This is a genomic window from Halobacteriovorax sp. RT-2-6, from assembly GCF_047085025.1.
Classification (GTDB): domain Bacteria; phylum Bdellovibrionota; class Bacteriovoracia; order Bacteriovoracales; family Bacteriovoracaceae; genus Halobacteriovorax_A.
Map to the genome: position 1 here is coordinate 461374 of NZ_JBKIYH010000001.1, position 57671 is coordinate 519044.

53 protein-coding genes and 1 riboswitch (2 of these 54 only partly in view) are annotated in these 57671 nt (G+C 36.3%); of the genes, 34 read left to right on the plus strand and 19 right to left on the minus strand.

Annotated elements, in window-relative coordinates; all coding sequences use genetic code 11:
- From ACMAYS_RS02090 to ACMAYS_RS02100, 3 genes are all read right to left on the minus strand, one after another.
- Window positions 1-564: the beginning of a hydroxymethylglutaryl-CoA reductase, degradative gene (locus ACMAYS_RS02090; RefSeq protein ID WP_103217329.1), read on the minus strand. It extends 717 nt beyond the left edge of the window; 564 of the gene's 1281 nt are visible here — the first part of the coding sequence; it begins with the start codon at window positions 562-564; the stop codon falls past the left edge of the window.
- A complete protein-coding gene (locus tag ACMAYS_RS02095) occupies window positions 561-1598 on the minus strand; it encodes an isopentenyl-diphosphate delta-isomerase (RefSeq protein ID WP_392991827.1) in 1038 nt (345 codons plus the stop codon). The genes ACMAYS_RS02090 and ACMAYS_RS02095 overlap by 4 nt, the downstream gene beginning before the upstream one ends.
- Window positions 1599-1702: 104 nt before the next feature.
- Window positions 1703-2407 (minus strand): SAM-dependent methyltransferase, encoded by a 705-nt coding sequence (locus ACMAYS_RS02100; RefSeq protein WP_392991825.1) that lies wholly within the window; start codon window positions 2405-2407, stop codon window positions 1703-1705.
- A 54-nt stretch (window positions 2408-2461) separates the two neighbouring features.
- On the opposite strand from ACMAYS_RS02100, the gene ACMAYS_RS02105 reads away from it, so the two are divergent.
- The gene (locus ACMAYS_RS02105; protein ID WP_412462648.1) at window positions 2462-3586 is read left to right on the plus strand and encodes a THUMP domain-containing protein; all 1125 of its coding nucleotides are present in this window, start codon (window positions 2462-2464) and stop codon (window positions 3584-3586) included.
- Here the strand turns inward: ACMAYS_RS02105 and ACMAYS_RS02110 are convergent.
- Together ACMAYS_RS02110 and ACMAYS_RS02115 are read right to left on the minus strand one after the other, a co-directional pair.
- Complete coding sequence (locus ACMAYS_RS02110) at window positions 3583-4770, minus strand: peptidase U32 family protein (RefSeq protein ID WP_412462649.1); 1188 nt, start codon at window positions 4768-4770, stop codon at window positions 3583-3585. The two genes, ACMAYS_RS02105 and ACMAYS_RS02110, sit on opposite strands and share 4 nt — an antisense overlap.
- Window positions 4770-5978 (minus strand): peptidase U32 family protein, encoded by a 1209-nt coding sequence (locus ACMAYS_RS02115; protein ID WP_103217334.1) that lies wholly within the window; start codon window positions 5976-5978, stop codon window positions 4770-4772. The genes ACMAYS_RS02110 and ACMAYS_RS02115 overlap by 1 nt, the downstream gene beginning before the upstream one ends.
- 65 nt (window positions 5979-6043) lie before the next feature.
- Here ACMAYS_RS02115 and ACMAYS_RS02120 point away from each other — a divergent pair, with 65 nt between their 5' ends.
- From ACMAYS_RS02120 to ACMAYS_RS02130, 3 genes are read left to right on the plus strand one after another with little or no spacing between them, the layout of a single operon-like run.
- A complete protein-coding gene (locus tag ACMAYS_RS02120; protein WP_412462650.1) occupies window positions 6044-7189 on the plus strand; it encodes a hypothetical protein in 1146 nt (381 codons plus the stop codon).
- Between the two features lie 8 nt (window positions 7190-7197).
- Complete coding sequence (locus ACMAYS_RS02125; protein WP_103217336.1) at window positions 7198-7611, plus strand: cyclic nucleotide-binding domain-containing protein; 414 nt, start codon at window positions 7198-7200, stop codon at window positions 7609-7611.
- 19 nt (window positions 7612-7630) lie between these two features.
- A complete protein-coding gene (locus ACMAYS_RS02130) occupies window positions 7631-10285 on the plus strand; it encodes a cation-translocating P-type ATPase (protein ID WP_412462651.1) in 2655 nt (884 codons plus the stop codon).
- A 44-nt stretch (window positions 10286-10329) separates the two neighbouring features.
- On the opposite strand, the gene ACMAYS_RS02135 is transcribed toward ACMAYS_RS02130, so the two are convergent.
- On the minus strand, window positions 10330-11313 hold the full coding sequence (locus ACMAYS_RS02135; protein WP_103217338.1) for a malate dehydrogenase: 984 nt from the start codon (window positions 11311-11313) through the stop codon (window positions 10330-10332).
- A 149-nt stretch (window positions 11314-11462) separates the two neighbouring features.
- Here ACMAYS_RS02135 and ACMAYS_RS02140 point away from each other — a divergent pair, with 149 nt between their 5' ends.
- Window positions 11463-12143, plus strand: a complete 681-nt coding sequence (locus tag ACMAYS_RS02140) for a hypothetical protein (RefSeq protein ID WP_103217339.1) — start codon at window positions 11463-11465, stop codon at window positions 12141-12143.
- A gap of 104 nt (window positions 12144-12247) precedes the next feature.
- Here ACMAYS_RS02140 and ACMAYS_RS02145 read toward each other — a convergent pair whose 3' ends face one another.
- Entirely contained in the window at window positions 12248-12571 is a 324-nt protein-coding gene (locus tag ACMAYS_RS02145; RefSeq protein WP_103217340.1) for a helix-turn-helix domain-containing protein, read from the minus strand.
- Between the two features lie 173 nt (window positions 12572-12744).
- Entirely contained in the window at window positions 12745-14067 is a 1323-nt protein-coding gene (locus tag ACMAYS_RS02150; RefSeq protein ID WP_158246824.1) for an amidohydrolase family protein, read from the minus strand.
- A 31-nt stretch (window positions 14068-14098) separates the two neighbouring features.
- On the opposite strand from ACMAYS_RS02150, the gene ACMAYS_RS02155 reads away from it, so the two are divergent.
- The 4 genes from ACMAYS_RS02155 to ACMAYS_RS02170 all read left to right on the plus strand — a co-directional run bounded on the left by ACMAYS_RS02155 (window position 14099) and on the right by ACMAYS_RS02170 (window position 17068).
- Window positions 14099-15433, plus strand: a complete 1335-nt coding sequence (locus tag ACMAYS_RS02155) for an NfeD family protein (protein WP_412462652.1) — start codon at window positions 14099-14101, stop codon at window positions 15431-15433.
- A 9-nt stretch (window positions 15434-15442) separates the two neighbouring features.
- On the plus strand, window positions 15443-15571 hold the full coding sequence (locus ACMAYS_RS02160; RefSeq protein WP_255407610.1) for a hypothetical protein: 129 nt from the start codon (window positions 15443-15445) through the stop codon (window positions 15569-15571).
- 173 nt (window positions 15572-15744) lie between these two features.
- Entirely contained in the window at window positions 15745-16500 is a 756-nt protein-coding gene (locus tag ACMAYS_RS02165; RefSeq protein ID WP_103217343.1) for a slipin family protein, read from the plus strand.
- Window positions 16501-16522: 22 nt separating this feature from the next.
- A complete protein-coding gene (locus ACMAYS_RS02170; protein WP_103217344.1) occupies window positions 16523-17068 on the plus strand; it encodes a hypothetical protein in 546 nt (181 codons plus the stop codon).
- On the opposite strand, the gene ACMAYS_RS02175 is transcribed toward ACMAYS_RS02170, so the two are convergent.
- A complete protein-coding gene (locus tag ACMAYS_RS02175; RefSeq protein ID WP_392991810.1) occupies window positions 17065-18300 on the minus strand; it encodes a hypothetical protein in 1236 nt (411 codons plus the stop codon). The two genes, ACMAYS_RS02170 and ACMAYS_RS02175, sit on opposite strands and share 4 nt — an antisense overlap.
- A 97-nt stretch (window positions 18301-18397) precedes the next feature.
- On the opposite strand from ACMAYS_RS02175, the gene ACMAYS_RS02180 reads away from it, so the two are divergent.
- Entirely contained in the window at window positions 18398-19063 is a 666-nt protein-coding gene (locus ACMAYS_RS02180; protein WP_103217346.1) for a hypothetical protein, read from the plus strand.
- A gap of 14 nt (window positions 19064-19077) precedes the next feature.
- Here ACMAYS_RS02180 and ACMAYS_RS02185 read toward each other — a convergent pair whose 3' ends face one another.
- A complete protein-coding gene (locus ACMAYS_RS02185; protein ID WP_412462653.1) occupies window positions 19078-19947 on the minus strand; it encodes a hypothetical protein in 870 nt (289 codons plus the stop codon).
- Between the two features lie 15 nt (window positions 19948-19962).
- Entirely contained in the window at window positions 19963-20886 is a 924-nt protein-coding gene (locus ACMAYS_RS02190) for a hypothetical protein (protein WP_392991806.1), read from the minus strand.
- Window positions 20887-21163: 277 nt separating this feature from the next.
- Between ACMAYS_RS02190 and ACMAYS_RS02195 the strand changes: the two genes are divergently transcribed.
- Genes ACMAYS_RS02195 through ACMAYS_RS02205 form a run of 3 tightly spaced genes read left to right on the plus strand, consistent with a single transcriptional unit; the run spans window position 21164 to window position 22945 of the window.
- Window positions 21164-21469, plus strand: a complete 306-nt coding sequence (locus tag ACMAYS_RS02195; protein ID WP_103217349.1) for a hypothetical protein — start codon at window positions 21164-21166, stop codon at window positions 21467-21469.
- Window positions 21447-21773, plus strand: coding sequence for a hypothetical protein (locus ACMAYS_RS02200; protein WP_392991804.1), 327 nt, complete (start codon window positions 21447-21449; stop codon window positions 21771-21773). The genes ACMAYS_RS02195 and ACMAYS_RS02200 overlap by 23 nt, the downstream gene beginning before the upstream one ends.
- Window positions 21770-22945: an Hsp20 family protein gene (locus ACMAYS_RS02205; protein WP_103217351.1), complete on the plus strand. Its 1176-nt coding sequence runs from the start codon at window positions 21770-21772 to the stop codon at window positions 22943-22945. Before ACMAYS_RS02200 ends, ACMAYS_RS02205 begins: the two co-directional genes overlap by 4 nt.
- Before the next feature lie 3 nt (window positions 22946-22948).
- Here ACMAYS_RS02205 and ACMAYS_RS02210 read toward each other — a convergent pair whose 3' ends face one another.
- Window positions 22949-23656, minus strand: a complete 708-nt coding sequence (locus ACMAYS_RS02210; protein ID WP_103217352.1) for an MgtC/SapB family protein — start codon at window positions 23654-23656, stop codon at window positions 22949-22951.
- Window positions 23657-23786: 130 nt separating this feature from the next.
- On the opposite strand from ACMAYS_RS02210, the gene ACMAYS_RS02215 reads away from it, so the two are divergent.
- A complete protein-coding gene (locus ACMAYS_RS02215) occupies window positions 23787-24839 on the plus strand; it encodes a phosphatase domain-containing protein (protein ID WP_412462654.1) in 1053 nt (350 codons plus the stop codon).
- Here the strand turns inward: ACMAYS_RS02215 and ACMAYS_RS02220 are convergent.
- Entirely contained in the window at window positions 24802-25047 is a 246-nt protein-coding gene (locus ACMAYS_RS02220) for a hypothetical protein (RefSeq protein WP_103217354.1), read from the minus strand. The genes ACMAYS_RS02215 and ACMAYS_RS02220 overlap by 38 nt on opposite strands.
- Between ACMAYS_RS02220 and ACMAYS_RS02225 the strand changes: the two genes are divergently transcribed.
- Window positions 25046-26494, plus strand: coding sequence for a hypothetical protein (locus tag ACMAYS_RS02225; protein WP_412462655.1), 1449 nt, complete (start codon window positions 25046-25048; stop codon window positions 26492-26494). The genes ACMAYS_RS02220 and ACMAYS_RS02225 overlap by 2 nt on opposite strands.
- 15 nt (window positions 26495-26509) lie before the next feature.
- Here ACMAYS_RS02225 and ACMAYS_RS02230 read toward each other — a convergent pair whose 3' ends face one another.
- A complete protein-coding gene (locus tag ACMAYS_RS02230; RefSeq protein ID WP_103217356.1) occupies window positions 26510-26770 on the minus strand; it encodes a hypothetical protein in 261 nt (86 codons plus the stop codon).
- Between the two features lie 219 nt (window positions 26771-26989).
- Between ACMAYS_RS02230 and ACMAYS_RS02235 the strand changes: the two genes are divergently transcribed.
- The 3 genes from ACMAYS_RS02235 to phnE are packed head-to-tail and all read left to right on the plus strand — an operon-like array spanning window position 26990 to window position 29824.
- Complete coding sequence (locus ACMAYS_RS02235) at window positions 26990-27907, plus strand: phosphate/phosphite/phosphonate ABC transporter substrate-binding protein (RefSeq protein WP_392991797.1); 918 nt, start codon at window positions 26990-26992, stop codon at window positions 27905-27907.
- Window positions 27908-27943: 36 nt separating this feature from the next.
- Window positions 27944-28705, plus strand: coding sequence for a phosphonate ABC transporter ATP-binding protein (gene phnC / locus ACMAYS_RS02240; protein WP_103217358.1), 762 nt, complete (start codon window positions 27944-27946; stop codon window positions 28703-28705).
- 24 nt (window positions 28706-28729) lie between these two features.
- Window positions 28730-29824, plus strand: coding sequence for a phosphonate ABC transporter, permease protein PhnE (phnE, locus tag ACMAYS_RS02245; protein ID WP_103217359.1), 1095 nt, complete (start codon window positions 28730-28732; stop codon window positions 29822-29824).
- A gap of 80 nt (window positions 29825-29904) precedes the next feature.
- On the opposite strand, the gene ACMAYS_RS02250 is transcribed toward phnE, so the two are convergent.
- Window positions 29905-30138, minus strand: a complete 234-nt coding sequence (locus ACMAYS_RS02250; RefSeq protein WP_392991795.1) for a hypothetical protein — start codon at window positions 30136-30138, stop codon at window positions 29905-29907.
- A gap of 130 nt (window positions 30139-30268) precedes the next feature.
- Here ACMAYS_RS02250 and bfr point away from each other — a divergent pair, with 130 nt between their 5' ends.
- The 3 genes from bfr (at window position 30269) to ACMAYS_RS02265 (ending at window position 32956) form a co-directional block, all read left to right on the plus strand.
- On the plus strand, window positions 30269-30745 hold the full coding sequence (bfr, locus tag ACMAYS_RS02255) for a bacterioferritin (protein WP_103217361.1): 477 nt from the start codon (window positions 30269-30271) through the stop codon (window positions 30743-30745).
- 79 nt (window positions 30746-30824) lie between these two features.
- A complete protein-coding gene (locus ACMAYS_RS02260; RefSeq protein WP_412462656.1) occupies window positions 30825-32516 on the plus strand; it encodes a FecR domain-containing protein in 1692 nt (563 codons plus the stop codon).
- Window positions 32516-32956: a hypothetical protein gene (locus tag ACMAYS_RS02265; RefSeq protein WP_412462657.1), complete on the plus strand. Its 441-nt coding sequence runs from the start codon at window positions 32516-32518 to the stop codon at window positions 32954-32956. Before ACMAYS_RS02260 ends, ACMAYS_RS02265 begins: the two co-directional genes overlap by 1 nt.
- Here the strand turns inward: ACMAYS_RS02265 and ACMAYS_RS02270 are convergent.
- A complete protein-coding gene (locus ACMAYS_RS02270) occupies window positions 32953-33672 on the minus strand; it encodes a hypothetical protein (protein WP_392991790.1) in 720 nt (239 codons plus the stop codon). The two genes, ACMAYS_RS02265 and ACMAYS_RS02270, sit on opposite strands and share 4 nt — an antisense overlap.
- 171 nt (window positions 33673-33843) lie before the next feature.
- On the opposite strand from ACMAYS_RS02270, the gene ACMAYS_RS02275 reads away from it, so the two are divergent.
- Together ACMAYS_RS02275 and ACMAYS_RS02280 are read left to right on the plus strand one after the other, a co-directional pair.
- Complete coding sequence (locus tag ACMAYS_RS02275) at window positions 33844-34659, plus strand: alpha/beta fold hydrolase (RefSeq protein ID WP_392991789.1); 816 nt, start codon at window positions 33844-33846, stop codon at window positions 34657-34659.
- Between the two features lie 12 nt (window positions 34660-34671).
- The gene (locus ACMAYS_RS02280) at window positions 34672-35478 is read left to right on the plus strand and encodes a sterol desaturase family protein (RefSeq protein ID WP_392991787.1); all 807 of its coding nucleotides are present in this window, start codon (window positions 34672-34674) and stop codon (window positions 35476-35478) included.
- On the opposite strand, the gene ACMAYS_RS02285 is transcribed toward ACMAYS_RS02280, so the two are convergent.
- Both ACMAYS_RS02285 and ACMAYS_RS02290 read right to left on the minus strand, forming a co-directional pair.
- Window positions 35471-35887, minus strand: coding sequence for a DUF6691 family protein (locus ACMAYS_RS02285; protein ID WP_392991785.1), 417 nt, complete (start codon window positions 35885-35887; stop codon window positions 35471-35473). The two genes, ACMAYS_RS02280 and ACMAYS_RS02285, sit on opposite strands and share 8 nt — an antisense overlap.
- Window positions 35887-36294 (minus strand): YeeE/YedE family protein, encoded by a 408-nt coding sequence (locus tag ACMAYS_RS02290; protein WP_392991783.1) that lies wholly within the window; start codon window positions 36292-36294, stop codon window positions 35887-35889. The genes ACMAYS_RS02285 and ACMAYS_RS02290 overlap by 1 nt, the downstream gene beginning before the upstream one ends.
- 129 nt (window positions 36295-36423) lie before the next feature.
- Here ACMAYS_RS02290 and ACMAYS_RS02295 point away from each other — a divergent pair, with 129 nt between their 5' ends.
- From ACMAYS_RS02295 to ACMAYS_RS02335, 9 genes are all read left to right on the plus strand, one after another.
- Window positions 36424-37038 carry a Crp/Fnr family transcriptional regulator gene (locus ACMAYS_RS02295; protein ID WP_392991781.1) on the plus strand — a complete coding sequence of 205 codons (615 nt, stop codon included), beginning with the start codon at window positions 36424-36426 and terminating at the stop codon, window positions 37036-37038.
- A 109-nt stretch (window positions 37039-37147) separates the two neighbouring features.
- Window positions 37148-37468: a hypothetical protein gene (locus ACMAYS_RS02300; protein WP_103217369.1), complete on the plus strand. Its 321-nt coding sequence runs from the start codon at window positions 37148-37150 to the stop codon at window positions 37466-37468.
- A gap of 355 nt (window positions 37469-37823) precedes the next feature.
- Complete coding sequence (locus tag ACMAYS_RS02305) at window positions 37824-47273, plus strand: tandem-95 repeat protein (protein ID WP_412462658.1); 9450 nt, start codon at window positions 37824-37826, stop codon at window positions 47271-47273.
- 130 nt (window positions 47274-47403) lie between these two features.
- Window positions 47404-50367, plus strand: coding sequence for a hypothetical protein (locus ACMAYS_RS02310; RefSeq protein ID WP_412462659.1), 2964 nt, complete (start codon window positions 47404-47406; stop codon window positions 50365-50367).
- Window positions 50368-50379: 12 nt separating this feature from the next.
- Window positions 50380-51279 (plus strand): hypothetical protein, encoded by a 900-nt coding sequence (locus tag ACMAYS_RS02315; RefSeq protein WP_392991776.1) that lies wholly within the window; start codon window positions 50380-50382, stop codon window positions 51277-51279.
- A 16-nt stretch (window positions 51280-51295) separates the two neighbouring features.
- Complete coding sequence (locus ACMAYS_RS02320) at window positions 51296-51973, plus strand: hypothetical protein (protein WP_392991774.1); 678 nt, start codon at window positions 51296-51298, stop codon at window positions 51971-51973.
- Complete coding sequence (locus ACMAYS_RS02325) at window positions 51973-52899, plus strand: hypothetical protein (RefSeq protein ID WP_412462660.1); 927 nt, start codon at window positions 51973-51975, stop codon at window positions 52897-52899. The genes ACMAYS_RS02320 and ACMAYS_RS02325 overlap by 1 nt, the downstream gene beginning before the upstream one ends.
- 99 nt (window positions 52900-52998) lie before the next feature.
- A complete protein-coding gene (locus ACMAYS_RS02330; protein ID WP_392991771.1) occupies window positions 52999-53358 on the plus strand; it encodes a hypothetical protein in 360 nt (119 codons plus the stop codon).
- A 74-nt stretch (window positions 53359-53432) separates the two neighbouring features.
- Window positions 53433-53545: riboswitch (TPP riboswitch) on the plus strand.
- On the plus strand, window positions 53536-55584 hold the full coding sequence (locus tag ACMAYS_RS02335; protein ID WP_412462661.1) for a TonB-dependent receptor: 2049 nt from the start codon (window positions 53536-53538) through the stop codon (window positions 55582-55584). (Overlaps the previous riboswitch by 10 nt.)
- Window positions 55585-55592: 8 nt before the next feature.
- On the opposite strand, the gene ACMAYS_RS02340 is transcribed toward ACMAYS_RS02335, so the two are convergent.
- Window positions 55593-56408 (minus strand): hypothetical protein, encoded by an 816-nt coding sequence (locus ACMAYS_RS02340; RefSeq protein WP_412462662.1) that lies wholly within the window; start codon window positions 56406-56408, stop codon window positions 55593-55595.
- A gap of 188 nt (window positions 56409-56596) precedes the next feature.
- Here ACMAYS_RS02340 and ACMAYS_RS02345 point away from each other — a divergent pair, with 188 nt between their 5' ends.
- The gene (locus ACMAYS_RS02345; RefSeq protein WP_392991766.1) at window positions 56597-57322 is read left to right on the plus strand and encodes a YebC/PmpR family DNA-binding transcriptional regulator; all 726 of its coding nucleotides are present in this window, start codon (window positions 56597-56599) and stop codon (window positions 57320-57322) included.
- A gap of 3 nt (window positions 57323-57325) precedes the next feature.
- On the plus strand, window positions 57326-57671 hold the 5' portion of the coding sequence (locus ACMAYS_RS02350) for a hypothetical protein (RefSeq protein ID WP_392991764.1). It continues 65 nt past the right edge of the window; 346 of the gene's 411 nt are visible here — the first part of the coding sequence; it begins with the start codon at window positions 57326-57328; its stop codon lies beyond the right edge, outside the window.

Genomic DNA, 57671 nt, shown 5'->3' on the forward strand with positions numbered 1-57671 from the left:
ATTAATGAAGTTTGCCCCCATTGCATCACAAGTTTCAAATGCCATTTTGATTTGGTAGTAATTCTCTTCTTTATCAGTTAGATCAACTAATTCAATCGAGCGAATTCCACCACCTCTCTTATCCATATTAATTGTTAATGGAGTCAGAGAGTTTAAAATATCGATTTTTCCGTTTTCAAAGAACTCTTTAAGTTGCGCCTTCTCACCTTCGTAAACAAAGTGCACTTGTCCTATCTTTTCACTTCCAATAATTTCGGCCTTGAAACCACCACGAGAACTCCAAAATTTTGCAGCTTTTGAAAGAGCAGCAACAACAGAGCTTTCCTCAATAACCATTGGAACGTTATAAACTTTTTGATTTAATACAAAATTTGGAACCACACCATATGGTAGGTAGAAATTTGAGATGGTATTCTCAGAGAATTCATCAAAAGTATTTTGTAATTTTTGATCCTGATGCCAGAAAGAGAGAATTTGTTCCTTTGAACCTGTCTCGAGATTTTTGGAGATAAAATCAACTTTCTGCTCTTTTGTTAGTTTTGAAAAACCTTGAATCAATTTCAATTTTCACTCCTTACACTAAGGTATGAATTAGCAAATGCTAGACCTGCTTTAATTTGTGTAACTTGACGACTTACACTTTCATAGTCAACCATGGCCGTCTTTAAAAATTCACTGGCCATACCAAAAATGGCATTTCCTTTTGAGAGTTTACAAAGGTAGAAACCATCAAGATATGACTTAATTCCACCTGAGATAATAAAGTTCTTACACCTTACTTGCTCTCCTAATTGATCGATAATCTGATTGCTCATTTTTACCATTTCTAGGGCAGTATGGCCAACATGACACAGAGGTTCATGAATAGATAAGTCATTGGAATTTCTAATATATTCAAGTTTAGAAAAATTTGTTCCACCAAAGGCAGCAAATTCTATTGCGGCCAGATCCATTTGCATAAGGGCGGCCAAAGATTTTGGTCCCATTCCCTGTCCAACTTCTTTAACAATGATAGGAAAATCAAACTCTTCTAAACATATTTTTATAATTTCTAACGGCGAGCGCTTGATGATATCGCCTTCCGGCTGGAACCATTCTTGTGCAGGATTAACGTGAATAATTAAACCATTTGCACCAAGAGATGAGACCACATCACTTGCTTTATTAAGTGCACCTTCATCAATCAACTCTTCTAGTTGTGCCACACCAAGATTTGCATAGAAAGGAGAATTTCCACAGTGTTTTGCAATATCAAAATCACTGAAGAACTGACTACGACTGTCTTTTGAAAGAAGCTTTCGACAAGAGCCAAGTCCGATACCAATTCCAAACTCTCCACAAGCACGTGCTAAATTTTCATTAATTTTTGCAGCGATGCCCGTTCCTCCAGTCATAGAAGAAACCCAAATAGGTAGATCTAACTTATGACCTGCAAAGTCTAGACTAAGATCGGGCACTTCTCTATTTCCACTAAAAAGAGGTTCATAGTAAAAGCGCTTATCAGCTAAGATGTGAGCTGTCTGTGCAGCATCTGTTAATTTGATATGCTCAAGCTTACGATCGCTTGTTGCCTGAGCGTCTAAATTGTCTTTTTTCATGTACATACCTAATGATTTAGGCAATTTAGCAGATTTTATTCGAAGCAACAACATTCCATTTATGCTTTGGAAAAATCTATCTGATTTGCTTGGCCTCTAAACAATTACTTTATGATAAGAATGAACTCTTTCTTTAAACCAGAAACTTCTTTGAGTAATTTCGACAACTTACCATATTTTAATTCTTCTTCCTCACCGTTAAGTTCCATCCCAACAAAGCCAAGACGCTCACCAAATACTTCAACAGACTCTTCAAGAAGTCTTGTTAAGCGATAGGGAGTATCCATTAGTATCTTAGGCATATCGACTTTTGCTAATTTCTTTAGAAATTCTTTGCGCTCCTCTGGTCTTCGAGGAGGGAAACCAGCAAAGGTGAAATTTGCACAATCAATACCAGATAGCGCTACAGCTAGTGAAATAGAATTACTATGAGGCGTACAAGTGACACGAATACCAAGTTCATGACACCTTTTAACTAGTTTTTGACCTGGATCACAAAAGGCCGGAAGGCCTCCATCGCTCATTAAATAAGCGTCTTTACCGCTTTGGATCTTTGAGATGAGATCGTTTTCTATCTCAACTTGAGTGTGCTCATTGAAGAGAATAAAGTCTTCAATAATCTCTCGCTCAAGTCCAAATCTTATCCAACGTCTACGACAAGGCTTTAAGTCCTCGATTAGAAAAAGACTTTGCTCACGCTTTTCAATAGCAGACTTTAATAAATTTAAAGCTGTAGTCTCAAGCGGGTTTTGCTCATCAATAGGAGTTGCAATTAAATATAGAGTTCCGTATTTACTTTGTTTGGCCATATCATTTATATATGATCAATTGGTTATAAACTCAAGATCGTGTATATAAATAATATGCAAAAAGCTTCAAAAATTTACGAATTATTTCTCTCTGTTACTCCAGGACTAGAAGTCTTTGCCAAAGAAGAGATAAAAGACTTACTAAGTAGCGAATTCTTCAGTGAAGTTGAGCTTGATTTAGAAGATGGATTAACACTCAAATCCAGCGACTTGTTCGTGCTTCTTACCATTATTAAATTTTTAAAAATTCCAACGAGAGCACTTCTTAGAATTGAAGAATTTAAAGCAAGAGATCTTCCTAAACTTTATAAGAAACTTACTAAAATAAATTGGAATGATTATATACCGACAACTGAGATTGACTTTAAAGTTAGCTCTCATAACTCGCGTTTATTTGATGATCGCAAAATCATTAAGGCCACAAAAGATGCAATAAGTGACTATCAAAAGGCCCAGCCTTTTAAAGCGAAGTACTCACAATTAGAATGGAGTCATCCACCGATAATCTTTTTACGCTTTGAAGAAGATATGTGCCAATTATCAATCGATTGTTCAGGTGAAAGATTAGATAAGAGAGGACATAAAATCCTAAGTGCCAAAGCACCGATGAGAGAATCTCTTGGGGCCGCTTTAATCCGTTTTATCAACGAAAATGAAGACAGTGACTATCCCCTGCTTGATCCAATGGCCGGCTCTGGCACAATTGTCAGTGAATACCTCTTACAAGACGAGCTTAATAATAAGAGAGCTTATAATTTTGAGAACTTTCCAATCTTTAGAAAACTTCCAGCAAAGAAGATAGAGATGGCACCTATTGAAATTGCCAGGAAGGCCTTTGCAAATGATATAAACCAAGACAATATCAAGGCGATCAAAAAGAATCTAGAGCAATATAATCTAGAGGTTACTCATGGCGATTTCTTTAAGATGAAAGAACTTAATCATGACAATATCATTATTGCTTGTAATCTTCCGTACGGAAAAAGAATTAAAACACAAAAAAATATCCACGACTTTGTGAATGACTTTTTCTCAAAAGCACAACAAATTGGCGCCAAAAGCGCCTATGCTGTTATCCCAGAGACATTTATCATTGATAAAAAATTTGAGATTCTAAGATCACAAAGGATCAACAATGGCGGAATCTGGATTCAATTTGTAAGAGCTAGCTTTATTTAATTTTTATAGGCCATTGTCTTAACACTTACACCACTAACGTGCGCAACAAGAATTAAGTCTCCAGTCTTAGCAAACTCTGTTTCTGTTCCATTAGTATGTGTAATTTTATGAACTCTAGTTGTTTTAACTTTTCCATCAGGCGTTGTTAAACGAAGCTCATCTCCTACACTTAGGGCGCGATCCTGCCCACGCATTCCCTTAATAAGAATGGCCATATGAGACTTTTTCACAACATCAACGACTTCACCTAAAAAGCCTTCGTCTTGACGTTGAGTGCGCTTATTTTTTAGCTTCTTAAAAAGTACATCAGACTTATTTACGTGAAAGAAACCACGAGTAGTAGAGTTGCCAAATTGTTCTTTAATTTCTTTTGCTTTATGCTTATCGAAGTCATTTACTAAAGAGATAACATCAGAAAGAAGATTATTATTTTCAAGATGGCGCGTATCCACTCTTAAATCATTAACTCCACACTCTTTCAGTTCATCAATATATTCTAATAGAAATTGATCCTTCGTATTGAACATAAATGTTCCATGTTGATTTTCAACAATTGGAAAACCTTTATGCGGAGATTCTTCACTAGAGCCACTCACTTCAATATAGTCGTCTTCTAGTTTCTCATCTGAATACAAAGGAGAGACAAGATTACGAGGTGTATAGAAAAGTAAAATGCGACCAAATACAAGAAGCTCAGTTTCTACGCCCCAAGATTTAATTTCTGAGCAAAACTCTTTAACCACACCACTTGATAACTCAATTGATAAAACAATCTTTCTTAAACGCTCACCAATTAGTTTCTTCCAAACCTTGATTGAATGTAGGTTATGATGTCCCCCCGTATCGAGAAGAAGATCAATATCAAGTTCTGGATATTCATTTAGACAAAAATTGATTGCTCCAGGATCTCTTAAGCGAATACTTTTAAATTCAAGATCAGCATATTTTCTAAATTGTTCTTTATACATGCTAAAGCGAGATTCAGTCATTAGAATATCCCACTCAAGACAATAAGAGATTCCTTCAGACTTTAAAGAATCGATGGCCTGGGACATCTCTTCAATTGTTAGTTTCCCAACTTGAGAAAACAGACGAGTCGCTAGAATAACTTCACTAATTGTTGCCTTATTAGCGATAATATTAGGAAGATCATTTAAATTATTTAGGTATGTTGTTGTCTTCATTAGCTAACAACCTTTGCACGTACAAGGTTGTTTACCTCAACACCTGCAACATAAGGGATTTTAAAAAGTGCACCAGGACGTGTACGTTCAAAATTCTCCCCCGCAAGATTTGAAATATGATCAACTCTTACATCAACATGAGCATTAGAAAAAGGCATAATCTCAAGAGACTCTCCTAGTTCAAATGCACTTCTAACATCAACGACGATAAATTCGTTATCGACAACTTGAGCAACTTTACCAATTGCCCTGTATGTTTTGTCCTCGTGTTCACGATCGTTATATATTGATGTTTCATCAGCTTCATCAACTAAAGAAGCTTGCGTATAAGCACGGTGAGTAACTTTCGTAAGTTCCTCTTCCCATTTTAAAAGATCATCACTTAAGAAGTTTCCATGCTCTTTGTAATAAGCAAGGGCCCCCGAATAAACCATAGAAATCGTTCCAGCATACATAGGAGACTTCATACGTCCTTCTACTTTTAGCGAATCGATTCCTGCATCAATAAAGTCTTGTAAAAGTCTAATACCTTCAAGATCTTTAGAACTCATGAAATAACTATTAAGCTCTTTTTTACCGTCTTCGATCTTGTATTCAAAGCGACAACTGTGAGCACAACCACCACGATTAGAGTCACGTCCTTGCGTATAATTTGAAATGACACAATTTCCGGAATAGGCCATACACATTGAACCGTGCACGAACATCTCGATTTCAACACCGGCTTCTTCTTTGATCTTCTTGGCATCCGCAATTGAAACTTCACGGCCAAGAACAATCCTAGTTACGCCAAGTTTTTTCCAAAGCTTTGCACTTTCAACGTTTAAACAGCTTGCTTGTGTTGATAAGTGAACCTCGAGATTAGTATTTTCCGCGATATAATTAATAACGCCAGGATCAGAAACGATTACCGCATCAACGCCAACATCATCGAGCTCTTTGATAAAATCAAGTAGGCCGTCAAAATCCTTATCATGGAAGAATGAGTTTAAGACGACGTAGACAAGAGCGCCACGCTCGTGAGCAAACTCAACCCCTTCACGTATCTCATCAATAGTGAAGTTATCGGCCGCTTGGCGAAGTCCATATTTTTGACCACCAAGATAAACGGCATTTGCACCGTAACTAATGGCCACTTTCAATTTTTCTAGGCTACCTGCTGGAGCTAAAAGCTCGGGTACCCATCTGGTGTTTTTTGCATCTTTCATAAGGTCTTCTATGTACCAGAAATTACGTATATAATAAAGTCATAGGGAAATCTTGATTAGTTTTTATGAAAAAAATATTTAACATCATATTTTATTTGGCCTGTGCGTTCATTATCACAATTTTGGGACTTCTAAGTTACCATTATCACGAAGCACCTCTGCGTGAAACGCCAGCACCTTATGTCATGGCCCCTGGAGTCTTTGGCCCAGATGAAGTTGCATCAAATGCAGATGTACTTATTGTTGGCGACGAGATGGGTGTCTCAATAGGTCCATTTATTAACGATATTACGACTCAGCTTTCAAAGAAGCTTGCTCGTCCGTTATCAATTTATAATATTTCCACTAAAGGTGAATCACTTTATCGCACGATTGAGCGAGTTGCTGCTTTAAAAAAAGTTCCAAAAATTCTCATTCTTGCTTCTGGATATTCTGAATTACAAGAAGATATTTATCCGACTAAAAAAGATGCCATAAAAGTAAATAATCAGAATTTTAAATTATTTAGAAATCTGTACATCCAAAGTTTAATAAAATTACACCCTAATCTTTCACGATTAATATTTTTAAACGAAAATCTTAAGCAGTTAACCTCAGAGATTGAACAAATTGATTTCGAGAACCTTTCACCTGAGAGATTTAGAAGTATTCTAGAAAAAGAGCTACTACTCTATGATATTCGTCTGGAAAAATTCTTCAGAAACTTAAAATCACAAGGAATCAACATCCTGACAATAATCCCTCCAATTAATATGGAAATTAACGATTTAAAAATTTGTCAGGATACAACAAGTGTTCTATTTGAAGATGCCCTAAGTAAGCTTGAGACATTACTGTCAGAGTCAAAAACAAAAGAGGCCCATGTACTTGTACAATCACTTGATAAGAATATTTTGGCCAACACAAAGTTTCATCAACTGAAACAAGAATTTTTTGAGAAGCAAGGTGAAATTACAAAGGCATATGATCAGGCATTACAAAAGGTTGCCTTTGCATGTGAAGTAAAGTCATCACATCCTCTTTTTATAAAACAGTTAGAAAAGATAGCGGCCCATCAAAATGTCGACATCGTAGATTTTAACGAAGTTCTTAAGCAAAATTATACAAGAAACCCTTTATTTATTTCTAATAAAGCCCCACAATCTATCTATTACCCTAAGCTTGTAAGTGAATTAGTCATTAAGCTCAAGCAGATTACTCAATTAAAATAAGAGGCCATATGAGAATTGTTCATAATGAAAATACTATCATCATTAAACAAGGAGACTCTTCGGACACAATCTATCTAGTGGAGGAAGGAGAATTACTTGTCTTTGTTGTTGATGGCAATAAGGTAAGTCCAGTTGCACTAGTTGGCCCAGGGGAGATGATTGGAGAGATGGCCTTTTTTGCAGGCACTCACCGCGCAGCTTATGTCATGGCAAAGTCAAAGGTAACCCTTATGGAAATCGATAGTGAAACGATCAAAGAACAACTACCTGATTGGCTATTTAAGATGACAAAGAATGTGGTTGATCGTATTCATCATCTCGATAAAGTTATTGCTAAAAGTGGAATCAAAAGAAAAAAAGCTGACACGATTAAACCACTTAGTATTGAAGAACAAAGAGAGATTCTAACTCTCATAAAATAAATTCAAGAAGGGCGAGTATATGAAAAAATACAATAGCCTATTCTATTCTAAATGCAGTGACATCGATGTTTCAACTTTACTTGAAACTGATATTGAAAAAGGTCTCACACATCAAGAGGCCCAAAAGAGACAACGTCTCTATGGACCAAATGAACTCTCTGTAAAAGTAAGTACATCCAAAATTACAATACTCATTCGCCAATTAAAAAGTATCATCGTTTTATTACTACTAATTGCGGCCCTAATATCTTTCTTTATTGGTCATATTGTAGAAGGCTTCACTGTCGTTGCAGTCTTAATTATCAATACAGCTTTGGGATTCTTCACAGAACTTAAGGCCATACGCTCAATGGAGGCCTTAAAGAAGATTGGTGTAACGAGATGTGGAGTAATACGAGAAGCACAATCGTTACATCTTAATACGAAAGAGTTGGTACCAGGTGATATTGTCTTGTTTGAAGCAGGAGATATTCTGGGAGCAGACCTTAGAATAGTTCAAGCAAATAACTTAAATGTAAATGAGTCTCTTTTAACGGGTGAGTCCGTACCAGTAGATAAAATAAGCGAAGCTCTCCAAGACGACATGATTATTGCCGAGAGAAAAAATATTCTCTTTAAAGGAACCTCCATAACAAGAGGATCAGGTCGCGGTATTGTTATAGCTACGGCAATGGATACTGAAGTTGGTATAATTGCAAAAGAAGTAGAAAAAGATAGAAAAGATAATGATGAGACCACCCCACTTGAGAAACGACTAAATAAACTAGCAGGTCAAATTGTTTGGTTCTCATTAGTCATTGCCGCCGTCATTGCAATTAGTGGTATTACAGCAGGAAAGCCGCCTATTCTGATGCTTGAGACGGCCATAGCACTTGCCATCGCAACAATACCTGAAGGACTTCCTATTGTTGCAACTCTTGCCCTGGCAAAAGGTATGTGGAGAATGGCAAATAACAATGCTCTTATCAACAAGCTTGCTGCTGTTGAAACACTAGGTGCTACCTCAATTATCTTCACCGATAAAACCGGAACTCTAACTGAAAATAAAATGACTGTGCAGCTCTATAAGTCTCAAAACAAGAGCTATGATATGAACGAAGTGGAAAATCAATTCATTGATGATGAATTAAAACGACTTCTCCAAATTGGAGTTCTTTGTAACAACTCAGAAATTAATCGCAAGCAGAAGGGCCATAATATTGGAGACCCAATGGAGATCGCTCTACTTGAAGTAGCGGCCAAGTTTAAAATTAAAAGAGCTGAAATAATCCAGCAGATGCCTGAACTAAAAGAGGTCCCCTTTGATAGCTCAACTCTTATGATGGCCACATATCATCAAGTGGCCAATTCAATACTCGTGGCAGTTAAGGGTGCCCCTGAAGCAGTTTTAAAGGCGTGTACGTCTATTCGAAATATTGATGGAGTAATTGAGTTTAATGAAGAATTAAAAAAAGAATGGAATCAAGAAAATCATAAGCTTGCCAGTGAAGGTCTTCGAATCTTAGCACTTGCGACAAAGGATGTTGAGAATATAGATAACTTTCCTTACGATCAACTCACCTTCTTAGGACTTGTTGCTTTACTTGACCCAGCACGCTCGGATGTTAAAGATGCTATCGAAAAATCGAAACAGGCCGGAATTAGAACAATTATGGTTACTGGAGATCAAGAAGGTACGGCCCTAAAAATTGCAAAGGATATTGGCCTAATTGAAAGTGATAATTTCTTTTCAATTAATGGAAAAATTTTGGGGCAAAGAAAAGATTGGAACAAAGAAATCGAAGAGAAGATAAATCGTGGACAGGTTTTTAGTCGAGTTGGGCCATTACAAAAACTTGATCTCATTAAACACTTTCAAGAAAAGAATGCTGTTGTTGCTATGACGGGTGATGGTGTTAATGATGCCGCGGCCTTAAATCATGCTGATATTGGAATTGCAATGGGAAAAAGAGGAACTCAAATTGCAAAAGAGGCTTCAGATATGATCCTACAAGACGATCAGTTTAATACAATTATCTTGGCCATCAAGCAAGGACGTATCATCTATAGTAATATTCAGCGTTTTGTTGTGTATCTACTCTCATGTAATATAAGTGAAATTCTTATTGTATCAATTGCATCACTTATGAATATGCCATTACCTCTACTACCACTACAGATTCTCTTTTTAAATCTAGTAACAGATGTTTTCCCGGCCCTTGCCTTGGGAATGGGAGAAGGAGATCAAAATTATCTAAAAGCAGCTCCAAGGCCAAGAGACGAACAAATTATAACAAAGAGAAAATGGGCCCTAATATCACTATACGGATTCATTTTAACAACGAGTGTCCTTACAGGGTTCTTCTATACCCTATCAACAACTCAAGATAGTCAAAGCGCCTTATCAGTCTCCTTTCTAAGCCTAGGCCTTGGTCAAGTCTTTCATGTATTCAACATGAGACTTGAGAGTTCAAATATATTAATTAATGAAATAACGAAGAATATTCACGTATGGGGAGCTGTACTTCTTTGTATCATACTGTTGTTAGCTACAATTTATATTCCAGGATTAAGAAGTATCTTGAACTTAAAAGTGATTGGTTCAAAAGAATGGACTATTGTCGCTTACTCTTCTTTAGCGCCACTTATAATTATTCAATTATTAGCGAAATTAAAATTGGGGATAAGGATTTAGGATATAAGGTGCCCACAAGATCTCAAGCAGGCACCTTAGTATAATTAAACTAGACCTAGTTCTTTAACAGTATTTCTTTCAGCGCGAAGCTCTTCAAGAGTTGCATTAAACTTTTCTTGTCCAAATGCATTGTGCTCTTGTCCTTCAACAACTTTAAGCTCACCGTTTTCAACACGACATGGGAATGAGAAGATTAGCCCTTCATCAACACCGTATTGTCCCTTAGATGCAAGACACATAGAGAATGTCTCACCAGCAGGAGTATCGTGAGTTAAAGCGTAAACACCGTTTACACAAGCATTTGCAGCAGAAGCAGCAGAAGATGCTCCACGTGCTTTAATGATAGCTGCACCTCTTTTTTGTACAGTTTCAATAAACTCACCTTTTAAGTAATCTTCATCAGTGATAACTTCAGCCGCTGACTTTCCACCAATTTTAGCATTGTAGAAATCTGGGTATTGAGTTGCTGAGTGGTTACCCCAAATTGTCATATTTGTAACTTCTGTTACATCAACACCTGCTTTTTGAGCTAGTTGAGTCTTAGCTCTCTTCTCATCAAGAGTCGTCATTGCAAAGAAACGAGACTTATCAAGTCCTGAAGCTTCCATTGCGATGTAACAATTTGTGTTACATGGGTTACCAACTACGAATAATTTTGAATCTGGCGCAGAGTGAGCGGCCATGGCCTTACCAAGTGGACCAAAAATTCCACCGTTCACCTTTAGAAGGTCAGCTCTTTCCATTCCGTCTTTTCTTGGAACGGCACCGATAGCAAGAATCCAGTTTGCATCTTTAAATGCAACTTCCATTTTATCTGTGCAAACAATATTTTTTAATAATGGAAATGCACAGTCATCAAGTTCCATTTTTACACCTTCAAGTGCACCTAGAGCTTGTGGAAGTTCAAGAAGTTGTAATTCTACTTCTGTTTCTGGACCAAACATTTGACCAGAAGCAATTCTAAAAAGAATCGCGTAACCAATTTGTCCCGCTGCACCTGTAACTGCAACTTTAACTCTTTTAGTCATATAATTTCCCCTTTTTAAAAAATTAGAGAGTTGTTCAATTGAAATTGGCCAATTTTATCATAGGTGTTAGACAAGTTGTAGCTTTACTTAGCAATATTAGGGGCTATAATTAAAATTAAATCTAAAAGTTAATAATCTAAGGAATCATAATGGAGCAAGGCAACAAGAACGCCTCAAATTCATCATCAGCATCTTCAGACAAGCCGCAAAATCGTGGGAACAGAAGTCGCTCGAATAATCGCAGACGTCGTAAGCGTCCAGCAAATGCAAGTGCAGCGAATCCTAATAAAGCTCAACAGCCTCAACAAGGGGCAAACAAGAGTGCTCAATCGGGACAAGCAACAAATAAAAAGCCGTCTAATAAATCTTCTAACCGAAATCGTAGACGTCGTGGACCAAGCAAGAATCGTCGACCGAATCCACAACATTTAAGTGGCGAAGACTTTATCATTGTAAAATACTTCAATTTACTTGAGCAGCACATTATGGCCAGACGCAAGTACTTTGATAACTTTGAGCGCGTTGGTGAGAAGCAAAGAGAAAAGCTTGAGCGCAATTTTATTGAAACACAAAAGACTTTCTTGGCCTTTAAAGAAAGACTTAAAGAAGAAGATCTAAAAGTATTTGAAGAAAAATTTGAATCGTTAAAAATGGATCTAACTTACTCTTCAAATCACGAACTTCCAGTTGGTGAAGTTGAGCCAGAGGTTACAGAAGAAGAAATTGAAGATCCACACTATCTTCAAACTCAAGTTGAAGCAAATTATGCAGATGATACTGAAGAGTCTGTTGGTTCACTTGAAGATTACAAGGCATATAAAGGTTTATAATTAAATTTTCTACCATTCATCCTGAACATAAAAAAAAGGGAGCTTTCGCTCCCTCTTTTTTTATCAATATTTTCTAACTAACAACCTTCGAAAAGGTAATCAGATTAGTAAACGAAGTTTGAAGTCGTCGTTGCTTCAGCACCAGTTGTTGCACCAACAACACCTGATCCATCCTTTAGATAATTATCTAAAGTTTCTTCGTGATCTTTAATGATAGCGTCTTTTAATTCAGCTTCATTAATGTCTAAGATTTCACAAACTCTACGTAACATCTTTAGTGGGATGTTGCAAAGAGCACGTTCAACGTTAGAAATGAATTGACCATTCTTGTAACCAAGAAGGTGTGATAATTCTGATTGAGAATATCCTTTTGGATGTGCTGTTCTCTTTTCTTTAATTAGTTTCGCGATGTGACTAAAACTTCTCATGTATTTCTCCTAAGTATTATATTCAAGCACTTACGATTCGTATCTTAATATATTCTAAAGCAATAAAATATTTTTGTAAACATATTAACAGATTTGTAAGAAAACTTTTTACAATTTTCTCGTAATTTTATTGTCGATAGCCGATATTGTTCAACATCATCGATTTAGCCAGCTTAACTGTCTGAAATCACATTGCCGTTATAATACGTCGCTTCAATCAAATCCACGTATAAGGCCCTATCTTTGTTAGGCCTCTTAATCAATTTCTTAAGTTTTTCCTCAGTCGTTAAGCTCGCGCTCATTTTTTTGTCACCAAGGCTCACAAAATGTAGCTTTTTCCCAACTTCGAAATTCCCACTTTCTTGTTCTAATTTAAGGGAATTTGCTCCAGCAAGCGTCGCGCGGTAGAGACCTTGAGTGTAGGAAGTATCGCGGTGGCCTCTTTTATGGTTTTGCATAACAAATGAATTGATTACATCAAGCATCGAAAGGAAAGGTCCACCACCAATATCACTGGCAAGCGCCCAGTGAACGTTGTAACGATTTGCTCTCTTATAATCAAAAAGTCCCGAACCTAGCCCTAGCTCCTTTATTGGAGCATTGCTTGTTGGACAATGTGCAATCATCGTTTTCTTTTCACCTAAAAGTTTTAACTCTTTTGGAGAAAGATAAATACCATGCCCCATGATTGTCTTAGGAGTTAGAAGTCCAACTTTGTCGTAGATTTCAGTATAAGTTTTTACTTTTTCAAATCCCTTAATGTCCTTATAGATACTAAGTACAAAGTCGATTTCATTTTGTGTTTCACTTAAGTGAGTTTGAATAAAAGAGCGATGTTTCTTAGCAGTTTTACCACCTGCGGCCATTGTTACAGGATCTGTTGTAATGGCAAATCGAGGTGTCACTGCATATTTATCTTTGTATTCTTTTGCAAGAGCTTCAGTTTGTGCAATTGTCTCCTCTACGCCCATTGTTAGGTACTCTGGCGAGTTCATCGTCATTTGAACATTACCTAGAATATAATCACCCTTAAAATTTTTAAGTGCTTCTGAGACAGAGTGTGAATGAATTGAGCCATAACATGCTCCACCAATCGTTCCGTTATTAGCAATCTTTGAAGTAAATTCTTTTGCTTTTTTACGTGCAAAAGCTAGCTTCTTAAAATTTGCTTCATAAGGCCAAGTGTAATTTTCAAGCCAGTTAAGAAGATTGGCCTTTGGCATTTCACAAACGGCATCTTGTACCCAGTGAAAGTGCGTATCATAAAGACCAGGGATAATATATTGGCCACTCTTGTCGATCACTTCAACATTCTTCTTACGCGCTAAATAGTCCGTAAGCTCTTTCTTAGGCATACGATCGATGATTTTGTAATCACCTTTTGTCGTGCGCTTTGCAACAATTGCATAATCTTCTAAAAATTCACATTTTTTATCATTTATAGGATTAAAAAAATGAGCGATAATTACTTTATAAGTAATATTATTTGATGACATGAAATCTCCTTTAATAAGCAGGTCAACATATATGAAGAAGCATATCATTACAAGTTTTGTAGTACTCTTTACTCTATTTTTAACGTCATTCGGCGCAGTTGCAGCGGATAGCTTTAACCAAGCCAAAGAAGTTAATATCAATAAAATCGTTGCGGTTAATATTGAAGAGGCCATCACTCCGGCCACTTTAAATTACCTTCAAAAAGCCTTTCAAAGTATTGAAGGCGAAAGAGAAAGCGCAATCTTAATTAAGATAAACACTCCCGGCGGATTAGTTAGTGTTACTAAAGAGATCATGCACCTAATTGCAAATAGCGAAAACCTAGTGATTGGATGGGTGGGGCCTAGTTCAGCATCAGCAACAAGTGCTGGAGCAATTATTGCAAGTAGCATCCCAGTACTCTACATGGCCGATGGAACGCGAATTGGTGCAGCAACTCCAATTTCAGGGACATCAGATATTAAAGAAGGCGATATGAAAAATAAAATCGTCAATGATCTAGTAGCTCTCGTAAAGTCTCAGGCTTCCGCAACTGGAAAAAATGAAGAAGTATTCACAAAGATGATTACTGAGGCCAAGAGCTATACTGAAACAGAAGCACTAAAAGAAAATGTCCACAACGGTATTGTTGATACAATTCAAGGTGTAGGCGGTCTTATCAGCACAATTAACAACAAAACTTTTCTTTCACATCATAAACCTTTTAAGGTTGTGATTGCTAATAACTATGTTCTTACGACAATGGAGAAAACACTTGGGCAAAAACTTTTAAGCTTCTTCGCTTCGCCAGATATGGCCTATATTCTTTTTCTCATTGGAGCGGCACTCATCTACGTAGAGTTCCAAGCTCCAGGTGGATTTATTGCAGGAAGTGTAGGGGCCGTGGCCATACTGATAGCAGGAATATCATTTAATATTCTTTCATTAAATACTGGCGCGTTTCTACTTATTATTGCGGCCTTTGTTCTCTTTATCTTAGAAATATATATTACAAGCTTTGGCCTTCTGACCTTGGCCGGGATAGCCAGTTTGATCTTTGGCTCCATGTTCTTATTTCAAACAGAGGAATCATATCTACAAATTTCATCAACTGTACTCTTCTCAAGTATTGGTGCGATTCTTGCCTTCATTGGTGTTATTGCCTATGTCTTTTATAAGTCCAGAAAAAGAATTTTCTCTGAACCAGAAGATCCGTACACAGGAGTTGAGATTACAGTAACAGATATTGATGGTGATAAATTCTTTTCACGCTACAATGGAGAATTGTGGCAACTTACGGCCACTGGCGATATGTCAAAGCTAAAAGTTGGTGATAAGGTAGAGGTCATAAAAAAAGACAACCTAAAGTTACAAGTAAAAATATAGAGGTATAAAATGAGTCAAAGAAAATCTTTTCGCCAATTAATGAGTTTAATCTTTTCAATGTGTCAGAATGAGCTACCAACTAAGAGCGATATCGACTGGGTAAGAAGAGAGATTAAAAAATTCTTGTGGCTTAAATAATTGAAATAAAAGAAGAAAAAACTAAGGGGACGTTGAGGGACGATTGATTTTTGACAAGGAAGAGAGAGAGTTTATTAAAAATCTCCCCTTAGTTTTCTTAATATAATATTAAACTCTCAGTTTTTTTTAGAGTCAGTTAAATGTAAAGTTTTTGTCAATTCAACGGAGGATATATGATTAATTTTGCGCCTTACTTACCATTTATAATTCTACTATTAATTTTATTGTTCAACACAGTTAAGGTTCTAAAAGAATACGAACGTGGTGTCATCTTCTTTTTAGGACGCTTCACAGCTGTTAGAGGGCCAGGTTTAATACTGCTAATTCCAGGTCTTGAGAAAATGCATAAAGTAGACTTAAGAACTGTCACAATGGATATTCCATCACAAGACATTATCTCAAAAGATAACGTAACACTTAAAGTTAATGGTGTTGTTTACTTTAGAGTTGAAGATCCAGAAAAGTCAGTTGTTGCAGTTGAGAACTATCTACTTGCAACAGGACAAATTGCTCAAACAACTCTACGTTCTGTTATTGGTCAATTTGAGCTAGATGAAATTCTATCTATGCGTGAGCAAATCAATGCACGTCTACAGTCTATTTTAGATGAGCATACAGAGCCATGGGGAATTAAAGTATCAACAGTTGAAGTCAAAGCAATTGACCTTCCGATTGAGATGCAAAGAGCGATGGCAAAGCAAGCAGAAGCGGAAAGAGATAAGAGAGCAAAGGTTATTTCAGCTCAAGGTGAATTTGATGCAGCATTAAAACTAGCAGAAGCTGCAAAGGTACTTAATGAATCACCAAATGCGATTACTCTTCGTTATCTAGATACAATGAAAGAAATTTCAAGCGGAGATGGTAAGTCGACAACTTTCTTCCCACTACCTGTGGATTTTTTAACAAATATAATGGGTAAAGGTAACTAACAAAGTAAGAACAAAGTCATTTATGATTTCAAAATATTTTAATTTAATTCCATTTGCTGAAAATGATCTTGATCTCGAAGCTTCTGCTGAGATCAAGGTCATTGACGGCCATGTTAACTTTCACTTCACACTAAAGGGAGACCTCTCTCCTATTTACATTCACCGTGACAATGGAAAGATGAACCGAGTTATCGGCCTTTGGACACAGACTTGTTTTGAATTCTTTATTCTCAATAAGACAGATGGTGAATATTTTGAATTTAACTTTGGGAGTGATTCAAGTTGGAATTGCTTTATCTTCAATTCATATCGCTCAGAACTTACCGAGTATAATGACATTGAACTTGATAATATTGTCATCAAATCAGAGGATGAACTCTTTACACTAAATTGTCGCTTTGAACTTAAGAAGCTTGGTCACAACTTTGAAGATCTTTCTAATCTAAGAGTATCTCCCACATGTGTATTGACGGCCGAAGGTGACAACACTTATTACTACTCAAATAAGCACCCAGATACTTCACCAAACTTTCACCACCCTGATAGTTTTGAGGATTTGATCTCTTAGTACTCGCTTAAATCGTCTTTTTCTTCTTTAACTTCGATATTCTTTAGAATGTAATCGAGCTTAGCATCGTCATCTTTGAAGTCGACTTCGCCAGATATTTGATAATCAGCAAGATCCCTCTCTTGCTTCTTTCTCTCTTTCTTCGTCTCTATTTCAATTTTTGCCTTGAGATCATCTTTTAAAACTTCATCACGATTTGAAAATGTTTTTCCAAACTTCTTCTTAGCAAAATCATAAAGACTAAATAGTTGAGCTGTTTTGTAATTACCTTTTTCAAGATAATAGATCATTTCACGATAGAAAGCTTCATTTTCAAGCTCATGTGACCAGGCACTATAGAGTAGTGCCATCCCCTTGTATTCAAACCTCTTCTCATACTTAAGCTTTCTAAACTCATTATACATCGCTAGAGAACTCTCCTCATCACGAGAAAGACTTAGCTTTAAATTCTTAACAAGTTTATCAAGGACAACATTATGATCTGGATGATTCTTATTATAGCGAATTGTTTGATGGTACAGACGTCCCTTTTCATAGAAGTAGTTTTTTAGAATACCAGAATTCTTTGGGCCATCGAAAAATTGCATTATATGGAAAGGACCATTTTGCACAATCTTCTTTGCATCTTTTGAAAAAATTTGATTACGAATCTTATAGATATAAAGAAAATAACCAAGCTTTGGAAGTGAGTAATTCGAAAGAAGATACTTAATATTTTTATAACTATATAGATTTAATTTTTTTATTTTAATATTAAGGTTTAAAACATCTAGCCAAACAGCTTGATTTGAAGAAGATTTGATAAATTGAGTAACTACCGGAAGATTAAAAATTGGGTCCATCGGTATAGCGGCCTTAAATTTTTCAATTTCAAAATCATAAACACTCAACACACGTCTATTCTTGTGATCAACAATATCAAAATACGGTAAAGCACTTAACTTATCGACATTTGGACGTGGAAATAGCTTAAAGCTTACATCATCAAAAGGAATATCAAATTGAAAGTTTTGAAAGTGTATCGGTTTCCAAAATAAAGTCGCACCTCGAGATTTTTCATAGGGAGACAGTCCACGATAGAGCCACTCATATCGATTAGTGGCAATAAAGTAGTCCGATTGAATCCCTTCATCTTGGAAGGTATAATAAAATCGGTACGGCATCGTAATGACAAGATAAACACTTGATAATACGAGTACTAGAATGGTCATTAGGAAGATAAGCTTCTTCATTATGAGATTTATCGGTTAATTGACCATTAAACTACATGAAAAAATTAATATTTTTTCAAAATTACCGATAAGTTAGGTGATTAATTCGGAGAATTGAATGAAAAAACTAATTTTTATCACAGCAATCATGGCCCTTACTTCTTGTGTAGCACCAAGAGAGACACGCTCAATCTATGATACGAATAGCTCTGGTTCAGGCTCTAGTGTTGGATCAGGAGGAGGCTCTTCAGTCATTGATATTGATGATTCAGGAAGTTCAACTTCAAATGGTTCAAATGCAAATATTCCAAGTGCAATTGCTCACTGTAGCTGGTCTCTTGATGGTCAGACAGGATTTGCAAATACTTCAAATAGTCACCTTGGACCAAATACAATTTGTCAGTCTCGCACTAACGAAACTCAAATCTATGTCCAACTAAAAAACCCTGATACAAATTCTAGAGTTTGTGTCATACCAACTTCAGAGGCCTCAGGAAATTCAATTTATCTTGGTTCTGCCCAATGTAAGTACATTAATAGCTCTGGGACAATTTCATTATTTAACTTAACTAAGAATCGTGATTACGGACGCTATCAACAATTTAGAATCAACGGTGTAATGGTCATGAAGGAGAAAAGCTATGAATTCCCTTCTCCATTTAATCGTGAGCTAATCTCTTACGATGCCTACTTCATGTGTTCAATCAATGTTGATCTATACAACGATAGAACATATTGTGACGCCTTTAAATCTAAGGGCGAATACTTCTACAAATCATTCTAAAAAAAATAATTTAATTAATGGGCAAGCTTATTTCCATCAACGAGCTTGCCTGTTTTATATGAATTCGACAAATCCCCATCAATCGTTGGAAATGAAATAATTGGAACAATCAAGCTTTGCTCTTCTTTTTCTATTTTTGTACAAAGTGCAATATAGAAGAAGCTAACACCACTTTTTTCGAAGGCCTTAAAGTATGCAAAGGCCTCTTCATCATCTTCGTCTTTGAAAACGTAAAGCTCATCGTAAGACTCAATTGTAGGCTTTAAATAGTCCATATAAAGAGTGAAATCTTCAAATGGTATATCGAACTCTTTTCGATGAATCATCATCTCAGCGAGTAATTTAGACTTTTTAAGTTCAATATGCTCAAAATCTTCTGGGTCTAAAATTGAATTACTCTCTATTTCACGGTGGTAATCTTCAAGTGACTCAACCTCTTCTCCAACTTGAAAGTCTTGCACAAAATAATCATTGGCAGTTGCCGTTAATGCCAACACGAATGAAGGCGTATGATCAAAAACAAAGCAAATGGCCATTAAATGGATATCTTCACCTTTATGATTAACTTTAGAAATAAAAGTAAAAATTTCTTCTTTAAGATCATTTTCTAAGCGCCATATCTCATCAGGTTTATGTAGCACACGATCAACAAAAGCAGGATTTTCAAGGGCCTCTAAAGCAGGCTCATCAACGATATTAAGATCTTTTCTCTTCTTTTCAATCTTACCTGTGAAGTAGTCAATTAACGGTGAATAAAATTTTTCTATACATGCTTCACTACAAAAGCTTAGATTAGAACCATCTTCAACAAAGAGTAAATCTTCGATAGATGGAACAACTTTTTTACAATTCTTGCAGTAGTAAATATTATCTGAAATTAACAATGAAGTATCCTATTTTTAAATTGATAAATTAAGCCCAGCAAATAGCGTATTCCCGTACAATACAGGAAGATCCCAAAGTTTAGTCGTTTCATTTAAAACAGAAGTATCTGGACGACTCACCTGAAAACCTGCTCCCATATTTAAACGAACAGAACGTGACATACGAAGAAACATTTGAGGCATTAAGTATGAATATTTTAAGTCAGAATTTAGAGAATTAGCAGTAAAGAAATCACTTGAAGAGACCTTTACTTCCCCATAAGTCAAAAGGAATTGAATTTCATGTGAAACCATAATTCCAAGGTTGGCCTTAATATGTGAGATGTCACCAACGGCCATTTCTTCGTCATTATCAAGAGTGTCTGCAAAAACTCTTTCATAATCAACACCAAGCGCAACGGCACCAAAGCGTTTTTCTGTAGAAACTCCTAAAAGACGATCATTTCTTTGTGTTGAAAATTCACTATCACCTTTAAATCTCATCCCTAGGTATGTATCGATAATGAGCTTATTATAATCATTACCAATTTCAAGCCAATTGAAGCCAAGCTTAACACCTGAATTGGCCTGTTCAAATTCAGAAGTTTCTAAAGACTGAGCTCCCCTAGCAGATAAGTCGATAAAGATGCCGTGAGCAAATCCCATCTTTAAATTAAAATTTACAAAATTTATATTTTCATCAGTAATGAATGATTTATTTGCAACATAGCCTAGAGAGAAATCATAATACTCTGGTAAAAAGGCCCAAAAATCAGAGCTAGAGCTAGATGTTTGTGCACGAGAAACACTTCTTTCACTTCTAGCAGGAGCACTAGGTCTTGTTGTCACAGGATTATAAGAGCCACCATTACTAGATGATGACTTTGGTGAATAGTCCACCAATGCGAGAGCAGAAAAGTTGAATAAAATTGCCAGGGTTGCAGCTGTTAAGATATTCATCAAAAACATTCCTTGTTCATTGAAAATTTAACGCCTTCTTAGCGTCTACTTAATTGTATCTTTATATTTTCTTAATTTCAATGCGTGCATAACCTACCGCAAGCATCAAGTACTTTAAAAATAACAGTAACTTGCCCGAGCGCGTTCATAAATTAACCTGAAAATACGTATAGCATCAAAGGAAATGTATGCCGTCTGCCAAATAGTCTCTAAAATTTATAAAATAACTCTAGAGATTTTCACGAAAAATTTCAAAGCGAAATTCAGGAGGAATGAGTTGATCGAGTTAGGATTTTTAAAACGCTATGATTCAATTAAGAGATTAATCGACTTTGGTGCAAATGGATATTTCCCATTATTTGAAGATATTGCAATGGGAAGTGATTTCGAAGAGATTCGAATGACAAAAGCTCAACGCCTTAAAGCAAAGTCCCTGCTTAAGAAAATTTCATCACATAATAACCTAGAAAAACAACGCGTTCTCTTTTCAACATTTGATGAGATTGACCAATACATCGTCGCTCGTGCATTAGTTGAAATGGTAGAAGGAAAGATCTTAGATGCTAACCCACAGCTTCAATAAGCTATTAATCATTGCAACAATCGCTCTAAGCGCTAATGCTGAATACCGAGTCTATCAGTACATGGTCTCTTCACGTCTAAATCCGAGAGGGCCAGCGAGTGTGATCATTACTTCAACACTTGATCCAAATTCATATGTAAAGTACCACGGAGGCAATCGCTCTATTCGCGTCAACCTCCTTAACACTTGGATGTGTAAAGGTCATACTGGTGGCGATCCAGTTTGTGCAGCACCGCTTGCCAAGCTAATGGATGTAACAAATCCAGAAGAAGCACAAGAGCAAGGAAATAACGGCGCACTATGAGAATTGAAGATAGCAACCAATTTAGTAAGCAGAACTTAAAGCTTAAAAATGAGCGCGAACGCCTTATTAAGGATAAAAAACAAGAAATTGAATCAATCCGTAAAAACTATAATCAGATGGCAAGTGATCAAAGAATTATCGGAGAAGAAAAACTAGATTCAGTACGTGATCAAAACCAAGTAGCTATCATTGAATCACTTAATCATAAAGAGGCCAGGCTTAATGAAATAAAAAATAGTCTTGAAAAAACTGGTCAACAATTTGCAAAGCAAGAAAAGCATACAAAACTTCAAACAGATGCCAATATTGCTGCCATTAGAGACAACTATCAGCAACAATTAGAATATGTCCATCAAAGAGGTCGTGACGATCTTGAGGATACATCAAATACTGTCAACGAATTGGCCCAAAAGGTTAAGTACGACAATGAAGAGTTCATTATTGACGAGACAGCAAAGGCCAAGAATCTCGCCAATGAAATTTCCGTTAGAAATGATGGCTTTATTCAACGAATTAATAAACAATTCGATCAACGTGTTGATAAATTATCAAAAGAAAATTCGACAACCGTTAAAGACCTTGAAAGAGAGCAACGCAAAGAGATGTCTAAGCTAAAAAGCGATCACCATTTCAAGCTAACTCAAACAGATGTTTTTCAACAAAATGAGCTAAAAAGCCAAAAAGCATTCCACGAGGATACTGTAAAAAGCAGAAAAGATGCCTTCGAAAAAAAGTATGCGGATCTTCAAAAGGAACACCAAGGCCTAATGGGGCGCCTTAAAACAAAAATAGATGAAGAGTTAAATGCTCTTAAGAGTTATTATACAAAGGCCAAGGAAACGATCCAAGAAAAAGGCCAAGATAGCTTTTACAATATTACAAAGCTAGAGCCTAACATTAAAAGTGATCAGAACTTTTACTACTTCTCTATTGAAGTGCCTAAACACGAAGAAGAAACTATTCATATCAATGCTCAAGAGCGTGGCATTACAGTTACACAGAATAGAAAATTCGATCAGCGTGTTGAAGAAAATGGAAACACTTTCAAGTCAAAACGTTCAGAGAGTTTAGTTAGACAATTTGATGTACCAGAAATTCTCGATGGAACTAAGGTAAGTCGAAATTACGATCTTGAAACTTCGACTCTTACCTATCGTATTGCAAAAAGATAATTCTTATAAAATATCACGATCTCTTTGGTGAAACTCAACCTTATTCACACGAATGAGCGTTTTAATTTCACGCTTAATCGGAGCAACCCAACGAGGGTGAAGCTGTACATTTAAAGTTAGAAGTCTTTCGTCTGATACAGCATCAAGAACTTCTTCACTTACAATTTCAATATCCTCAACTCTTGAGTATAGAATCTCCTTAACATGTCCACGAATTCGACCATTTGAAAGCACTTCAATATAGAAGTTTTGCTTGGCCTTCTCAGACTCAAGCATACGATAAACTGGGTTAATAAGACGCAGAACTGCAAAAAGTGAAATTGTAATCAAACTAGCAATCACAGGATAACCAAATCCAACAGTCATCCCAATAGCAGCAACAACCCATACAGTAGCTGCAGTCGTCATCCCTACAACATTACCACGGCCTTGTATAATGGCCCCTGCACCCAAGAAACCGATACCACTTACAATTTGCGCGGCCATCCGATTGGGATCGGCCACCGTGCCCATATGCTCACTCATGGTCAGAACACTAAGAGATGTATATGTTGCTGCCCCTAGACAGATCAACATATTCGTCTTTATCCCAGCAGATTTCATCTTCTGTTCACGGTCATATCCGATAAAGCCACCTAGAAAGATTGAGCAAACAACTTTGATGCCCATCGAAATATAAACTGGTTGCTCTCCAATGAATTCAATATACATATAACCTCTTGTGGAATAAAATAAACTAAAGTCTATTTTAACAAGGATTTATCAGTTGAAAAGGGCCAAGGCCGTAAATTTTTTAGCTATTCAGACGAATAACTACCTTAATCTCAAGGCAGACTTCACAATGAGTGAAAATTTGTATTCGAAGAATAAGGACTTTGAAAAATTTGAAGCGCGTTTTCCTATTCAAGCTTATAAATTACTTAGGGCATATGAGTTCGAAATTAAGGTTGTGGCCTTAGATCAAAATAACAAAGAACTCTTCACAAAGAACTTAGAAACAGATTCATATGGAGGCCTGCTTGCCAAGATACCTCTTCCTAGAGATTGCAAGGATTGCTTGGCAAAGATTGAAGCCTACGAAATTTCTAAATACCCAGGGCTTGAGTTACATCTTGGGACCTTCATCCCATTAAAGATTACAGATAATCGAAAAATTATTATCTGTGACTTTGATAAGACGCTTGTTGAAACAAAATACTCGAAGCCAAGTGAAATCTATGACTCATTAACAAGTCCTTTAAAGAATTATCCAACATTAGATAATTCAGTGAAACTTCTTAAGTCATATATTGAAATGGGATATCACCCATTTATTCTTTCAGCATCTCCACACTTTTATGAAGATGCAATTCGTGACTGGCTATACGCTAATGAAATTTTCACGGCCGGTATCTTTCTAAAAGATTATCGCCGCATTCTTTCTATATTAGAAAATGATCTAACTCCAAAAGATATCAAGACTCAAGGAATTTATAAGCTAGGCCACTTACTCGATATCGTTAACATGACAGATATTCCATCTTCTGTTGTTTTAATGGGAGATAATTTTGAGTCAGACCCATTAATTTATCTAACATTCTCTGAGCTGTTATCCGGCCGAGTTGAGCCGAGACAGCTTTGGAATGAGCTAAAAAGAGTGGAAGACTTTAAAGTTACAGCACGTCAAAACGGACTTTTCTTAAATAAGATTTTTCAAATCAAGGATAATGTAAAACACCATGGGCTTGATAAAGAAGTGAAGATTTACATTAGAAAAAAAGGCAATGAATCGCAGCTAAATATTCGCGCTCCGTTCAACTCTTACCATGGAAAGATTGAGTTATATGATGGAAATCTTCTAGCAAATGAAAGTGAGACTAAGAAGCAAATAGAAGCTCAGGGGCCCACAGAATAATTTGTCCAATACAAATATATAGACCTACTTTATGAAACCTTTGAGTGAAATCTTCACCAAAGTTTTTAGAAAATTGTTTTGAAATAGGCCAGTTGGCCGGTGAGAATCTAGTTAACTCAATGGCCACTCTAAGACCAGACAAGGCAACGCATACGGCAATAAAAGTTTGATTGCTAGGATTAACAAGTGAACTTAAAATATTAGACATGAGCGCTCCATTTAAAGAAAATTCTCCACTATACATAGAACTCTTCGACAATTTAGAGGAATCAATTTACCAATTGGCCGCCCTCGATAAGGAAGATGTAAAACTTGCCTGGAGTAATTTGAGAGAAAGCTCATATTTTGGGCCAAATATTTTAAAAGGCGCAATTCATAAACTCTTTAGTCAGGTATTTGCCCACCAAAGTACTTTTTTAAAAGACCATTCGGATGAATACTATAGAAAGTCGTATCATAAGCTAATAACTAGCTACGCTCAAGGCCTAGGTATCAGTCCAAAAGACGCACTTTATTTAAGCTTTATGCATGAGTACTTAAATAACCCAAGTGCTGTCTTTGAAGGGATAAAAGATTATCACTTAGAAGCGAACTCTCCAATTGAGTTAATCAATACTCCAATCCAAGAGACTTTCAATGACAAAATTAGATTTGTTCATTTCAAGTCCGGACAAAACCTTGAGGCCATCGTTATTCAAAACCTAATGTCGCCTTTTGCAACATATGGTGGTGTTAATGAAGCGGGATTAAGTGTCCAACTAGTGCAAAGAGATGCATTAAAGATCAACTATAAGGGAATGAGCGCAAGCTACTTGGCCCTAGTTGTTTTATTAGGTTTCAACGATATTAATGAGGCCGTAAAATTCTTAAAAGAACAAGAGCTTGTTTTCCACTGGGAGTTCCATATAAAGGATGCTGGTGGTAATTACCGAGTTGTTGCTATTGATGGCCAAGAAGTTCATGTTTATGACGGCAAAGAAAGGACTGAAAAAGATTATTTTAAATACCATCTTGATACATATAAGAAGAAACATTGGCCGACGACAATCTCGGCCTTAACGATTAATTCAGGTGATATTTATCTTTCAATTTTTGATTCAAAGAAATTTGAAATAAAGCAAATTCACTACTGTGATCTCTTTAAATCGACTTTCTCAGTTGTCTCAAAGAAACAAAAAGTGACGAAATTTTTTAAAGAAATATTTACGATAAAAAACTACCTCAACAACGCGCAAGTAGCTTTTAACAATAATCTTTCGGAAGAGTGTTATCATCAATTGCAACTGGCCATTGTTTTTGCCAAAAAGATGTCAGGGAATGGAAATCAAAAGAAGCTTATCTCAAAGCTTGAACTTACTTTTATGGCCTGCCAGTATATTTTTGAGTCGCATAAAGAAACACAACAATACATTCTACAAAATTTGATAAAATTATATCCATCCTTAGATGACTACCATAGAGATTTAGCACTTATACTAATGCAAAGGCTGCAGATCCTTATGGACGAAAAAATTCATTTAATCGATGGCCCAAAAGAGCTTAAAAGAGTGATTTTTACGGAATCAAAACTTGGAAAATTCCCACACCAGGCCCTAAAGAAAACAACTTTACTAAGGCCAAACCACCTTGATTTCTGCCCGACATCAGGACTGTAGTGGCGCACAAAGAAATTAGAGAATATTTAGCCTTCTGATGGCCTCATTCATCTTCTCTTTTTTGTCTTTTAGCTTCTTTTTCACAGAGCGTTTGCGTTCGTAGAGCTCCTCTACAAAGCTTTTTATCAATGACATACGCTTACTATCATTATTGCTCTCATCAAAATTTTTTGATCCATCACAACCTTTATGAAGCCGCTTCACACGTGTCTGATCTGAGCTTATTTGATCAGTTGGACGCACAGGATTTTCGAGTTTTTTGATATTTAACGCCATGTTCTTATTATAACCTTGTTTAAATTAGACAAAGACTAAATATTATAAAAACTACCTAAGATAAATTACTGAAATTATTCAGTTTTTAAAGATAATTATAATTGTGATTAGGTTGACATTAAAAAACTGTCTTATTCATGCTAAAAGAGCGTAATTTCAAAATGTTAGATTTTTTTAGATTTCTATATATTAGGATTCAATATACGAGGAGAACAACAAATGAAACACACAATTGTTGCGGTAATGAGCATTGTACTAGCAATAACGACAGGGATCTCTTGTAAGAGAGATATGAAACTAGGAAGTAAAGATAATCCTGTTAAACTTTACTTTACACCATCAGTTGATGCAGACACTATTGCGTCGAATTCAGTTCACTTTATCAAATTCTTAGAGAAAGAAACTGGTCTTTACTTCAAGACAGGTATTCCAACAAACTATATCTCAGTTGTTGAATCTTTTGGTTCAAAAAGAGCTGATATTGCTGTTATGAACTCTTTCGGTTACCTAATGGCAAATGAAAAATATGGTGCAAGTGCAAAGCTAAAAGTTCTTCGTTATGGACACGACTACTACCAAGGGCAAATCATTGCTCACGTAGACAGTGGAATTAACTCAATTAAAGATCTTGAAGGTAAGAAATTTGCATACACTGACCCTTCATCAACTTCAGGATACATGTTCCCACTAAAAATTATGATGGAAAACAATGTAAAACCAGGAAACACAACTTTTGCTATTAAGCACGACAACGTTGTAACAATGGTATACCAAAGACAAGTAGATGCTGGTGCAACTTACTACTCTGCTCCTTCAGAAGATGGAACAATCCGTGACGCTCGTTCACGCGTAAAAACTCAATTCCCAGATGTTGAAGATAAAGTAAAAATCGTTCAAATCACTGAAAAAATTCCTAACGATCCATTCGTATTTAGAAAAGATCTACCAGCTGACGTAACAGCAAGCTTTATTGCTGCAGTTAAGAAATACATCGCTACTCCAGATGGAAAAGATGTATTCGAAAATATTTACAGTGTAGGTGGCCTAGTTGATACAACTGATGCAGATTACGATGGACTAAGAAACGTAATTAAAACACTAAATATCAATCTTGAAGAACAACTTAACAAGAAATAGTAGTTTTTTACTTTATTAAATAAAGAGAGAATAAAAATGATTCTAGAAGTTAAAAATGTTAACAAAGTTTATCCGAACGGATGCCACGCCCTAAACAACGTTAGCTTCAACGTTAACAAAGGCGAGTTCCTAGTAATTATCGGTCTATCAGGTTCTGGGAAATCGACAATGCTAAGATGTATGAATCGTCTTCACGACGTTACTAGTGGAGAGATCATCTTCGAAGGACAAGACATCACTAAACTTAAGGGTAGTGCAATGAGAACTGCACGCTCACACATCGGGATGATCTTCCAACACTTTAACTTAATCCCAAGAAGAACTGTTATGACTAACGTTCTTTCTGGAACACTTGCAAGAACAGGAGTTATCAAGTCGGTACTTGGTATCTACTCTGAAGAAGATAAGAAAAAAGCAATGGAATACATCAAGATTGTTGGTCTTGAAGGTAAAGAAAACGTACGTGCAGACAATCTTTCAGGTGGTCAGCAACAACGTGTAGCTATTGCTCGCGCTCTTATGCAAAACCCTAAGGTTCTTCTTGCTGATGAGCCAGTTGCGTCTCTTGACCCTGCAACTTCTCACTCTGTTATGCAATACCTTAAAAAAGTTAACGAAGAACTTGGTGTTACAGTTATCTGTAACCTTCACTTCTTATCACTTGTTAGAGAATACGCATCACGCGTAGTAGCTCTAAAAGGTGGAAAGCTGATCTATGAAGGTCAACCACTTGATATTAACGAAGAATGGTTCCAGACAATTTATGGCGAAGACGCTGTAGAAGTAACAATTAACTAAGTTTTTTGGATATAGGATTAAATAATGACAACGACGACTCAAACGGCAGATACGCAAGTTAATAACTTACCAAAACCAAGAGAAGAGTACACATCATACAAAGTTAAGATGAATTTCTTTTCTTTCTTAATCGATTTTCTTCTTTGGTCATACATGATTCTTGTTTCATGGAAGATCGTATGGGAGAGACTAATTCTTGGTCTACGTTACCCAGACTTTTCTTGGAACCAACCACTAATCGCTCTTGGAGCAGGTTTTGTAGTAGCAGCAGCTCTTTACACAACTAAAATGTCTCTTGGACGCGGATTAACTGGTATTATGAAAAGAGATGAGAATACTCTATTTATGAAAGAGCCATTCTCATTCGTACTTATTGCAACAGTAGCACTAACATTTATTGCTAGTATTTATGTTTCACAAATTTCAATTTATGAATTCCTTTCTGAATCAGGAATGACTGGTGCTAAGAGAATCTTTACAGCTCTTTTAACACCTAACTTTGCAATTTTTGAAGAAGCTCTTTTTGCAGCAATTGAAACGATCTACATGGCCTTCATTGCAACGGCCGTAGCACTTCCAATTGCATTTGTTCTAGCGTTCTTTGCAGCTAGAAACCTAATGAATGGATCTCGTCTAACAATGACAATTTACTCTGTTGTTAGATTCTTTCTAAACGTTTCACGCTCAATTGAGCCACTAGTATGGGCGATTATCTTCTCTGTATGGGTTGGTATTGGACCTTTCGCTGGTATGATGGCACTTTGTCTTCACTCTGTATCTTCACTTTCGAAGCTATACTCTGAGCAAATTGAAAACGTTTCTAATGGACCGATTGAAGCAATGATGGCAACAGGTGCACACCCAGTTCAAGTAATCTGGTTTGGTGTTGTTCCACAAATCGTTCTTCCATACCTATCTTTCTCAATCTACCGTTGGGACATCAACGTACGTATGGCCACAGTAATTGGTCTAGTTGGTGGTGGTGGTATTGGTACAATGCTAATGCAGTACCAAGGTCTAGCGAAATGGAATGAAGTTGGTCTTCTAGTAATCGTTATTGCAGCGATTGTTTGGATCATGGACTGGCTATCTTCTAAGATTCGTGAAGCAATCAAGTAGAACTGATAATTCAATATTTCAATACAAAAGAAGGCCCGCATCCGCGGGCCTTTTTATTTCTCTCCCTAAATAATTAAATCTTAGTTTTCACACATTCCTTTTTTAGAAAATGAGTCTTGAATCTTAAGCGCATCACCTTTTGTATACCAAAACTGGCTATGAGGTTTATCGTTTATCAAGATACGATAATGATTCTTAGCTGGATGCTTTTGTAGTGAGCAAGCACCCTCTACCGATGCAATGTCTCGCTGGGGGGATGTCCCACAAGAAGCGAGCGTAAGCCCTAATACGGCCATGGCCATTAACTTTTTCATAATTCCTCCTACGTCCTAATCACGTAGTAAAATTATCGGATAATCTTAAGAATAACTTTAGCGTATTACTCAACTATTATTGTATTTAAAAAAGAACCGCTTTCATGTATGCTTTATAAAAGGAGAAAAAATGAAAGGAAATCAAGAAGTTATCACTATTTTTAATGAGTTACTAACACAAGAGCTATCGGCCATTGATCTCTATTTCCTTCATTCACGCCTTTTTCAAGACATGGGACTGACTAAATTATATGAGCGCATTGATCATGAAAAAGATGATGAAACAATTCACGCAACCAAGCTAATTGAAAGAATTATCTTCTTAGAGGGCCTACCTGAGTTAGGAACGCGTCTTCCATACAAGCCAAGTCGTGATGTGAAGCAATTATTATCTGATGAGCTTCAGTATGAAGTTGAAAATAGTAAATTACTTAGAAAGGCAATCGCCCTCTGTGAGTCTGTTAATGACTATGTTTCAAGAGACCTACTATTGGGACTACTTTCAGATACTGAAAATGATCATATCGATTGGCTAGAAACTCAACTTTCACTAATTGATAAAATTGGTTTACAAAATTATCTACAGACTGCATCTGAATCTGTTTAAAGAAAGTAAAAAAAAGTAAACATTCATCTGTTTTTTATTTATAATTAGATAAATTAATTAAACACGGATGTTTACTTTTATGAATCTAATTAAAATATCATTTCTCTTAATTTCTTTGAGTTTTATTCAATCCAATGCAATTGCCGCCTTTGCAAAAGTTGTAAATATACGAGGAGAAGTTTCACAACTTCCACCTGGTGCCATGCAAGCAACTTGGATCAAGAAAGGACAATTACTAAAAGAAAATACTTCTATTGTAACCAGACTTCGCTCATTTGTGAAAATTGAGATCCTAGATGACGGAAGTTATATTGTTGTTGGGCCAAATTCTAAAATCGAACTCACAAAAGTGGAAAAGAAATCAGGAAGTATTATTCAGGTTCTAAACGGAAAGATGCGATCTAAGATTGTTCCGGCCAAAAAGTCTAAGGGCCATAGTGCATTTAATAAAGTCTATATCAAAACAAAAACAATGGCCTTAGGTGTTCGAGGAACTGAGTTTGTTACAGTCGTCAGCCAAGAAAACCAAGCAACTTCTGTTGTCACTCTTGAGGGAGAAGTAGCTGTTAAGAAAATTAATAGTGAGAGTATTGATCCTGAAAAAACCGTTAGAGACAATCTTGACCGCGATGATGTTACGATTGTTAAAAAAGGGACTGCATCAACAACATATGCACACCTATATGACGAAACTCCACCACAAAAAGTTAACCCAAGCCAGCTTATAGCACTTGAAAAGAATGAGAATTTAGAAAGTGTGAAAAGAAGCGATATCCAAAAAGCAACGACAGAGGATCTTAGTAAGAAACAGATCACAGATCTTTATGGCAAGGATGTTGAAGAAGACGAAGTTCCAAAAAATGGTGCTATCGTCGATCTTGATTCTGCGATTTTTATTCCAGCGATCCAAGACGAGTCACTTGATGTTGGGAGTGTTGATAAGAACACAGGGCAATTTGTTGCTGCCAATGGAATCGAGCTAGACAAAAAGAAAGGCTTTGTTGCAACTAAGCAAGATGATGAGACAAAAGAAGTTGTCAAAAAACTTAATGACAAAATTGAATACAAAGAAGTTCAAGGTCATGAAGTTGTAGACCACCGCCCTTATACAGGTGCTGCCAAATTAGCAGGTATGCAAAATTCTTGGGGACTTAAAACAGGAATTAGTGCCAAGCAAATGAATTATGCGACGATGGGAAATATGAATGGAAGTGATGATGACAATTATATCGGACTTGGTGCTGATATTATTGGACATTACCGTCATGTTTTAAATCAACAACTATACCTTGATTACATCTTTGGAATTCATGCCTATTTCATGGATCGAGATAAACTAGAACCAGAAGAAATGGATGATGATATTCTGACATTTGAGCTAGGAATTCAAGCTTATTACCGATTAAATAATCGCTTCAGACTTACAGCAGGTTATTTTATGAATGACGAAATGTTTCTAGTTGCACGATTTGAAACGAGCCTAACTCCAGTAATGGATCAAAGAACACAATTTGCACCTTACCTTAAATTTGGTGCTGAATATGACTACAGTGATAATTGGACATTCCTAACAAATTACCGCTCATATATTGTTGATACTCATCATCCAAATATTGCCATCTACTCTGGAAAAGGTTTTGAACTAGGAGCGAGAAGACATCTTTCGAAGTCAACTGCCCTCTTATTTAATTTCTTACACCGCGAATTTATTGCACAAGATATTATCGTTAAAAATAAAGACTTTAGCGTCTTATATGAAATGGAGTTTTAATGAGAGCGCTATTATTAATTACACTACTTTTTAGTTTATCATCATGTTTTAAAACAGATGCTGATGGTAATGCCTACCTTTTTGAAAATGATAATAGGGCCGTACTCTCTTTTGAATTCTTCAATGCTGACACAACCTTAACTTGGTATTTTGGAATTCAAAATCAAGTTGGGACAAGTGCAACAGATGTGGAAGGCTTTAATTCCTCACAGTACTGGTGTATTGAGAATGTTTATATTCAATTGAATTCTGGGGATGTCTCAAGTGCTAACTTTGATGTTGTCTTAAATAACACTCCAACGGGTGCAGGAATTGGTTTCCCTGGTGGAAATGTAAATATTTCGATAGCTCCCGGTGATCAGGTTAAGGCATATATGACCTGCTCGGCTTGCATAAACGGATACGGAACAATTAACTTTGAACTTGGAAAGTGTAACTAGCTCAATTTCTTTCTGCTGAATTTTATGAGTGCGAGGTAAATTATAAGATCAGCGAGATAAAAAATTGGAATCCAGTACTTGTGAAAAACAATAAAGTTTAAAAAGAAATACGAATAATAAATGATATTGACACAAAGGCCGACAAGTAAGAATTTGTCGGCTTTTTTGTATGCAAGATAAGCAAAGCGAATATAGACTAATAAACTCAAAAAAGCGACGACACGATAAGATGCTGTTAAGAGTTTACTCATATTAAATGGCATGATTAATTTTGTGAGCTCATTAGTTGTCTTTGAAAGTACATCATCACTTATACAACATGCACCACTGCCCTCAATTAAATACAGAAAGAAATGAATCCCAAAAATAAAAAGGGCCAAGTAAACCACTATCTTATACATCGTTATAAGTAGACTATGTTCTTTTAGAATATTGCTTAAGATACTCCACAAATCTAGACGAGCAAGAAAAATGAAGAAGAAAATAAGAAGAGTAACTCCAATCTTATAATCAGAATACATGGGAACAAAAACCAAAGAAGTAATAAGAAAACAAATCATCCCTTGATAAAAAGGCATTCTTTCAATTGGCAAAGTCGATTTAAAAATTAGCTTAACTCGTAAAGCATGAAAGCTTAATGCAAGATAGTACAGAGCAGCTAAAAGAGTAAAAGCTACATATATAATTACATTTAGATCAGAGAGTGAATATTCCATAAATTTTCTTAAGATCATCATAATTCAAGCAAGCTAATTTTACTATATTAAAACAATATATTTTATTCAACGACCTCCCCTTTACACAGTCCCAAATTAAATATAAATACTTGACATTAGACAATAGTTAATAATAAATATTGATAAAAATTTACTTTTTACGGATGGGCCATGAATATTGAAACCTTCAATTTTAATGATGGTAGTGAATACAAATTTGCATTTATTGAGAAAACACAAGCTGATAACTCGACTCCTGTTTTGTATATAGGAGGAGCTCTCCAAAATATCAAAAATATTGAATCAGCTTTAAAAGAATTCACAAAGAAGCAAAATACAATCATATTTGAATTTTCGAAAATACCAGATAAGTATTTTACTAATAAACAAATCGATATAGATGAAGTTACCAAGAGAATATCAGATATCCTTTCCGATCTTGGTTATAAGAATATTAACCTAATCTGTTCGAGCTTTGGTGGGATTTACGCAAACTCCATTACTCAATCGAAATTGAATATCAAAAAATGTGTTCTAGCAGCATTTGGGCCAATAAGCCAACGAGGTCACGAATATATCGATAATATCATTAATAGTTCATTTATTAATGATAAAGAAGTTTTAAAGAATCAAACTCTGGAAACCTTATTAAACCATGGAGAGAAGAGTAATATAAAAAACTTTTTTTTCGTTAGAAAGTTACTTAGCTATACACTTAGCAAGTTAAACGAAGATGATTTTAAAAGACAATTACTTAGTTGTTACACTCTAAAAAATAAAACGAAAGAGCTCAAAGTACCAACCTGCAAGACCCTCTGTTTTACGGGTGAATATGATATCTTTACACCTTACTCAAATATACAAGACCTAATATCAATTAATGACAACCTTTCAATTCATAAAATAAAAAATACGGATCACTTCTGTCATATTCAAGATAGAAAGTATGTGGCCAACCTCACAAGTGATTTCTTTGATGAAAAATGAGGACATTATTAAATGAATAATATCAGTGCAAACCAAATAATCATTTTAACGATATACCTATCAACATTATATGTGATCGAAAGAAGAAAGATAATTGACTACAATGATGAATATAAGAAAGAGGCCAAATGTTCTCTCATTGTTATGTCGGGTTCACTATTAACAAAATTCATCGGTAGTCCTCTTCTATTTTTAATTGCATCACATATAGAAAAGTATAAATTCTTTGATTTTCAAATGCCTGCTTTAGTAAGGCTAATCTTAGTTTTTATCTTGGTCGATTTCGCATATTATGTTTTTCATCGTACAGCACATCAAGTAAGGCTTCTATGGGCAAGCCATTCTGTACATCACACTCCTAATGTAATGCAAGTAACAGCAGCTTTAAGACTAGGCTGGGGCGCAGTTATTCCAGGGCAAATAATATTCCTATCTCCTTTATTATTGATTGGAATAAGAGCAGATGAAATTTTCGGAATTCTATCGTTAAATCTATTCTATCAATATTGGCTACACACAGAAGTCATACGAAAACTTCCTAACTTTATCGAGTATCTTTTCAATACACCAAGTCACCACAGAGTTCATCATGGTAGAAACGATATCTATAAGAATAAAAACTTTGGTGGAATATTGATTATTTTTGATCGTCTATTTGGAAGTTTTCAAAAAGAGGAAGAATCGATAAAAATTAAATATGGCAGGTCTGTCCCTATAAAAAGCTATAATCCTTTTTTCGTCGCATTTCACGAATGGATTAGTATTTATAAGGACACAACAAACTACCTTACTCGCAAAGTAAAAAGAATTTCTAATTAACTACTTTACGTATAAGAATTGAACCGGCCACCATTGATAGAACAAAGACAATAATTGGTGCTGATAAGTTAATAAGGTTTACGATTGCTGGCCCAGGACAAATCCCGGCAATCCCCCAACCGATACCAAATAAAGCGGCACCTGTAACAAGCTTTTTATCAACAATCTTATTTGTCGGAAGATGAAATTGAGTGTCACAGATTGGTGCACCACGCTTTGTAATTAGCTTGGTTGCAATTACACCGATAACAACAGCTCCACCCATTACAAATGCAAGAGAAGCATCCCATCCTCCCTGTAAAGAGAAGATATCAAGGAAGCCAATAACTTTCTTCGGATTCACCATACCAGATACAGTAAGCCCAATTCCAAATATGATTCCAGCTAGTAAACTTGTAAATTTTTTCATTATAGTAACCCCACTAAAGAAACAACTGCTATTGCAACGGCCATAAAAGTTAAAGTTGCAACAAATGAGCGCTTAGAAAAACGTGATAATCCACACACACCGTGACCACTTGTACAACCAGAACCAAGTTGTGTTCCTGCTCCAACAAATAATCCTGCGATAATTGCCTTAGGATATGAGAGCTCTAGTGCGTAAGAGAAGAAATCAGGATTAACAAACTTAACGATCAGTCCACCTGCCAACAGACCGAGGACGAAGAAAACTCTCCAAAACCCGCCATCATTCTTCTTATGGAAGTTAAAAAATATTCCAGAAATACCCGCAACTCGCCCATTAAAATAGAGCAAAAATGCTGCAGCTACTCCAATTAAAATTCCGCCCACAAGCGGCCATGTAAAGTTAGTCATATACTCACCTTTTTGTTAAATATCGTTACTTTGTATTACTTCTTAAGAGTCTTCTAAGACTTTCAAAGTTAAATTAATTATATATAATGATTATAAATTAACATTGATCGCCATCAAACTTGGAAAAACATGATTAAGGAAATCTTAAACAATATTGAACAACCTATTTATCGCCAATATCAAAAAGGTGAAGTTATATACAGAGAGTCAGAATTCCCACAATATCTCTATATTGTAGAAGAAGGCATTATTGGTCTCTACTACAATAGTGAAAATGGAAAAGAGAGCTTCCTAAGAGTTTACGGGCCAGGGGAAATCTTTGGCCATCGTTCATACTTTCTAGAAACTCCTTATCATGCAAACTCAGTTAGCTTGACGAAAGCTAAGCTTATGCTCATCGATCGTAAGCAGTGTGATAATATATGTCTTGAAAGCCCTGCCCTCTTGAAGAATATGACAAAGATTCTCGCAAGAGAGCTAGGAAATGCAGAGAGAAGACTGGCCGGAATGGCAGATAAATCAGCTAAGGCCAGAATTGTTGAGGCACTTGTCTACTTGAAACTCAAGCATCCTGAACACAATTGGACGAGAAAAGAGATCGCTGACTTTGCGGTATCAACTTTTGAAAGTGTGACAAGAATCTTAAGTGAATTAGAGGCGCAAGGTTTAATCACTAAAAGTGGCAGAAGTATTGAGATCGTTGATGAGCAGAAGCTACTAAAGTTCGCAAATGAGAATTATTAAGATCTTGTTAATTTCTTAGCAAATTTTACATTTAAAATCTCTAGAGCTTGTCTATATCACCCTATTTAGATAGGATGCGGCCAACTGTAACCCACACAAAGGCCATTTTATGAAATTAGCAATTACTCTTTTATCGTTTATCTCATGTCTAGCAATTAGCTCAAACGTAATCGCTTGTGACAATGCCGTAAGTAAGCAACTTGAAAGAAAGATTAGAGCAGATCGCCCTCTAGAAGTGAAGTATCTAATGTACCTTACTCAAGGTAGCGAACTTCTAAATGAAAGAGGAAATAAGCTAGCACAATTCAACGAAGATAAGCTTATCTACTCTGCAATTGGTTCTGAACACTCAGGTTGGTTTAATGCTGCAATTGCTGTTGATCCAGACACATGTTCGGTAGATTACATTGGCTACTTTGCAGCTGAATAAGTCAAAATTATATATTTAAAAATATTCAAGGCCCAGTCTCATCTGGGCCTTTCTATTTCCCAAACAAAATCTATGTAAAAACCTTAAGAAATTCTATAGATTTTTTGAAACTAAAAGCATTTAGTTTAACTAATTAACTTTATAAGGCCTTGAAATCTCATCTTAGAATTTTGAAAGTCCACAAAAAATTGCCACAAAATTAAATATTCCCCTTAGAAAGCCGATATAAGTAACTGAATTTAGTGATCTGTTCATTAAATGCTTTAATACTAAAGAAATATTATATTAAGTCGAAAATATTTAAGAACAAATTTTATTCACCATCGACTAAATATTAAGAAAGTTGTGAGGGACTTTGAAAAAACCAATACTCTACGTCGGACTAGCGCTGGCATCACTATTTAGCTTTAGCTATATCTTCTTTGCAGACGATACAGCGAAGACAAATAGCTACAGTGAGATTGCGAAAGAGATTGGTATTGAATATGAACTAGTTAAACCAAAAGTTAAAGCAAGGCTAAACTCAAATGTAGCTACGTTCAGTAAAAGAAGTCCATCTTCAGTTGCACAAGAAAGTGTAGACGAAGCAGTTGAACCGAGTAAAAAAAGAGCAGATTTTCAAATCTCAAAACTTGCTGTTAATAAAAAGAAAAATAATTCAACACAAGTATTCTTAAACGATTCAGATTACTCTAGGCCATATTATTCGAATAATACATTTGAAAGGATGCCTGCAAAAGCAATTGAAAAAATAGAGAAGCAAGAAGAAAGTAAACAAATTGTTTACTCCATCCCAACTCCTCCAAATGATATTGAAGATAATGATGAAGAAATAGATACTAAGCAACAAAACACTGGTTCAAGCAATACAGTTATAGTTACTCCGGCCATTGAAGGGCGAATCCCTCCTCTATCAGGACTAATAACACAAACAAATAAAAGTATATTCATTAATAATGCCTATGCAGCAACAACTTGTGACAATCCAAAGGTAGAACTTTTTGATCTTGTGACAATGACAGTCCTTGAAGATAACCCGATTACATTTGAAGGAATCAACACTTCAACTTATTTTAATTTTGATGCAAAAAAGTTGGCCCTCGATCTGACAGCTCCTGCTCGTTACAAAGTCAAAGTATCTGGTTGTAGCGATGAGCTAGAAAAAGTTGTAACTAGTTACTTTACTCCACAAGATATTACTCCGGTTTCAACATTATTAGCAAAAATCACGAATACAGATTTTGAGTATACTCCAACGAAAGAGCTTGCAGATTATCTCGATCGCACAGAAGCTTTAATTGAAGCAAGTATCGATAATCAAACAATAGACTATGACTTAATTTACAGTGAGCTTGAGAATAATACAGAGGCAAGCAACATCTTCACAGAATTAACGAATGGTGAAACTGCTGCAATTTTAAAAGATGCTGCACCGAAGTTAAAAACTCTTGAAACACCTACTTCATTAAAAGAAGGAATTTCTAGTGACTTTAAAACAAGTGCAGTTCACTGGGATTCATCATATCCTGTTGCCTATCAATGGATACTTAATGGAGCGACTGTTTCAAATACCAGTACATGGAGCTACACTCCACCAGCTGATACTGCAGCAAGTGCTGAGATAATTGTTAGAATTGGAAAGAAGAATGATGGTGACGACAATGTAAACACAGCAATTCCTCATCATCAATTTATCTATACTCTCGATGTAGAACAAATTAACGATGCTCCTACTCTTGTAGCATCCCAAAGTGTAAATGTAACAGAAGATACAATTCACAACTTCTTTCTGACAACTGGTGATGATGTGGACTCGCCAAGTCTATCTTATATTACAACTTCACTACCAACAAACGGAACACTTACTTGTGTAGGAACAACTAATGAATGTACGTATACACCAAACGCAGATTTTGTAGGTGTTGATACCTTTAAATATAAAGTTAATGATGGAGAGCTAGACTCAACTGAAGCGACTGTGACATTAAATGTATCAAATGTTAATGATAGGCCAGTTATTGGTGCAGATCAAAGTCTGACTTTAGCTGAAGATAACACACTTGCAATCACTCTTAACCAGGCTACGGATGTTGATAATTCACAAGCATCCCTTACATATAAAATTGTAAGTTCTCCGAATAATGGAACTCTTTCAAATTGTATTACAACAGGTACATATGGAAATGATTTAACTTGTGATTATACTCCAAATACAAATTTTTATGGAAATGATAGCTTTAGTTATATTGCAAATGACGGGTCTCTAGATTCTGCAGGTGTAGCAACTGTATCACTAACCATTACTCCAGTTAACGATGCTCCTACACTTGCAGCTACTCAAGCAGAAACGACAAATGAGGATACAGTCATAAACTTCAATCTAGCGGCCGGAAGTGATATTGAAGCAACACCTCTCAATTATACTATTATTTCATCAACGACTAGTGGTGTACTTAATTGTACACAGGGAACATCGACAGCTTGTAGCTATAATCCAAATTTAAACTTTTATGGAACTGATACATTTACGTATAAAGTTGATGACGGAGAGCTTGATTCAACAACGGCCACTGTGACAATTACTGTTAACACAGTAAATGATGCTCCAGTAATGGGAGCAAATCAATCAGAGACGACTAATGAAGATACTGCAATTAATTTCACATTAAATACTGCAACAGACGTGGATCTTCCTGCCCAAACAATCTCATACAAACTTTTGTCAGCTCCTACTAACGGTACTCTATCAAATTGTATAACGACTGCGACTTATATCAATGATAGAGACTGTACATATACTCCAAATGCCAATTACAACGGATCAGACTCATTTACATATATTGCAAATGATACTGTCACAGATGCAGTCACTTTTGCGACGGTAACTCTAACAATTAACGCTATTAATGATGCTCCGACACTTGCTCTAACTCAAACAGTTAGTACAAATGAAGATACAGCACTTAACTTTACTCTAAATGCTGGAGCAGATATTGAAGGAGACACACTTTCATATATAATCGTTTCAGACCCTGCAAAAGGTACCTTAACTTGTACTGGTGGTACATCTAGAGATTGTACATATACACCAGACCTAAATGATAACGGATCAACTACTTTCACATATAAAGTAAATGATGGACAACTTGATTCATCAGTAGCAACAGTTACCGTGAACATTACTTCAGAAAATGATGCTCCTGTAATGGCCGGAAACCAATCTGAAACGATTGCAGAGGATAATACTCTTAGCTTCACTCTTTCAGGTGCTACGGATGTTGATATCCCTGCACAAACAATTCAATATAAACTAATTACAGCTCCAGCAAATGGTACTCTTTCAAACTGTATTAATACATCAACGTACTCTACTGATATTATTTGTGACTATACGCCAGGAGCAAATTTCAACGGAAGTGACTCTTTTACATATAGAGCAAATGACACACTAACAGACTCTGCAACGGATTCAACAGTATCGATTACAATCACTCCTGTAAACGATGCTCCAACTCTTGCGGCCACTCAAAGTGTATCAACAAATGAAGATACAGTACTTAACTTTAACCTAACTGCAGGTTCAGATATTGAGGCGGATACACTTTCATACATAATCGTTTCAACTCCAGCAAATGGGAGCCTTAGCTGTACAGGTGGTACATCTACGGCCTGTACATTCATACCTGATTCAAACTTTAATGGTTCAACGACATTTACCTATAAAGTAAATGATGGTGCACTTGATTCGACTCTTGCAACAGTTACAATTAACGTTTCAGCAGTTAATGATGTACCTGTTATGGCAGCAGATCAAGCACATTCAACAAATGAAGATACTGCTGTAAACTTCACACTTAATGGTGCGACAGATGTTGATCTTCCAGCTCAGACATTAAGTTATAAGATCATTACTTCTCCTACAAACGGTACTATTTCAAATTGTATTACAACTGGCAGCTATGGAACTGATATCTCGTGTACTTACACACCGAATGCAAACTTCTATGGAAGTGATTCATTTACTTATACTGCAACTGATAGTGTTGGGGTTGCTGTAACAAATGCGACAGTTTCATTAACAATCAATAGTGTAAACGATGCTCCTACTCTTGCTGGAGACTGGTCATTTTCAACAAATGAAGATACGGCCCATAGCTTTAATCTAACAGCGGCCACTGATATTGAAAATGATGCGCTTTCATATCTTATTGTATCAAATCCAACAAACGGAACTCTTTCATGTACAGGTGGAACGTCAACAGCATGTACATATACACCAAGTCTTAATTTTGAAGGAAGTGACTCATTTACTTATAAAGCAAATGACGGAACACTTGACTCAAATACTGTTACAGTAAATATCACAGTTAATGCAATCAATGATGCGCCAGTAATGATTGCAGATCAAAGTGAAGTAACTAATGAAGATACTCCATTTAGTATAACTTTAAATGGAGCTACTGATGTTGACCTACCAGCGCAGACTATTAGTTATAAAATAATAAACTCTCCAACAAATGGTACAATTACAGACTGTATCACAACAGGCTCTTACGGAACTGATATCATATGTACTTATACACCAAATGCAAATTTCAATGGTTCCGATTCATTTACATATCTAGCAAATGATGGACTACTAGATTCAGCAACAAGCTCAACTGTTAATCTTACAATTAACGCTGTAAATGATGTGCCAACTCTTGCAGCAACTCAAACTGTTTCAACAAATGAAGACACAATACTAAACTTCAACTTAAATGCTGGCTCAGATATTGACGGTGACACACTTTCATATATCAAGCTTACAGACCCAGCGACAGGAACATTAAGTTGCACAGGAGGGACTTCACGTGCCTGTACTTATACGCCTGCAACAAACTTTAATGGTACAACTACTTTTACATATAGAGTAAATGACGGCTCAGCTAATTCAACAGTTGCTACAGTTACGATTATTGTAAACTCTATTAATGATGCACCAGTTATGGCAGCTGATCAGTCATTTACGACAAATGATAATACGGCACTGGCAATTACATTAAGCAATGCTACAGACGTCGATGGTGATGCTCTTACTTATAAAATTGTTACGCCACCATCTAATGGAACACTTTCAAATTGTATCACAACAGGTAGTTATGGAACTGATCTTACATGTACATATACTAGTAATGTTAATTTCCATGGTAGCGAAACATTCACATTCATTGCAAATGATGGAACTGTTGATGCGGCCACTGTTGAAACTGTAACGATTAACGTAACAGATAAAACACCTTCAGCTGCGCCGACTATTGCACTTACATCTGCGACTTATACGAACTCAACTGCAAATACTATGACAGTAGGTAGCTGTAGCGATATTTCTTCTGTGATCATTAACGAAGGAAGCCAGCCGGCCGCTGGTGATGCATGGGTAGCATGTTCAACAGTTGCAAATGCTACAACATATACTCTTGCAAGCACAACTCAAGGACTTCATACACTTAGAGCTTGGTCAAAAGATCCACACGGAAATATTTCCACATCATCAACTAATATAAGTGTTTACTACGATACAATTAACCCAAGTCTTTCACTAACAACTCCTTCGATCCAAAAAGGCGGAAATAATATTAATCTTGCATGGAGCGCTACTGATGCCAGTACATCGACGGCACAAAACTTCCAAGTAGATTTCTACAACGGAAGTAGTTGGTCTTCAATTGGCACAACTGCGGCCATTAATGGACCAATTAGTTCACAATCTTTTACAAGAGCGTGGAGTGTTCCATCTATTAATACATCAAACGCTAAGTTTAGAGTTTCATTTACAGACCTAGCTGGAAACTCTGCAACAGTTGAGTCAGCTGCATTTGTGATTGACTCTATTGCACCAGCACTAAGTTATACATCACCAGCAAATAACTCTTACCACTTATCAAGTACGACGATTAACGGAAATTGTGAAAGTGGATTAAATATTAATATCTCTGGTGATATTCAAGCTGCATTTTCGATTGCTTGTTCTGGGGGGACTTTCTCACAAACAGTAAACTTCTCAGACAACGATGGAGCAAAGAATATAACAATCAATCAAGTCGATGCAGCAGGTAACTCGACTTCTGTTACAAGAACTTTCATACGTGATGAGGTCGCTCCAATTCTTACAAAAACGGCTGGTATCTCACCAGACTTTACAAATGCTAACACACCAAACGCATGGTCAGGTACTTGTGAAGGAACATATACGATATATGTTACAGGTGATGAAACAACTTCATTTAATTGTTCTTCTGGGACATGGAGCTGGACACCTTCACCAAAAACAACAGATGGCACATTTGTTTATAACTTAGTTCAAACTGATGCTGCAGGAAATACATCTTCTCCGGCCCTATCTCTTTCTTGGCAACGTGACGCTACAGCTCCGGCATTTAATGCGACAGCACCAATCCAAATCGAGATCGGAGAAAACCAATCAGAAACAGTTCTGAGAGACAGCATAACAGTATCTGGTATTTGTGAAGGAACAAATGTTATCTCTATCTCTGGAACAGAGTCAGCAAGTATTACTTGTTCAGCGTCATCTTGGACATGGACATCGGCAAATTACACTACAGATGCCACGAGAGCATTCACATTCACACAATCTGACTCAGCAGGAAATACATCAGCACTAACATATACTTGGACAAGAGACTCTAATTTCCCTGCTCTAGCGATCGATGTTAACGCGATAAAAAATAATGGTTCTACTGCCACATTCACAGGAACGTGTGAAAATGGATTAACGATCAATATTACTGGAGCACAAACGACGACAACAACTTGTACTTCAGGTGTATGGTCATGGACAACAGCATCAACTGCATCAGATGTTAACAATACATATAATTTTGCTCAAACGAACGCTGCCTCTAATACGACAACAGTTTCAGGTAACTGGTATCGTGAAACAGGCCTTCCTGTTATAAATACGATATCTGCAGGAGTTGCGGATCCATCACCAACTAACTTTATTCCATATTCGTTAACAGCTAGTTCTCAAAATGCGAATGTTTACCTAACTCATATTTGTCTTCAATCAAATACAACGACTCAACCTGCAAGTGACGATGCTTGTTGGATTGCAGTGAACTCGACTTCGATTGGAATAACTCCAGCACAAAATATCACTGTAACAGACTACTCTTATCTTCTTGGTTGGGAGCCTGCTTTATACGATGTTTATGCTTGGGTAAAAGATGAAGCTGGAAATATTTCATCAAACACACAAGTGCTAAGTACTGACTACGATCAAATTGTATATAGTAAAGATGCTCCTCCACTAATTTGGGACGTAGCTGCTGCTAATAATGATTTATCATCAATTCCTCCAACAAGAGCAGAATCCTCTGTTCCAACAGGTACTGACCTTTATATTCGTTGGAAGGTAGACGATGCTGTTGGTCTTTCGACTACGGCAATTAATCTTTTCTATACACAAGATGAACAAACATTTACGGCAATTGCTGGAGCACAAGGAATTTCACCACATACTAATCACGGTTGTCCTAGCATCACTTTAGCTGCAAATGAAGGTTGTTTTAAGTGGACAGGTGGTTCACCTCTGGCAACTGCATACAAGATCAGAGTTAAGGTAACAAATATCTCAGGTATTAGTACACAGCTTACTTCAACTCCATTAAATGCTGATCGTATTAAGATTATTGCAGGAAATACTGAAGCAGGTCTAGGTGGGGATGCGAGATCGGCCCTATTCTTTAACAAGCGCGTTGGAGACTCTTCTGATATCCACACTCTTGTCTTTACTGATGATGGTAATATTTATTTTGCAGATTATAAAAGAGGTATTATCACAGTTGACCCTGCAGATGGTAAGCAGAAACTCTTCATTGCAAAAACTGGAACGTCAACTGGAGATGGTGGGCCGGCCGAGAGTGCAACTCTACGCTACCCTATGAAAATCACTCTTGATTATCAAGGGAGACTATTAATCCTTGATTATAACAGAATTAGAAGAGTTGACTTAAATCTTGAAAACCCAACAATTGAAACGATTATTGGTGGTGGCTCTAGCACTGCAGACACTGTAGCAAACCCACTAGATCTTCAAATGCGAGGATTATCAAGCTCTGATTACCGTACGAATGCTGTGTTATTCACACCACTACCAAATGGTGATATCTGGTTTAATGCTGAAAGATCAGAAAGTATTGAAACAGACGGCAACTTCAAAGTGCGTATCTACAGAGCAGCAACAGGGCAAGTTGAATCATTCTATCTTGGTGGTACAGGAAATGGTTGGCAGGCATCTCAAGACCTATCTAAGTGTCGAGTTGGATATACTGGTATCAAATTTAATCAAGCGACATCTCAGATTCAAGGAATCACTGGAACGGCCTATCACCATAAGAATTTTCCAGGCTGTGATATGTATGGATCAACTTCTGACTATACTTATGCAAGAATTTATTTTGATCCAACAACTGGTCAATCTATTACACCACTAGATAATAGCTACCGTTGGTATCACTACTATAACTATACAGGTATGGATGGTAATTCATATGTAACAGTAGCTAGAAGTTACATGAATCGTAATAATTTTGATGGAACATACACAAGAATCCTAGGTTCAGGAACGCTTGGAGAATGTGCAGATGGTACTCTGGCCACTGCATGTAATATGGATATCTATTCGGTTTTCGTTGATAAGAATGGAAAAATTTACTTCAGTGACCGCGGTAAAATTAGAACCCTAGATAACGAAGGGAAAGTTGTTACAATCTTTGGCCAAGGTCAGTCTTACGGAGATAACGTAAATGCTGTTAATGCCCGCTTTAGTAATATTAGCCGTGTCACAAGATTAAATAACGGAAAGATTGTTGTAAATGACACTTCATCTTACTATCTAAAAGAATTTACTATCGAAGGGAATATTCACAGTATCGCAGGTAATGGTACAGTGGCCACAGCTTCAACTGCTGCAGCTGCAACAACACAGCCAGTAAGAAACCCATATTGGACCGTAGTTGATCGTGCAACGGGAAATATCTATATGGACCGTGTAGAATGGCACTATGGACGTTTTTCAATGCTTAACCGCTCAACAGGTATGTGGGAAGATGTCTTTAGCAATACAAGTGGTACAGCTTATTATGACCCGACTTCTGATGGAAAAATTGGCAGTGACATTGATGTTGCCGGTGATCAAAACAGGGCCCTACCTCTTGGTTTTGCCAATGGTAAGCTATTCTTAAATAGAATGAGATATAACTCAACAGACCTAAGATACGAAGACTTTATGCTTAAGGCATATGATTCGGCCGATAGCTACAGACAAGAACACGTCTGGGGTGTTCTTGGATACAATAGTACAGAAGAAGGTTGTACAGAACTAAGAACTGCACCAACTTCTGGTAGCACTTGTGAATATGAGTACTGGGATAATTACAGAAATATCTACTACGATAGTGTTGATGCGAAGTATGTAACAGCGAAGATGTATCGTGGTGCTCAGCGCAGAATTATTGCCTTTAAAGACGGAAACGTTGAGCAAATAGCCTATACAGCTAGAAATATTGATGACGGTTTCGTTTACACTAGAAGAGGCGGAACGCAATATCTCTACTACTGCTATGCTAGCAGACTATATGCTCACAATATCGATACTGACACTGATCTTGGTGCCCTGAGTTGGACAATGCCTCAACTTTCATGTCGTGGTGTGGAGTTTGATTACAATCCAACTAATGACTCAATCATCTTCCCATTTGAGCAAAACGGACTCTATGGAGTTGCAGAATACTTCCTCTAAACAAGTTTAGGTTACCTAACACTTGTTCCTATAAAATACTGATTTTACTCATGTACAAAAGACATACATAGTTATAAATAATGCTCAACAATGAATATTTTCATCTTATTTAAGTTAAGATGTGAGCATTATGAAGAAGATAAAAACTACGCTTTCCCTATTCGTTTTTTTCATCAATTTACTAGTACTAGGTAGTGAACTAGATATTAGTATGCTTCCAGACAAGAGTGTTCTTCCAGGTGAAGTTGCCATACAAGTTCTTCCGATAAAATCAGTATCAAATGCCACGTATAAAATTACAATTGAAAGTAATCAGCAGTGGCGTGCCGAAGGCCCAGAAGAAGCAAACCTAATTGCTGGCGATCTAACTTATTTAACTTTTTATACATACACTCCAAGCTTTGTTGATGCAGGAACAATTCATGAATTGAAAATTGTTTTTACCAATACACAGACACAAGAAAAGATTGAAAACAATATTAGCTTTGTTGTTGCCAAGAAACATAATCTCGATTTTTTTGATGCTGATCAAAATATTGAAACAAATAAGAAAAATCACTCTCTTAACTTAAAGGTTAAAAATACTGGTAACTCAAGTGAAGTTTATAACTTCTCAATAAGAAACTTAACACCTGAAGTAAGTGTGAGTGTAAACAGCTCCCCTATTACCATTGCTGCAAATGAAGTAAAGCTTCTTCCTGTAAGAGTTAACTTTAAAAATAGTACTTCAACTTATGCGGCCTTTGAAGTGAGCGCAAAAGTTGGAACAATTACAAAATTTCAAAAAAAATTCCAGGTAAAATTTGTTAGCTCAACAAATAACCAGGATAGACAAGGTAATTACCTCGATACAACACTAACTATTACTAATGACTACATGAGTGTGGAAGGTAAAGACTCAAATCTAAGTTCAGTAGTCTTAAATTCTAACGGGGCCCTATCAGACTATGTTTCTTTATCGAGCTACGTACAAGCAAATATGGTCAATGGACAAGCACAAGATGCACGTGGCACATTCCACTTTGATGGTGATAGCTGGCGATTTAGTGCTGGAAATAATGTCGATCTAGACGTTGATACAAATGTTGGTAACGAGGCCCGTGATGGTGTTGCCTATTCAAGAGATATATTGCCTAACCTAAAAGTTGGAACGCTAGTAGGTGTTGACGAAAATGATGAATTTAACACAGCGGCCATGGTTCAATATGACCCAAAACCAGGACAACGAACTTTTGTTATCATCAACCAGAATACAGACTCTGGTGAAACATCTGGCTCAATTGGCTATCGTGGAAATTTTAATCCTAATGATAAATTATCATTTGCACCATCCCTAACTGTTTCCGATGACCCTCAACGTGGAGTAATACAAGATTACCGTACAGCTATTCGTTACATGGTAAGAAAGAACCTCCCTATTGCAGTAACTTCTGGTTATAGAAGAGATCGTTTTCAAGAAGTTATCTATAATAATACTTCTCTATCTTACGATTTTGATGGTGTTCTTCTCGAACTTAGTAGAAATGACGAACTAAACAAAGACACTTTCGAAACAAATGAGCAGAGTAGATCACATCGCAGCTCTAATAATGTTCGTGTAAGCTTTCCAATGGGAGGAGGCTTGTCGGCCAGTGTTAACTACCAAGATCAAACTAGCTCAAGTGAAAGTGAACAAAGAAAGTTCATCACATTCGCCTACCAGAACAAGCAATTATATGCCGCAATGAGAGCTGGTGTTGCAAGCAAGAATTATACAGATGCAAATATTCAAGACTATACTAACGAGCCTTTCATATCTGTTGATTTAAGCTACAAAGCACCAAAGTTCACAATAAGATCGCATTTTGAGTATGAATCATATGGGGATGACTCATATCGTACACGTACTAGTGTAGGCGTAAATTATAATATCAACAATAACCACTTTAATGGTGATGCCTACGTTAGAGTTGGACATGATGAAGGCCAAAGAAACGATTACGTAACACAAACACAAACTGATCTTGATTATATCGAAGCAGGTATTCGAACAGGAGCAGACAGTAATTATTCATTCGAAATTTATACAAGAGCGGAAGATAATCATCAATATGATGATATCGATTATCAAATAGGTATTCGTTTTCAATACCGTTTTGGGGCAAAGACGCCAAGAGGTGTCGAAGATGCTTTTGGTGGAAAACGCACAGGTAGTATTGCTGGCCGAATCTGTATTGATCGAAACCTAAATGGCCTATGTGAAGACTTTGAGCCGGGTGTTGAAGGCCTTAATATTTATAGCGTAACAGGAAGCACAACAACCGACAAAAATGGCAAATACAACATTAATGAGCTTAAACCAGATATTGACCACATCTCTCTTATTGAGCGACAAGTTACTGCGAAGTCTTTGGAGTCAGCGCAATACTATAAGGGGACAAAGGTCATAAAGAATCAAACTGTACATGTGGACTTTGCACTAAAGGAAATATCATCAATCAATGTCTTCTCTTATAATGATATTAACAAGAATGGACGTTTTGAAAAAGACTTCGATACTCTAATTGGAGATATCACATACCAATTAATAGATAAGAATGGAGAGATTATTCCAATAAGCGCCCGTTCTTTAAATGGAATTAATTACTCACGTCTTAAAAACGGAAATTACAAGTTAATTGCGACAGCAAACTCTCCTATTTACCAAGAGATCCAGAAAGAAGTTACATTAGAGCTACCTAAAGACAATATGCAGACAATATCATTTGGGTTCGAAATCATTAATGCAGACACTCTGCCGACACAGGAGCTTATTGTTTCAGAGTTTGACAGCAGTATAATTAGTTCGCCTAAATTTAGCGCCTTATTAATATTAGACTCATCTGAAACTGAATACACAATTCTTTCAGATATTTCCGTAGAACTTGATGGCTATCAAGTTGATATAGAAATCGAAGAAGTATATTCTGGCATGTGGGATATTAATATCGACTTGAAAAATCTTATTTCATTGCTAAGTCAAAAAAACGAGATCACTATTGATATTGAGTTAGAAAATGAAAATGGTGAAAAACTACAAATCAGAAGAACTAGAAACCTCTTCTACAATAATTAAGGCCAATAAGAGATGAAAATATTTTTAACTATCATTCTACTTTGTGCAAACCTTTCAGCTTCGGCCTGTCTCGTTCTACAAAAAGACGATAATGGCAAAAAGTCACATCCTGCAATCAAACATTATGTTGAAGATGGAGACAAGAAGAGAGAAATCGTTGTAAAAAACACTAGTGACAGTATTTGTCGCTACACTATTATCAAAACAGAGCTTATCCAATCAAGAGATGGTAGTTATAGCTATCTTCCATATAGAATTGGTCAAGATGTAAGTTATTCATTAGCGCCATATATGTCACTTTTAGATGAAAAAGGGATTGAAAGCTTTTCTATTGAACAAAGTTTAGCTCCTGGAGAGACAAGGCACTATGGACTACAAATTAACATTGCCTCTGACTTAAAGACAGGTAGTTTTCAGGCCGGATTTAAAATTGATTATATGAGTGGAGCAACAAGCTTCATCGTTGGTGAAATTTATTACTCAACTAAAGAGGCTCAAGTATCACCACAATTGAGATTCTTAAAATTTGACAAGAAAAAGAATAAGCTTACTTATGCACTTGCAAATAAAGGAAACGCTTACACATTCTTTGAGATGAATCTAATCTATACTGATCCGATATCAGGGTTTGAGTCTCATGGTGTAACTGTAGATAACGAACTGCACTTATTTAAGGCCAATATAAAAAACCACCTCCTGCCAGGAGGTAAGACAATTTTATCGGAAATTAGTCTTAAATCACACCTAAGAAATTTAAGAAAACAATTTGCGCAACAATACCCTGGACTGGACTTTCCAGAAGTATTAAATCTTACGGCCGTTCCGCTATACGGGATTGACTACGAGAACTGGACAAATCACAAAAACTTACCATTAGGATTCAAATCAGTAATGATTCAAACTAATTTATAAATTTAAGGAGAAGACAATGAAATTAATTAAGCTAGCAACACTTGCAACAGCATTAAGCTTCAATTCATTTGCAGCAGATTCAACAGCAAATGGATCAATTACATTATCAGGTGGATTTTCACCAAAAGTTAGCAGTGTTTCGATTGCACTTGTTGATTGTGGAAAAGACGTAACATTTAATGACTGTGATGCAACTCTAAGTTCAACAAGCTTTGGATCACACACACAAGATGCAACATTAAACCTAGGTACTTTTGATGGTGAATCAAATACACGTTATATAAAATTTGAAATCAAATCAAAAATGTTACTTTTCAAAGGTGACTACCTGAAAATTTCAAAATCTCTAACATCTTCTTCAAATGATGTATCTGTAGCACTTGAAAAAATGATTTTTGTATCTGCAGGCCTAGATACATATGGACAACAGACTCTTGGTGGAGCGACTTCTAGCCTAGTATCAGGCGATATCATGGTAGACACTAAAAAAGCTATTACTGATGTTGCATCAGAAGTATACAACTCTGCAGCAGCTAACCCAGGTGAAGCAAACGCTAAAGTTCTATCTGCCTTAGCAGATAACACAGCACTTACAGTTAGAGGAATTATCGCTCTTGAAGCTGGTGATGAAGCGACTTCAGACAACTTCCAAGCTGTAATCAATGTTGGTTTCACTGGTGTTGACGGCCTATAATGATTAAAAATATAGCTCTCACATTCATAACTCTTATTGCTTTTAGCATTTATGCTTCTTGTAATATGGGTGGCTCTTTTGGATGTGAGAGCTATTCTGATATTGGCCTTAATGGTCTAACTCTTGATCCATGGCAAGTGTATGAAGGTAGCTACTCTTGTTCATCACCGAGTAATTCAAATTACTACTATGATATCCAAGACATTAGTATAAAAGCTGGAATGACACTGGAGATCAGTTTTAAGACTGATACAAGTGCAGAACTCGACTTAAAGGCCATCACTTCAAAAGGGATTAGACATATCCAACGAGTGAAAAATCAACTGATGTATGATGCTATTGATGGAGACCGTTGGTATTGGCAGACATATCAGCTTACTATCACTGGAAAAGCAACAACGCTAACTCAACTTAGAATTAAGCTTCCTGCATATACAAATATTGATGATTTCCAGTGGACTATTGAGGACTCATCTGGTTCTGGGACGAATGGACGTTATTTACAATTAAATGATCAAATACATTTCAACTACACTATTTCAGAAGATGACTTCTTCTCTCCAGTTCCAAAGGTATGGAATATAGAGCTCGAAGGTGTCTTTGGAGCAAATGATGAAGCATTAATAGGATTTGCACCTCGTAGTACTAACCCAATATTTCTTCCAAGCTGTGAATCTATCGTAGATTCACTTATTGTTGTTACTGCGCAAGAAAGTGGTAATGACTCATTTTCAATAGAGTGTGATCAGTTAATATTCCCACTTAGTGCACGAATCCCCTATTTAAGATTAAAAAATAACACGGCAAAGAGTTATTGTTCGGCAATAAATTTTTCGATTCAAACTCGATTTAGACTATCTATCTCAGATGATATTCAATCAACTGATTACAACGAAGTATTCGATATTATTACAGAATTTAAGTAAGAAATAATTTCAGGGATACTTGGCCTGCCTTGCATTTCCAGATGTAAAATGCGATTTAGTAAACAAATATACAAACAAAAAATAGATAGTGAGGATAATATGAAAAAAGCACTTTTATCACTAGTGTGTCTACTTACACTTAATGCACAGGCCGGTATCTCTATTGGACTACCTCCAGGAATGAGTATGCCAGACTTTGATTCAATTGAGCAATCTCAACGTGTTTTTGAAGAGACAGTTGAAGAGCTAATGGCAAATGAAGAAGTTAAATCAATAGTTAGAACTGTTGAAGAAGACTACCTAGCAGCTTGTACTGCACAGCCAGAAAAAGCTTCTGCATCACTATTTAATATGTACCTTCGTTATAACTGTGAAGGTGCAACAGATGTTAAACTTGTTATTACAGCAAAGATCAAAAAAGGCGTTGTAAAAGTAAAAAACTATAAAGTTAAGTTCTAAGAAATAAAATAATTGGGCCAGCCTAGCTGGCCTTTTTATTTGCCCTTTTAATTATATTAATGTAATTAATACCAAAATTTATACAAGGGAGCTGCACCATAATGTGGCTGAGAATAGCGGAATTGGCCGTAAAACCTTCTAACTTGATCCAGGTAATGCTGGCGTAAGGAGATTCAGATGAAAATACTGATACTAGTATTTATTTCCCAACTAATTCATGCTCAAACAAAAACAGTAGATTCAGACAATGCAATCTATATCTATGGTCTTTTTGAAAAGAAAGAATATTACAGTGATGCTAATAGTATTTCTTTAAAGACGCAAAAAGATTTTTCGCAACAACAATCAACAGATATCAGTGAGACCTTTAAGGCGATTCCAAACCTAAATATGGCAAATGGTAGCTCTCGCTCAAGCTTCTTTCAAATAAGAGGTATTGGAGAGCGCTCAGCATATGAAGGGATTTCGAATTATTCAGTTGGTTTAATGGTAGATGAAATAGACTATACGGGAGTTTCTGGAACAACAAACCTTAACGGAGTTAAGCAACTTGAGATCTATAAAGGACCTCAAGCAACACGTTTTGGTCCAAGTGCAATGGCAGGAATGATTCATGTAAAATCTCTTACACCTTCACAAAAGTCTCAAATAAATACATATCTTTCATATGAATCATTTAACACTTGGGAAGAAAGTATCAGTTATTCAGGAATGCTAAGTAAAACGACAGGGCTAGCACTCGCTATTAGTAAAAGAGATAGCGATGGTTATATGAACAATGATTACTTAAGTCGCAAGGATACAAATGGACAAGACGAAATAAATCTACGCACTAATCTGACGATGGACTTTAACACGGCAACTCTAACGACAGGGTTACACTACTTTGATAAGAACAACGGATACGATGCGTTTGTTCAAGACAACGGTTTCACGACACGCTCAGATAAACCAGGTAAAGATGAAAGTAGAACATTTGGACAATACATAAAACTTGAAAAAGATTTGAATGCAAACCTGACGAGTACATCGATATTAACTCACTTCGAAAACAAATCTTATTATAGCTACGATGAAGACTGGGGAAATAATCCATACTGGAATTCAATCCCAGGATGGAACGCAGACTACGACTACAATATTGAGTTCCCAAGAGAGCGAGAGGATTTCACATTGGATCAACGTCTCTCATCAAAGGCCACGACAGCTGGTATTTACCTAAAATCATCTAACGAAGATTTCAAGGAAGTTGGTTATGAAGACTCAGCAGTAAGAAAAAATATAAGTGGAGAAGTCGATACAAAATTAGTTTCAATTTACGCTGAAAGTAGAAATGAGCTAAGTGAAAAATTGAGCTTAGACTATGGTGCACGTCTAGAATATCGCAAGGTAGAATTTGAATCATTAGAAGGCGGTATTAAAACAAATCTTACACCAGAAGATCTGATGTATGGCCTTAATATCACGCTATCTAAGAAAGAACTTCTTGGTGATCTTGCATACGCTAAACTATCTAAAGGATATAAGCCTGGTGGTATAAACACACAGTCGGCCGTACCAAATTCGAGAAAAGAGTTTCAACCTGAAGACCTCTATTCATTAGAAATTGGACAGAAATATCTGATAAAAGAAAAAGGGATTTCAATAAATAGCTCTCTTTTCTTTATGTATCGAAATAATGCTCAAGTTAAAACATCATTTCAAGATGATCCAATGGATCCAAGTTCGTTCACATTCTACACAGATAACGCTGCAAGTGGGTTCAATTATGGAGCAGAGATTGAAGCTAGTCTTGAAAAACCATATGGCCTAAACCTCTCTTCAGGACTTGGTCTACTTGGAACGCGCTACGGAGACTACAATATTGGTACACGTGATCTTGAAGGAAGACAAATGCCTCATGCACCAAACTACCAAGTTAATTTAAACCTTAACTATAAATATAGAAATGGACTGTATTGGGATATCAACTTCTACGCTTCAGATGATTTCTACTACTCAAATTCACACGATTTGAAATCTGACCCGTATCAGATAGTTGATACTAAGATAGGATATCGCTACAAGTCTTTAGACGTCTCAATTTGGTGCAAGAATGTATTTGATGAAACATATTCTCTGCGTGGTTATTACTTTGCGAATATGCCTCCAACTTGGCAAGATGAGCTATATACTCAAAACGAGGCCCCAAGAAGCTATGGGCTTAGCTTAAAGTATGAATTTTAAATTAAGTACTAGAGATAATCTTTATTAATACCATATGCATTAAAAATATGATCATCAGGAGTTACACGATAAAGTTTTAATTTGTTTCTCTCTCGATGTTGTGAAATATATGTTTCATAACAATCTTCTACAGATAGAACTTCACTAGTGAAAACTCCTTGCTGGTCAAAAGCAAAGCGTTCAGCACGATAAGCATGTTGGGCGCGATTTTTCTCTTTTATTTCATAAATTTCATACATCTTATTCGTTTCATATTCTGAAAGATCCTTCATAGGCTCAAGATCTAGACCGAATAACTTTTGAAAGTCTTTGAATGTATTATAATAAATCATATCCACTTCATACTCTTGTGGTATTAGCTCATCAAGAGCATGTGTTGCTTCATGAACAAAGAAGTGAGCAACAAGTCCTAATTCATCTTCAAGACCGATGAAGATTGTAGGTGTCTCCATTGTAAAGTCAAAAAGAGCAGAAGTTCTCTGTGTTAATCCTCTGCGCTCTCTTTCAAGCTTTGAAAGGTTTCTTATTTTTAATTTACCATCATCTAATAAGGGCCTGATTCTATTAACAACCTCCTGGCCTTTCTCTGTTGTTGATACTAATGAGAAAAGATCATCAATTGAGTAGTTACTTTTATTTAAGTGATAATCTTGCCCAGCTCGATTAATTACACATCTATCAACTTCGGCTCTTTGATCTTGCGTGCGGTGTCGATAAGTTGGGTTATGATCTATATCTGGACCAAAACCACCGAGACCACCTAGGCCGCCAAAAGATGCTAGAATATTTAGTTTTATGAATGTGAGAGCTAGGTATTTTTCCATAATGATCTTCCTTTAAGATGAAGATATCACTTAATAGATGCTACTTGTCATTAATTGAAGATACTTCATATTTGACTATTTTCTATACATATTTCAGCAACTTAGCTTAATTAAATAGGCCCAGAACTAGACGATTTATGATGATTTGACTAAAACTATAGGATACTAATTTAACGTAAGAGAGATTTATGGGAAGAAAATCAGCAAAAATTGCGGCCAAAAAAGGCGCAGCAGACAAGGCCCGTGGGCAAGTATTTACGAGAGCTCTTAAAGATGTATTCTTAGCATCGAAAAGTGGTAGTGGAGATCCTGATACTAACTTTCTTTTGAAGGTTGCTATTGATCGTTGTAAGAAGTTTAACGTACCAAAAGACAATATCGACCGTGCGATAAAAAAAGGACAAGGTGGTGATGGTGCAGGTTACGTCGATATCAACTATGAAGGTTACGGACCTGGTGGTGTGGCCGTTTTCGTTGAGGCCTCAACAGATAATAATACAAGAACTGTAGCAAGTGTAAGAAGCTACTTTAATAAAGTTCAAGGATCACTTGGACAAACTGGTTCTCTTGAATTCGTATTTAAAAGAGAGGCAAACTTTCTCGTGAACGAAGAGAATGTTTCTGATAAAGACGAATTTGAACTTGAGATTATTGATGCAGGTGCTGAAGATATTACACTAGAAGACGGTGTTTTTGAAATCATCGCACCAGTTGAATCATTTGGAGATATTCAAAAGAAACTTCAAGAAATTGGGATTACACCTGAAGAAGCGAGACTTGAAAGAGTTCCTTTAAACTATAAAGCAATTAATGATGAAGATACATTGAAGCAATTCGAAAGATTAATCGATCTTCTTGAAGAAGACGACGATGTTGTTACTGTTTATCACAACCTTGAAGAATCAGAGGAGTAATTCATGAAAAAAATCATTATTGCTCTAATCACTCTTATTGCAACAGCTGGCGCTTCAGATTTAAAAGTAGAAAAAGATCTTGCGAAAAATCTATTTCTTTCTCTAGAGTCAACAGTAGAACCAGATTGCAACGGGTCTAAATGTATAATCGAATTAGACCAAATTTTTTGTACACAATTGTTTAAAAAGACAAAATGTACAGTAGGTGCTTTTTCAAATGGTGACATTCTTGTTAAGACAGTAAAGGGTGACGAGGCACAAGATATCTCGGACGCTTTATACGATATTAGCGAAGCGACTTGTTCATCAGACAAAGATGCCTGTGGAATTCATTTCTACAATGTAACTT

What these genes read in the sequence shown, in the direction of transcription:
- ACMAYS_RS02095 (WP_392991827.1), bottom strand. Translation starts at nt 1,598, where the DNA reads ATGAAAAAAGACAATTTAGACGCTCAGGCAACAAGCGATCGTAAGCTT.
- ACMAYS_RS02100 (WP_392991825.1), bottom strand. Translation starts at nt 2,407, where the DNA reads ATGGCCAAACAAAGTAAATACGGAACTCTATATTTAATTGCAACTCCT.
- ACMAYS_RS02105 (WP_412462648.1), top strand. Translation starts at nt 2,462, where the DNA reads ATGCAAAAAGCTTCAAAAATTTACGAATTATTTCTCTCTGTTACTCCA.
- ACMAYS_RS02110 (WP_412462649.1), bottom strand. Translation starts at nt 4,770, where the DNA reads ATGAAGACAACAACATACCTAAATAATTTAAATGATCTTCCTAATATT.
- ACMAYS_RS02115 (WP_103217334.1), bottom strand. Translation starts at nt 5,978, where the DNA reads ATGAAAGATGCAAAAAACACCAGATGGGTACCCGAGCTTTTAGCTCCA.
- ACMAYS_RS02120 (WP_412462650.1), top strand. Translation starts at nt 6,044, where the DNA reads ATGAAAAAAATATTTAACATCATATTTTATTTGGCCTGTGCGTTCATT.
- ACMAYS_RS02125 (WP_103217336.1), top strand. Translation starts at nt 7,198, where the DNA reads ATGAGAATTGTTCATAATGAAAATACTATCATCATTAAACAAGGAGAC.
- ACMAYS_RS02130 (WP_412462651.1), top strand. Translation starts at nt 7,631, where the DNA reads ATGAAAAAATACAATAGCCTATTCTATTCTAAATGCAGTGACATCGAT.
- ACMAYS_RS02135 (WP_103217338.1), bottom strand. Translation starts at nt 11,313, where the DNA reads ATGACTAAAAGAGTTAAAGTTGCAGTTACAGGTGCAGCGGGACAAATT.
- ACMAYS_RS02140 (WP_103217339.1), top strand. Translation starts at nt 11,463, where the DNA reads ATGGAGCAAGGCAACAAGAACGCCTCAAATTCATCATCAGCATCTTCA.
- ACMAYS_RS02145 (WP_103217340.1), bottom strand. Translation starts at nt 12,571, where the DNA reads ATGAGAAGTTTTAGTCACATCGCGAAACTAATTAAAGAAAAGAGAACA.
- ACMAYS_RS02150 (WP_158246824.1), bottom strand. Translation starts at nt 14,067, where the DNA reads ATGTCATCAAATAATATTACTTATAAAGTAATTATCGCTCATTTTTTT.
- ACMAYS_RS02155 (WP_412462652.1), top strand. Translation starts at nt 14,099, where the DNA reads ATGAAGAAGCATATCATTACAAGTTTTGTAGTACTCTTTACTCTATTT.
- ACMAYS_RS02160 (WP_255407610.1), top strand. Translation starts at nt 15,443, where the DNA reads ATGAGTCAAAGAAAATCTTTTCGCCAATTAATGAGTTTAATCTTTTCA.
- ACMAYS_RS02165 (WP_103217343.1), top strand. Translation starts at nt 15,745, where the DNA reads ATGATTAATTTTGCGCCTTACTTACCATTTATAATTCTACTATTAATT.
- ACMAYS_RS02170 (WP_103217344.1), top strand. Translation starts at nt 16,523, where the DNA reads ATGATTTCAAAATATTTTAATTTAATTCCATTTGCTGAAAATGATCTT.
- ACMAYS_RS02175 (WP_392991810.1), bottom strand. Translation starts at nt 18,300, where the DNA reads ATGAAGAAGCTTATCTTCCTAATGACCATTCTAGTACTCGTATTATCA.
- ACMAYS_RS02180 (WP_103217346.1), top strand. Translation starts at nt 18,398, where the DNA reads ATGAAAAAACTAATTTTTATCACAGCAATCATGGCCCTTACTTCTTGT.
- ACMAYS_RS02190 (WP_392991806.1), bottom strand. Translation starts at nt 20,886, where the DNA reads ATGAATATCTTAACAGCTGCAACCCTGGCAATTTTATTCAACTTTTCT.
- ACMAYS_RS02200 (WP_392991804.1), top strand. Translation starts at nt 21,447, where the DNA reads ATGCTAACCCACAGCTTCAATAAGCTATTAATCATTGCAACAATCGCT.
- ACMAYS_RS02205 (WP_103217351.1), top strand. Translation starts at nt 21,770, where the DNA reads ATGAGAATTGAAGATAGCAACCAATTTAGTAAGCAGAACTTAAAGCTT.
- ACMAYS_RS02210 (WP_103217352.1), bottom strand. Translation starts at nt 23,656, where the DNA reads ATGTATATTGAATTCATTGGAGAGCAACCAGTTTATATTTCGATGGGC.
- ACMAYS_RS02215 (WP_412462654.1), top strand. Translation starts at nt 23,787, where the DNA reads ATGAGTGAAAATTTGTATTCGAAGAATAAGGACTTTGAAAAATTTGAA.
- ACMAYS_RS02225 (WP_412462655.1), top strand. Translation starts at nt 25,046, where the DNA reads ATGAGCGCTCCATTTAAAGAAAATTCTCCACTATACATAGAACTCTTC.
- ACMAYS_RS02220 (WP_103217354.1), bottom strand. Translation starts at nt 25,047, where the DNA reads ATGTCTAATATTTTAAGTTCACTTGTTAATCCTAGCAATCAAACTTTT.
- ACMAYS_RS02230 (WP_103217356.1), bottom strand. Translation starts at nt 26,770, where the DNA reads ATGGCGTTAAATATCAAAAAACTCGAAAATCCTGTGCGTCCAACTGAT.
- ACMAYS_RS02235 (WP_392991797.1), top strand. Translation starts at nt 26,990, where the DNA reads ATGAAACACACAATTGTTGCGGTAATGAGCATTGTACTAGCAATAACG.
- phnC (WP_103217358.1), top strand. Translation starts at nt 27,944, where the DNA reads ATGATTCTAGAAGTTAAAAATGTTAACAAAGTTTATCCGAACGGATGC.
- phnE (WP_103217359.1), top strand. Translation starts at nt 28,730, where the DNA reads ATGACAACGACGACTCAAACGGCAGATACGCAAGTTAATAACTTACCA.
- ACMAYS_RS02250 (WP_392991795.1), bottom strand. Translation starts at nt 30,138, where the DNA reads ATGAAAAAGTTAATGGCCATGGCCGTATTAGGGCTTACGCTCGCTTCT.
- bfr (WP_103217361.1), top strand. Translation starts at nt 30,269, where the DNA reads ATGAAAGGAAATCAAGAAGTTATCACTATTTTTAATGAGTTACTAACA.
- ACMAYS_RS02260 (WP_412462656.1), top strand. Translation starts at nt 30,825, where the DNA reads ATGAATCTAATTAAAATATCATTTCTCTTAATTTCTTTGAGTTTTATT.
- ACMAYS_RS02265 (WP_412462657.1), top strand. Translation starts at nt 32,516, where the DNA reads ATGAGAGCGCTATTATTAATTACACTACTTTTTAGTTTATCATCATGT.
- ACMAYS_RS02270 (WP_392991790.1), bottom strand. Translation starts at nt 33,672, where the DNA reads ATGGAATATTCACTCTCTGATCTAAATGTAATTATATATGTAGCTTTT.
- ACMAYS_RS02275 (WP_392991789.1), top strand. Translation starts at nt 33,844, where the DNA reads ATGAATATTGAAACCTTCAATTTTAATGATGGTAGTGAATACAAATTT.
- ACMAYS_RS02280 (WP_392991787.1), top strand. Translation starts at nt 34,672, where the DNA reads ATGAATAATATCAGTGCAAACCAAATAATCATTTTAACGATATACCTA.
- ACMAYS_RS02285 (WP_392991785.1), bottom strand. Translation starts at nt 35,887, where the DNA reads ATGAAAAAATTTACAAGTTTACTAGCTGGAATCATATTTGGAATTGGG.
- ACMAYS_RS02290 (WP_392991783.1), bottom strand. Translation starts at nt 36,294, where the DNA reads ATGACTAACTTTACATGGCCGCTTGTGGGCGGAATTTTAATTGGAGTA.
- ACMAYS_RS02295 (WP_392991781.1), top strand. Translation starts at nt 36,424, where the DNA reads ATGATTAAGGAAATCTTAAACAATATTGAACAACCTATTTATCGCCAA.
- ACMAYS_RS02300 (WP_103217369.1), top strand. Translation starts at nt 37,148, where the DNA reads ATGAAATTAGCAATTACTCTTTTATCGTTTATCTCATGTCTAGCAATT.
- ACMAYS_RS02310 (WP_412462659.1), top strand. Translation starts at nt 47,404, where the DNA reads ATGAAGAAGATAAAAACTACGCTTTCCCTATTCGTTTTTTTCATCAAT.
- ACMAYS_RS02315 (WP_392991776.1), top strand. Translation starts at nt 50,380, where the DNA reads ATGAAAATATTTTTAACTATCATTCTACTTTGTGCAAACCTTTCAGCT.
- ACMAYS_RS02320 (WP_392991774.1), top strand. Translation starts at nt 51,296, where the DNA reads ATGAAATTAATTAAGCTAGCAACACTTGCAACAGCATTAAGCTTCAAT.
- ACMAYS_RS02325 (WP_412462660.1), top strand. Translation starts at nt 51,973, where the DNA reads ATGATTAAAAATATAGCTCTCACATTCATAACTCTTATTGCTTTTAGC.
- ACMAYS_RS02330 (WP_392991771.1), top strand. Translation starts at nt 52,999, where the DNA reads ATGAAAAAAGCACTTTTATCACTAGTGTGTCTACTTACACTTAATGCA.
- ACMAYS_RS02335 (WP_412462661.1), top strand. Translation starts at nt 53,536, where the DNA reads ATGAAAATACTGATACTAGTATTTATTTCCCAACTAATTCATGCTCAA.
- ACMAYS_RS02340 (WP_412462662.1), bottom strand. Translation starts at nt 56,408, where the DNA reads ATGGAAAAATACCTAGCTCTCACATTCATAAAACTAAATATTCTAGCA.
- ACMAYS_RS02345 (WP_392991766.1), top strand. Translation starts at nt 56,597, where the DNA reads ATGGGAAGAAAATCAGCAAAAATTGCGGCCAAAAAAGGCGCAGCAGAC.